Source organism: Bradyrhizobium valentinum (genome assembly GCF_001440405.1).
GTDB classification, from domain to species: domain Bacteria; phylum Pseudomonadota; class Alphaproteobacteria; order Rhizobiales; family Xanthobacteraceae; genus Bradyrhizobium; species Bradyrhizobium valentinum.
Map to the genome: position 1 here is coordinate 31,745 of NZ_LLXX01000050.1, position 57,671 is coordinate 89,415.

Annotated in this window: 47 protein-coding genes and 3 pseudogenes; 20 read left to right on the top strand and 30 right to left on the bottom strand. The window is 60.5% G+C overall.

Annotated elements, in window-relative coordinates:
• Nucleotides 1-192 precede the first annotated feature (192 nt).
• Nucleotides 193-618: pseudogene (locus CP49_RS47095) on the bottom strand (hypothetical protein).
• Nucleotides 619-1,053: 435 nt separating this feature from the next.
• Between CP49_RS47095 and CP49_RS47105 the strand changes: the two are divergent.
• From CP49_RS47105 to CP49_RS08850, 3 genes and pseudogenes are all read left to right on the top strand, one after another.
• A pseudogene (locus CP49_RS47105) lies at nucleotides 1,054-1,183 on the top strand (SOS response-associated peptidase); the annotation flags it as partial.
• Between the two features lie 139 nt (nucleotides 1,184-1,322).
• Nucleotides 1,323-1,640, top strand: a complete 318-nt coding sequence (locus CP49_RS08845; RefSeq protein ID WP_057849890.1) for a hypothetical protein — start codon at nucleotides 1,323-1,325, stop codon at nucleotides 1,638-1,640.
• A gap of 448 nt (nucleotides 1,641-2,088) precedes the next feature.
• Complete coding sequence (locus CP49_RS08850) at nucleotides 2,089-2,292, top strand: hypothetical protein (RefSeq protein WP_057849891.1); 204 nt, start codon at nucleotides 2,089-2,091, stop codon at nucleotides 2,290-2,292.
• Nucleotides 2,293-2,468: 176 nt separating this feature from the next.
• Here CP49_RS08850 and fabI read toward each other — a convergent pair whose 3' ends face one another.
• The 15 genes and pseudogenes from fabI to CP49_RS08920 all read right to left on the bottom strand — a co-directional run bounded on the left by fabI (nucleotide 2,469) and on the right by CP49_RS08920 (nucleotide 25,391).
• Complete coding sequence (gene fabI / locus CP49_RS08855; RefSeq protein ID WP_156438206.1) at nucleotides 2,469-3,275, bottom strand: enoyl-ACP reductase FabI; 807 nt, start codon at nucleotides 3,273-3,275, stop codon at nucleotides 2,469-2,471.
• 490 nt (nucleotides 3,276-3,765) lie between these two features.
• The gene (gene pflA / locus CP49_RS08860; RefSeq protein WP_057849892.1) at nucleotides 3,766-4,593 is read right to left on the bottom strand and encodes a pyruvate formate-lyase-activating protein; all 828 of its coding nucleotides are present in this window, start codon (nucleotides 4,591-4,593) and stop codon (nucleotides 3,766-3,768) included.
• A 13-nt stretch (nucleotides 4,594-4,606) separates the two neighbouring features.
• A complete protein-coding gene (locus CP49_RS48890; RefSeq protein WP_338060339.1) occupies nucleotides 4,607-5,119 on the bottom strand; it encodes a glycine radical domain-containing protein in 513 nt (170 codons plus the stop codon).
• Nucleotides 5,093-6,876 (bottom strand): annotated as a pseudogene (locus tag CP49_RS49175) (pyruvate formate lyase family protein); the annotation flags it as partial. The gene CP49_RS48890 and the pseudogene CP49_RS49175, both read right to left, overlap by 27 nt.
• Before the next feature lie 256 nt (nucleotides 6,877-7,132).
• A complete protein-coding gene (locus CP49_RS08870; protein ID WP_057849893.1) occupies nucleotides 7,133-7,543 on the bottom strand; it encodes a hypothetical protein in 411 nt (136 codons plus the stop codon).
• Between the two features lie 111 nt (nucleotides 7,544-7,654).
• A complete protein-coding gene (locus CP49_RS08875) occupies nucleotides 7,655-10,960 on the bottom strand; it encodes a bifunctional transaldolase/phosoglucose isomerase (protein WP_082645933.1) in 3,306 nt (1,101 codons plus the stop codon).
• Between the two features lie 3 nt (nucleotides 10,961-10,963).
• Entirely contained in the window at nucleotides 10,964-13,015 is a 2,052-nt protein-coding gene (tkt, locus tag CP49_RS08880; RefSeq protein WP_057849894.1) for a transketolase, read from the bottom strand.
• A 43-nt stretch (nucleotides 13,016-13,058) separates the two neighbouring features.
• Nucleotides 13,059-13,274: a hypothetical protein gene (locus CP49_RS08885; RefSeq protein ID WP_057849895.1), complete on the bottom strand. Its 216-nt coding sequence runs from the start codon at nucleotides 13,272-13,274 to the stop codon at nucleotides 13,059-13,061.
• 98 nt (nucleotides 13,275-13,372) lie between these two features.
• Entirely contained in the window at nucleotides 13,373-15,466 is a 2,094-nt protein-coding gene (gene glgX / locus CP49_RS08890; protein ID WP_197423056.1) for a glycogen debranching protein GlgX, read from the bottom strand.
• Between the two features lie 14 nt (nucleotides 15,467-15,480).
• Nucleotides 15,481-18,003, bottom strand: coding sequence for a glycogen/starch/alpha-glucan phosphorylase (locus tag CP49_RS08895; protein WP_057849897.1), 2,523 nt, complete (start codon nucleotides 18,001-18,003; stop codon nucleotides 15,481-15,483).
• 131 nt (nucleotides 18,004-18,134) lie between these two features.
• Nucleotides 18,135-18,872, bottom strand: coding sequence for an ROK family protein (locus CP49_RS08900; RefSeq protein WP_057849950.1), 738 nt, complete (start codon nucleotides 18,870-18,872; stop codon nucleotides 18,135-18,137).
• A 168-nt stretch (nucleotides 18,873-19,040) separates the two neighbouring features.
• Nucleotides 19,041-21,431: a glycoside hydrolase family 65 protein gene (locus CP49_RS08905; protein WP_057849898.1), complete on the bottom strand. Its 2,391-nt coding sequence runs from the start codon at nucleotides 21,429-21,431 to the stop codon at nucleotides 19,041-19,043.
• Nucleotides 21,432-21,463: 32 nt separating this feature from the next.
• Nucleotides 21,464-22,216: an HAD family hydrolase gene (locus CP49_RS08910; RefSeq protein WP_057849899.1), complete on the bottom strand. Its 753-nt coding sequence runs from the start codon at nucleotides 22,214-22,216 to the stop codon at nucleotides 21,464-21,466.
• Nucleotides 22,217-22,382: 166 nt separating this feature from the next.
• Complete coding sequence (locus CP49_RS08915; protein ID WP_057849900.1) at nucleotides 22,383-22,961, bottom strand: histidine phosphatase family protein; 579 nt, start codon at nucleotides 22,959-22,961, stop codon at nucleotides 22,383-22,385.
• A gap of 21 nt (nucleotides 22,962-22,982) precedes the next feature.
• Nucleotides 22,983-25,391 carry a phosphoketolase family protein gene (locus CP49_RS08920; protein WP_057849901.1) on the bottom strand — a complete coding sequence of 803 codons (2,409 nt, stop codon included), beginning with the start codon at nucleotides 25,389-25,391 and terminating at the stop codon, nucleotides 22,983-22,985.
• Nucleotides 25,392-26,153: 762 nt separating this feature from the next.
• Between CP49_RS08920 and CP49_RS49180 the strand changes: the two genes are divergently transcribed.
• On the top strand, nucleotides 26,154-26,453 hold the full coding sequence (locus tag CP49_RS49180; RefSeq protein WP_156438208.1) for a LuxR C-terminal-related transcriptional regulator: 300 nt from the start codon (nucleotides 26,154-26,156) through the stop codon (nucleotides 26,451-26,453).
• Between the two features lie 31 nt (nucleotides 26,454-26,484).
• Here the strand turns inward: CP49_RS49180 and CP49_RS08930 are convergent, their stop codons facing one another.
• Nucleotides 26,485-26,907, bottom strand: coding sequence for a hypothetical protein (locus CP49_RS08930; RefSeq protein ID WP_082645938.1), 423 nt, complete (start codon nucleotides 26,905-26,907; stop codon nucleotides 26,485-26,487).
• Between the two features lie 133 nt (nucleotides 26,908-27,040).
• On the opposite strand from CP49_RS08930, the gene CP49_RS08935 reads away from it, so the two are divergent.
• The gene (locus CP49_RS08935) at nucleotides 27,041-27,304 is read left to right on the top strand and encodes a hypothetical protein (protein ID WP_057849904.1); all 264 of its coding nucleotides are present in this window, start codon (nucleotides 27,041-27,043) and stop codon (nucleotides 27,302-27,304) included.
• A gap of 492 nt (nucleotides 27,305-27,796) precedes the next feature.
• Entirely contained in the window at nucleotides 27,797-28,468 is a 672-nt protein-coding gene (locus tag CP49_RS08940; RefSeq protein WP_057849905.1) for a recombinase family protein, read from the top strand.
• Between the two features lie 16 nt (nucleotides 28,469-28,484).
• Here the strand turns inward: CP49_RS08940 and CP49_RS08945 are convergent, their stop codons facing one another.
• The 6 genes from CP49_RS08945 to CP49_RS08970 form a co-directional block, all read right to left on the bottom strand.
• Nucleotides 28,485-28,802: a hypothetical protein gene (locus CP49_RS08945; protein ID WP_057849906.1), complete on the bottom strand. Its 318-nt coding sequence runs from the start codon at nucleotides 28,800-28,802 to the stop codon at nucleotides 28,485-28,487.
• Nucleotides 28,803-29,193: 391 nt separating this feature from the next.
• Nucleotides 29,194-31,605: a DUF3987 domain-containing protein gene (locus CP49_RS08950; RefSeq protein WP_082645939.1), complete on the bottom strand. Its 2,412-nt coding sequence runs from the start codon at nucleotides 31,603-31,605 to the stop codon at nucleotides 29,194-29,196.
• A gap of 77 nt (nucleotides 31,606-31,682) precedes the next feature.
• Nucleotides 31,683-32,420: a hypothetical protein gene (locus CP49_RS08955; protein ID WP_057849908.1), complete on the bottom strand. Its 738-nt coding sequence runs from the start codon at nucleotides 32,418-32,420 to the stop codon at nucleotides 31,683-31,685.
• An 89-nt stretch (nucleotides 32,421-32,509) separates the two neighbouring features.
• Nucleotides 32,510-32,764 (bottom strand): hypothetical protein, encoded by a 255-nt coding sequence (locus tag CP49_RS08960; RefSeq protein ID WP_057849909.1) that lies wholly within the window; start codon nucleotides 32,762-32,764, stop codon nucleotides 32,510-32,512.
• A gap of 109 nt (nucleotides 32,765-32,873) precedes the next feature.
• Nucleotides 32,874-33,794 (bottom strand): hypothetical protein, encoded by a 921-nt coding sequence (locus CP49_RS08965; RefSeq protein ID WP_057849910.1) that lies wholly within the window; start codon nucleotides 33,792-33,794, stop codon nucleotides 32,874-32,876.
• Between the two features lie 178 nt (nucleotides 33,795-33,972).
• Complete coding sequence (locus tag CP49_RS08970; RefSeq protein WP_057849911.1) at nucleotides 33,973-35,223, bottom strand: site-specific integrase; 1,251 nt, start codon at nucleotides 35,221-35,223, stop codon at nucleotides 33,973-33,975.
• Nucleotides 35,224-35,963: 740 nt separating this feature from the next.
• Here CP49_RS08970 and CP49_RS08975 point away from each other — a divergent pair.
• Nucleotides 35,964-36,566, top strand: coding sequence for a hypothetical protein (locus CP49_RS08975; protein WP_057849912.1), 603 nt, complete (start codon nucleotides 35,964-35,966; stop codon nucleotides 36,564-36,566).
• Between the two features lie 83 nt (nucleotides 36,567-36,649).
• On the opposite strand, the gene CP49_RS08980 is transcribed toward CP49_RS08975, so the two are convergent.
• The gene (locus CP49_RS08980) at nucleotides 36,650-37,117 is read right to left on the bottom strand and encodes a MarR family winged helix-turn-helix transcriptional regulator (protein WP_057849913.1); all 468 of its coding nucleotides are present in this window, start codon (nucleotides 37,115-37,117) and stop codon (nucleotides 36,650-36,652) included.
• Nucleotides 37,118-37,296: 179 nt separating this feature from the next.
• On the opposite strand from CP49_RS08980, the gene CP49_RS08985 reads away from it, so the two are divergent.
• The 6 genes from CP49_RS08985 to CP49_RS09010 all read left to right on the top strand — a co-directional run bounded on the left by CP49_RS08985 (nucleotide 37,297) and on the right by CP49_RS09010 (nucleotide 43,759).
• Complete coding sequence (locus tag CP49_RS08985; RefSeq protein ID WP_057849914.1) at nucleotides 37,297-39,222, top strand: FAD-binding monooxygenase; 1,926 nt, start codon at nucleotides 37,297-37,299, stop codon at nucleotides 39,220-39,222.
• 234 nt (nucleotides 39,223-39,456) lie between these two features.
• Nucleotides 39,457-39,750, top strand: coding sequence for an acyl carrier protein (locus CP49_RS08990; protein ID WP_028346689.1), 294 nt, complete (start codon nucleotides 39,457-39,459; stop codon nucleotides 39,748-39,750).
• 9 nt (nucleotides 39,751-39,759) lie between these two features.
• On the top strand, nucleotides 39,760-40,233 hold the full coding sequence (locus tag CP49_RS08995) for a 3-hydroxyacyl-ACP dehydratase FabZ family protein (RefSeq protein ID WP_057849915.1): 474 nt from the start codon (nucleotides 39,760-39,762) through the stop codon (nucleotides 40,231-40,233).
• Nucleotides 40,226-41,428 (top strand): beta-ketoacyl-ACP synthase, encoded by a 1,203-nt coding sequence (locus tag CP49_RS09000; RefSeq protein ID WP_057849916.1) that lies wholly within the window; start codon nucleotides 40,226-40,228, stop codon nucleotides 41,426-41,428. Before CP49_RS08995 ends, CP49_RS09000 begins: the two co-directional genes overlap by 8 nt.
• 95 nt (nucleotides 41,429-41,523) lie before the next feature.
• Entirely contained in the window at nucleotides 41,524-42,801 is a 1,278-nt protein-coding gene (locus CP49_RS09005) for a beta-ketoacyl-ACP synthase (RefSeq protein WP_057849917.1), read from the top strand.
• 22 nt (nucleotides 42,802-42,823) lie between these two features.
• On the top strand, nucleotides 42,824-43,759 hold the full coding sequence (locus CP49_RS09010) for a lipid A biosynthesis lauroyl acyltransferase (protein ID WP_057849918.1): 936 nt from the start codon (nucleotides 42,824-42,826) through the stop codon (nucleotides 43,757-43,759).
• Between the two features lie 376 nt (nucleotides 43,760-44,135).
• Here the strand turns inward: CP49_RS09010 and CP49_RS09015 are convergent, their stop codons facing one another.
• From CP49_RS09015 to CP49_RS09035, 5 genes are all read right to left on the bottom strand, one after another.
• Nucleotides 44,136-45,200: a polyamine ABC transporter substrate-binding protein gene (locus tag CP49_RS09015; protein ID WP_245310621.1), complete on the bottom strand. Its 1,065-nt coding sequence runs from the start codon at nucleotides 45,198-45,200 to the stop codon at nucleotides 44,136-44,138.
• 45 nt (nucleotides 45,201-45,245) lie between these two features.
• Nucleotides 45,246-46,418 (bottom strand): aminotransferase, encoded by a 1,173-nt coding sequence (locus tag CP49_RS09020; protein ID WP_057849920.1) that lies wholly within the window; start codon nucleotides 46,416-46,418, stop codon nucleotides 45,246-45,248.
• Nucleotides 46,419-46,424: 6 nt separating this feature from the next.
• Nucleotides 46,425-46,754 (bottom strand): rhodanese-like domain-containing protein, encoded by a 330-nt coding sequence (locus CP49_RS09025; protein ID WP_057849921.1) that lies wholly within the window; start codon nucleotides 46,752-46,754, stop codon nucleotides 46,425-46,427.
• A gap of 161 nt (nucleotides 46,755-46,915) precedes the next feature.
• Nucleotides 46,916-47,533 (bottom strand): GNAT family N-acetyltransferase, encoded by a 618-nt coding sequence (locus CP49_RS09030; RefSeq protein ID WP_057849922.1) that lies wholly within the window; start codon nucleotides 47,531-47,533, stop codon nucleotides 46,916-46,918.
• Nucleotides 47,534-47,549: 16 nt separating this feature from the next.
• The gene (locus tag CP49_RS09035) at nucleotides 47,550-48,596 is read right to left on the bottom strand and encodes a cyclase family protein (protein ID WP_197423057.1); all 1,047 of its coding nucleotides are present in this window, start codon (nucleotides 48,594-48,596) and stop codon (nucleotides 47,550-47,552) included.
• A 273-nt stretch (nucleotides 48,597-48,869) separates the two neighbouring features.
• On the opposite strand from CP49_RS09035, the gene CP49_RS09040 reads away from it, so the two are divergent.
• The 7 genes from CP49_RS09040 (at nucleotide 48,870) to CP49_RS09070 (ending at nucleotide 57,086) form a co-directional block, all read left to right on the top strand.
• The gene (locus CP49_RS09040; RefSeq protein ID WP_057849924.1) at nucleotides 48,870-50,108 is read left to right on the top strand and encodes a vanadium-dependent haloperoxidase; all 1,239 of its coding nucleotides are present in this window, start codon (nucleotides 48,870-48,872) and stop codon (nucleotides 50,106-50,108) included.
• A 184-nt stretch (nucleotides 50,109-50,292) separates the two neighbouring features.
• On the top strand, nucleotides 50,293-50,664 hold the full coding sequence (locus CP49_RS09045; protein ID WP_057849925.1) for a nuclear transport factor 2 family protein: 372 nt from the start codon (nucleotides 50,293-50,295) through the stop codon (nucleotides 50,662-50,664).
• A gap of 347 nt (nucleotides 50,665-51,011) precedes the next feature.
• Nucleotides 51,012-52,061, top strand: coding sequence for an MBL fold metallo-hydrolase (locus CP49_RS09050; protein ID WP_057849926.1), 1,050 nt, complete (start codon nucleotides 51,012-51,014; stop codon nucleotides 52,059-52,061).
• Nucleotides 52,062-52,590: 529 nt separating this feature from the next.
• On the top strand, nucleotides 52,591-53,562 hold the full coding sequence (locus tag CP49_RS09055) for a fatty acid desaturase (RefSeq protein WP_420807596.1): 972 nt from the start codon (nucleotides 52,591-52,593) through the stop codon (nucleotides 53,560-53,562).
• A gap of 529 nt (nucleotides 53,563-54,091) precedes the next feature.
• On the top strand, nucleotides 54,092-55,831 hold the full coding sequence (locus CP49_RS09060) for a pyrroloquinoline quinone-dependent dehydrogenase (protein ID WP_057849952.1): 1,740 nt from the start codon (nucleotides 54,092-54,094) through the stop codon (nucleotides 55,829-55,831).
• A 258-nt stretch (nucleotides 55,832-56,089) separates the two neighbouring features.
• Entirely contained in the window at nucleotides 56,090-56,299 is a 210-nt protein-coding gene (locus CP49_RS49185) for a c-type cytochrome (RefSeq protein ID WP_082645941.1), read from the top strand.
• Nucleotides 56,292-57,086, top strand: coding sequence for a substrate-binding periplasmic protein (locus tag CP49_RS09070; protein ID WP_063791656.1), 795 nt, complete (start codon nucleotides 56,292-56,294; stop codon nucleotides 57,084-57,086). Before CP49_RS49185 ends, CP49_RS09070 begins: the two co-directional genes overlap by 8 nt.
• A 95-nt stretch (nucleotides 57,087-57,181) precedes the next feature.
• On the opposite strand, the gene CP49_RS09075 is transcribed toward CP49_RS09070, so the two are convergent.
• The gene (locus CP49_RS09075; protein ID WP_057849927.1) at nucleotides 57,182-57,661 is read right to left on the bottom strand and encodes a Crp/Fnr family transcriptional regulator; all 480 of its coding nucleotides are present in this window, start codon (nucleotides 57,659-57,661) and stop codon (nucleotides 57,182-57,184) included.
• Between the last annotated feature and the right edge of the window lie 10 nt (nucleotides 57,662-57,671).

The following is a 57,671-nucleotide window of genomic DNA, read 5'->3' on the forward strand; positions in this document are numbered from 1 at the left end:
CAACATGTCCTTCTCCTCTATTGATGCGTTCGTATGCCTTGTGCTCGGCGCTAGCGGAATATCACTACGCGAAAAGGCCGTTTCGTGGAGAATGGCGCGCCCGAAGAGATTCGTCCGGTTCGGGTCGGGCACGAGGATAGTGATCGTAGCTCTGGGAACGGCCCTAGTCCTGTGGTGAAACCCTGTGTGGTCTCACCGCTCTTCATCAGGATGCACCCACTTGTACGGCGTGATCTCCCGCTGTTGTCAACTTGATCATGCGGACAGGCGGCTTGTAACGGCGCGTGCCGCATGACCGGCATCGGAACGACGGCTCTAGCTTCCAGATCGGCGTATCACGCGCCCTTCGGATCGCTTTCAACGGCAAGCTCGCTCGTGTCTTGCATCGACAACACTCGATCTCCAACCAGCCATAACCGCCACTCAAGCATTGGCCTATTGTTGGGGACGGCTGGGCCGGACCACCATAGCCTTCCATGCGGACCGACCACGCGCTTCCGCCTCAGCCCGATCCGCCGCACGGGCGGCCTTCCTAGCTTCTTGGCGGGCCGTTTGGGCGCGCATCTTTGCGCCCAGAATCCGGCCACCCCAGATGACTTCGCGTGTCTTGGTGCTCATAGATGGCAATTACAGCGTCACCGAAGCACCTGAGCAATCCACGATACCTAGCTGCTTGCCGGGCCTCTGCCGCTTTACTTTGGTCAAGCGCTTCGTTCCGCTCCTGCCAGCGGTAAAATGGGAAAGCGCACAACAATGGCTCGGTGTTGCCTTTTGGTAACCCATGCTCTGCTCACCAAGCGATAAGGTCGGTGCTTTTGGGAGGCAGGCATATGGATGTGTATTTAAGCACCAGACGTGATCTGCTCGTTGTGAAGAAGGGATGTCCGATCCCTTCCGTTGTGACGCCGGGAAGCTGGCGCAAGAGTAAGAAACGGGTTGTCAAAGTCAGCGAGGAGATTAGGTCAGCGATTCAGGCGCACGGCTACTACACGCGCAAGCTGAGAGACGTACACCACACTAACGGCGGAACGAGTATCGCGGCGGCTTCGACAAATGTGCAATCTCTATAGTATCACCACCAACCAAGAAGCCATCCGCGCTGTTCCGCGTGATGAACCGCTATGTCGGCAACCTCGCTCCGATGCCGGGCGTGTTTCCGGATTACCCGGCTCCGGTGGTGCGCAAACACAGACGCCGATGGTGATGCGCTGGGGCATGCCGCCACCGCCGCGCGGGCGTTGCACGAGTATGTCGAGCTTGTGACTGGCCGGGATGCGATCAAGATGCTGCGCGAACGAGGCAAGCTATAAAAGGGGAACACGATGAAATATCAAATCTGGTATATGAAGCCATCGTTTATTCGCGGCATCGTTGGAAGCTCGCCTGATCCCAGTCACCTCTCGGCTACTCATGTTCACTTGAAGGATATCGAAGCAGATAATCAGGAAGATGCTTTGTCTCGCATGCGAGCGGAGAACTGGTCGCCGAATGGTGAAGCTCTCGATTTGCTTCAGAGCAAGGGACTACAGCACACAACCATGACAATCGGCGACGTACTCGTGGATGAAAGCGATGCTGTCTATCTCGTCACTGGCATTGGGTTCAGTTTGCTACCGAAGCATGAGGAGCCGCATCACTGATTATTGCGGCAAACGCCGCGCGTAGGTGCGGCCGAAGTTTTCGCACACGCGCATCGGGGCTTGTTGGGTGCCGTGGGCACCGGGCGACCGTCCCAGCTAGGCGGCCTTACTCACCTTCGGATTTCGCGATGATCGCAAGGCTCTCAAATTGGGTCGCCAACACTGTCCAGCTCCGTGAAATATTCCTTAGCACGGTAGATCGGCGGGCTGAATTACCTGCGAGGGCTTTGTATTTCGCAGCATAGGCTCTGCATTGTTCGACTGAAGGCATTTCTGGCGACATTTCGAACTGAAGGCATTTCAACTGAAGGCATTTCGATCGGACGGCACCCTTCCGCTGGGAGTCCATTGGCCACCTAAAGCGGAAACGTAGTCCTCCTTTTGCAGTTCCTATTTCTCCCGTCGGCCTTCATTCCCTCCAGAGATCAAAGGAAGACAAAGCGGCCGCATGAAGTACGCCACTGCCCGCCGCTACGCCGATCCGGAGAAAGTCGCGCGCCGGATCCTCGAGATCGCCAACGCCGTCGAGCCGATTCAAGGCCGCATCTACATCGAGAAGATCAGCGAACCGTTTCTGTTCGGGACGGCGGCGGCCCGGCCGAATATGGTGCAGGCCTCAAACTCGCCATCGACCGCGGCTGGCTCACGCTGAAGGGCGTCGCGTGCAAATACCGGGCGCGGAACGGTGTTGCGACGGGTTGTGATTGGCGGATGGAAGTTACCGATGGTTTGCCAACGCGTATGTCTCCTTATAGTAGCAAATAGCAAATACGCGCGTTGATGGTCGAGGGCCCCAAACTTTTTTGGCACTTGAGCCAAATCGGCTTGTCAATCGACCACGTGATATCCGCCATCGATGTAAATGGTGTCGCCGGTGATGAGCCGGGCGACGTCGTGTGCCAAGAACGCCGTTGCTGCACCAACATCTTCTATGCTCACAAGGCTACGCGCCGGGGCCTTGGCCTTTGCTTTTTCGAGCAGCTTGTCGAACTCAGGAATGCCGGACGCGGCTCGGGTGGCGAGAGGCCCAGGAGATATGGCATGCACCCGAATGCCCTTCGGCCCAAGCTCGGCGGAGACATACCTGACGGCACTTTCCAAAGCGGCTTTGGCGACGCCCATGATATTGTAGTTCTTCACAACGGTTCGACTGCCGTAATACGTCATCGTAAAGAGGGTTCCGCCCTTCTTCATCAATGGCTCAGCTAACTGGGCCATTCGAAGGAACGTCCAGCATGAAACGTGCATGGTCGTAAGAAATCCATCCAGCGGTACGTCAACCACGCGTCCGTGGAGTGCCTGCTGCGGCGCGAACGCAATGGAGTGCACGACGAAGTCCAGTTTGCCCCACTCCTTGGTGATCCGCTCGAATACGGCTTCCATTTGTCCCGGTACGCGGGCATCGAGTGGCATCACAATGGGAGATTCAAGAGCGCGCGCCAGCGGATCGACGTGCTTTTTGGCCTTGTCGTTGAGATAGGTGACCGCCAGATCGGCGCCGAAAGCACGGAAGGCGGCGGCGCAACCCCACGCTATCGATTGCTCATTCGCGATGCCAACGACAAGTCCCTTCTTGCCATCCAGCAGCTTCGCCTTGACGGTCGGAATCAGTCGGGCCTTGCCGTTCTTTGACATCTCGAGAGGTTCGCCACGGGCGTATCGTTCGGCAGCCTGCTTTAAGGTAGTGAAGGCCTGGCGCCGATCCTTGGCTTCGGCGGTCCTTGCTACCTCTTGACCATTCACCTTCAACTGCCCCTCGCCCCATGGAGCGACGCTGATTTCAAACCTGTCCTTTCCGAGGACCGTAAAGAATTGCTGAACGGTGGCCCCTTTGCCTACGGGCATTTCCTTATTCGGCTCCCAATTGGCAGTCTGCAATGGCATGGCGATAATCCTTTGTTGTCAGATCGAGGATTCACATTTTGCCGAGATGCGGTGCGCCGAACGTTGCCCGATAGATCGCCCAGTAGACAGCGCCGACAAAACCAGTTCCACCCACGATGTTGCCCAGTGCTACGGGTACAAGATTGTGGATGATGCCGGAGATAGTGCGTTCTGTCCTCGTTCATGCTGGCGATCGTGGGGGGCGGCAGAACTCCCCCGGATCGATCGGATAATCGATTGGTCAGCGTGCCTGGCACCCCGCGGCCTGGAACTGCCCAATCACCCGCTTCACCAGATCGCGGCTGGGCGGCAGAGTATGAGCGAGCTTGTATTCGAGGCCCATCGCCTTCCACTTGAACGAACCCATCTGGTGGAACGGCTGCACCTCCACCCATTCGACGTTCTTCATGGGAGCGACGAATCGAGCGATGCCGTCGACATTGGGGGGATCGGCGGTCTCTCCTGTCACGAGAGTGAATCGAACCCAGACCGGCTTGGACATCGCAGCCAAGCGCTCGGCAAAGCGAAGCGTCGGCGCGATGTCGCGACCGGTCACTCGCCGGTAAGTTTCAGGATCCGAACTTTTTATATCGAGGAGGACGAGATCGATTGCGGACAGATATTCCTCGTCCGCGCGATCGCCCAGAAATCCGGACGTCTGAATAGCCGTGTGAAGACCCATTTCCTTTGCGCCGGCGAATATCCGCCGGGTAAAGGCGAGCTGCACCATCGGCTCGCCACCCGAGATGGTCAGCCCTCCGCCAAGGTCACGGATGGAAGGCGCGAAGTCACCGAGGCGGCGAAGCACCTGATCGACGGAAACATAGGTACCATCCTTGAGGTGCCAGGTATCCGGGTTGTGGCAGTAGGTGCAGCGCAGGAGGCAGCCCGAGACGAAGAGAACCACGCGCAGGCCGGGTCCGTCGTAGCGCGACGACGTCTCATAGGAATGGCAGTACCCGAATGTTCCCTCCCGGTCCTTGATCTGGTCCTCATCGGGCGCGTCGGGCGAAATCCCGACCCGGAGGTCATGACGACTTCCGGGCTCCAGTGCTTGCACCGTTGGCATGGTGCACCCTCGATTAAATTTGGCCGTGGAAAGTACGGCTGATCACGTCGCGCTGCTGCTCCGGCGTCAACCGGACGAAGTTCACGGCGTAGCCTGAAACGCGGATCGTTAGTTGCGGATATTTGTCCGGGTTCTTCATCGCGTCCTCAAGGGTCTCCTTGTCGATCACGTTGAGGTTCATGTGGAACTCGCCTCGATCGAAAAAGACGTCGAAGGCTTTGACGGCCTCATCCACGAGCTGGCTTTCCGACAGATGAGCTTTCTGCGGCGCAATGGAGACGGTGTAGCTAATGCCGTCCTGCGCGTCCCTGTAGGGAAGTTTCGCCACCGACAGGCAGGAGGCGAGCCAACCATGGCTATCGCGTCCGTGCATGGGGTTGGCACCAGGTCCAAACGGCTCACCCTTCCGCCGTCCGTCAGGCGTATTGCCGGTGGCTTTACCGTAGACCACATTGGAAGTGATCGTCAGCACGCTTTGGGTATGCGTCGCATTCCGATAGGTCGGATGCTTGCGGATCTTCTCCATGAAGCTTGTAACAATGCTGGAGGCGATCTGATCGACCCGGTCGTCGTTGTTGCCGAACTGCGGCGTCGCCGTGTTGCCGACGTTTTGATAGTCCACGACCAATTCGTTCTGATCGCGCATGACGCGGATCTTGCCGTATTTGATCGCGCTTAAGCTGTCGGCCACCACCGAAAGGCCCGCGATTCCGAAGGCCATCGTTCTCAGAATGTCGCGATCGTGAAGCGCCATCTCCAGACGCTCGTAGAAGTACTTGTCGTGCATGTAGTGGATGCAGTTCATGGCATGGACGTAGGTCTTTGCGAGCCATTCCATGGTGGTGCCGAACTTGGCCATGACGTCGTCATAACCGAGGAAGCCGCCGGTGACCGGCATGGTCTGCGGGGCAATCTGTTCGCCTGATATCTCGTCGCGGCCGCCATTGATTGCGTAGAGCAGAGCCTTGGCCAAGTTGACGCGGGCACCGAAGAACTGCATCTGCTTGCCTAACCGCATTGCCGAGACGCAGCAGGCGATGCCGTAATCGTCGCCCCAGAACGGCCGCATCAGATCGTCGTTCTCGTACTGCAGCGAGGAGGTGTCGCGGCTAACCTTGACGCAGTAGCGCTTGAACGGAGCGGGCATCTTGTTCGACCAGAGAACCGTGATGTTCGGCTCGGGCGCCGGCCCCAGATTGTAGAGCGTGTGCATCATCCGGTAGCTGCTTTTCGTCACCAGAGCGCGCCCGTCGACATCCATGCCGCCGACGCATTCGGTCGCCCAGTAGGGGTCACCGCTGAACAGCGCATCGTAGTCCGGCGTGCGAAGGAAGCGGACAATGCGAAGCTTCTGCACCAGCTGGTCCCACAGTTCCTGTGCCCGTGCTTCGTCCAGCAACCCTGCCTTCAAATCGCGTTCGATGTAGATATCGAGGAAGCTCGAGATGCGGCCGATCGACATCGCCGCCCCGTTGGCCTCCTTGATGGCGCCGAGATAGGCGAAATAGGTCCACTGGAATGCCTCTTGGGCGTTCGTGGCGGGCTTGGAAATATCGCGTCATAAAGTTTCGCCATTGAGGCCAGGTCCTCGAGTGCGCGCATCTGTTCGGAAAGCTCCTCACGCATGCGGATGATCTCGTCGGTCGGCCACATGTCGTCGATCTGTGCCCATTCCGCGCGCTTTCCTTCGAGGAGGCGATCAACCCCGTATAAAGCCACGCGCCGATAGTCGCCGATGATGCGGCCGCGCCCATAGGCATCCGGGAGTCCGGTAATGATGCCGGACCTGCGGCAAGCCATGATCTCGGGCGTATAGGCGTCGAACACGCCATCATTGTGGGATTTGCGGTACTTCGTGAACGCCTCGTTGACCGCCGGATCCGGCTCGAAACCAGCGGCCTTCAGGCCCGCCTCGACCATCCGTAGCCCGCCGAAGGGGAAGATTGCCCGCTTGAACGGCTGCTCGGTTTGAAGTCCGACCACGACCTCATTGTCGCGATCGATATAGCCTGCCTTGTGGGCGAGCAGCGTTGAGGGAGATTTCGCATCGACTGCAAGGACCCCTTTCTTCCTTTCATCCGCGAAGTACGGCTGCAGTTTCGCCCATACGGCCATTGTGCGTTGCGATGGGCCAGCCAGAAAGTCCTCGTTGCCGGGATAGGACGTCACGTTCCGGACGATGAAATCGCGAACATTGATAGAGGTCTGCCAGTCTCCTGGGCGAAACCCCTTCGAGCAATCGCTTGACCTTACATCCTGCCTAAGAGCCGCGCTTGATTTCATGGTGCGCCTCCGAGCCGTCGTATCGGGATGTCGCGCCGACTTCCACGATTTCTCCAGAACTGCGGCGAGTGAGCATCCGCCACCATTGTGCTGCCAGATTCACGACCTTTGATTCATGTCAACGAAGCCGAAAACGCCGGCCACCACGTATGCCATTAATCTCCAGGGGTCAGTTCAGCGAATGGCTCTCCTATCTCTCTCTCCGGCCTCCGAAGCTGGGGCATCAAAGGTCCGATGCGCCGGCTATCAGGCCAAGTTACCTCGTTCGAACCTTGGTCACTCCGGGCTTGCGTCGCCGGTAACGACGCACATGGTTGGACTCCTGCTCGCGCACATTTTCTCGAGCGGGTCCGTCGTATCCCAAGGTCTTTTCAATGCGTCTCAAGTCTTGACCCAGCCGGGTTAAGACAAGTTTGCGGTCTTTGCCGCCAGGCATTTCGGAGCCAAACAGCCCGAAGATGAGTGGGTAGGCCGCCTCGCGAACTCTCCTGATCGCCGCGTCGGCAGCCTCAGTTTCCAGGCGACCCAAGCCCCCACGATCCACAAACGCCTTTGGGTCCTCGCCTATGGCTGCACAACCAAGCTCGGCAATTCGGTCGCTGGCCAAGCTCAAAACGATTGAAAAAGCCGATGAGAAGGAGGCCCAGCGAGGAGCGTCGTCGCTCATATGTAATCTCCCAGATGCGGAACCATATCTGCGCGTCATACTCCGCATGTGTCCGCGCGGGCTTAAATAGAATAGACGCGCACTATCAATATGCACGTCATCTTAGACGTACTAGGAGCGATCCGGAGCGAGACCTAATGCCGTCAGGAGGGCACTCCGTAGCGTGCTCAGGCCAGCAGCCACGTCGGCTCCGAGATGCACGCGCAGCGCCCGGCGATCGCGCTCCACCAGAACGTCGAAATCTCCTCTGGCTTGGGCCGCTTTGACAACACCGAAGGTGTATCGCCGTCCCGGCACGGGCAAATCAACGGCATCGTCGCACGTGATCTGAAGGAAGACCCCCGTGTTCGGACCACCCTTGTAAGCTTGCCCAGTTGAATGGAGAAAACGCGGTCCGAATTCGAGACATGTCGCGACCCGCTTGACATCGCGGATGGCTTGACGGATCTCCTGCAATATCCGCTCGTGCCCCTCGTTCATCTCAATATACGCCAGAAACGCAAAATAATCCCCCTCGTTGAGCCGGTTGAGATGCGCCTCGAGATACTGCGCTAAAGCGGGCGTGCCGTTCGCCGTTTTCGCCAGTGCGGCAGAATTCTTCTCATCCGTGAACAGCGCGATCCCGTCGGCCGTAAAGATGGGCGTCTCCGAGGGCAGCGCCCCGGTTTTCTCATATTCGTCCGTCAGCTTTCGTGATGCGATCTTGCTAGCCTCCACGTCCGGTTGATCGAATGGATCGATGCCGAGAATCGAGCCAGCGACTGCTGTGGCGAATTCCCAGCGGAAAAATTCTTCCCCGAGATCATATGGGTCGTCTATTGCAATGCGAATCACCGGGTGAAGCGCCTGTTCCAGCTCGTCCACGGCTGCGTCCTGCGCCGGGTCCACTGCGGCGGACCATCTCAGATAGACAAACAGGCGGTCGCGGCCATAGACATCTGGCTTTCCAAGCGGCTCGCGATCGATTGGAATCAATCCCTTGCCTTCCTTGCCTGTGGACTCCGCCACCAGTTGCTCCAACCAAGCGCCGAGATTCAAAATCGGCAGTGACGCCACGATTGTGATCTTGTCGCGGTGAAATTCCCGCGCCGCCACGCCGAGGATCGTGCCGAGCACGACGCCTGGATTTTCTGCAACGGGAACGGACGGCATGCAGGCGCAGACCATCTCCTCGGTCCGGTCCAGGAACATCGCCACATCCACGCCCATGATGGCCGCCGGGACCAGACCGAAATCGGAGAGAACCGAATAACGCCCCCCGATATTGGGCCAGCCGAGAAAGACGCGCCGAAACTGGTCGCGTTCGGCAACCTGCTGCATCTTCGAGCCCGGATCCGTGATGGCGAGAAAGCGACGGCCGGCTTCATTCGGGCCGACGAGTCGCTCGATACGGTCGAAGAAATATTGTTTGAAAACATTGGGCTCAAGCGTCGAGCCAGACTTGCTCGAGACGATGAAGAGCGTGTTCTTCAGATCAACTCTGCTCTCGAAAGCCTTCACCTGAGCCGGATCGGTGGAGTCAAGCACGTAAAGTTCTGGGAACCCGCTGATCGGGCCAAAGGTCGTCTTGATTACTTCCGGACCGAGGCTCGATCCTCCCATTCCCAGCAATAGGATATGGGAAAAGCCCGCATTCTTGGCGACTTCTCTAATAGCCGTCAGGCGCTCGATGTGAGCCAGCTGGTCGTTCGTAATTCCGAGCCATCCGAGCCACTGCGCTTCGTCCCTCCCGCTCCAAAGCGACGCATCTCCAGCCCAAAGCTTTCTTACCTTGCCCTCAGCGCCCCACTCCGCCAGTACCGCTTTCATTGCAACGGCAAGCGGCTCGGGCAGCGTGTACGTCAAGCGATTGAGGCTTGCCGCCGCTGCCTGCCTGGCTTGCCTCTCCACCGCGTTCAGCAGCTTCCCAAAGGCATCGGAGAAGTGTTGCACGCCGTCAACGAGAAGTTTGTCGGTGACATCCTTCATGGAAATTCCGACTTCGGCGAGCGTAGCCATTGTGTCAACGGCGGACTCCACGTCCTCCGCGAGGCTTGCGCGCGGCCGTCCGTGGTCGCGAAACGCGTCGAAGGTCGAGGGAGGCATCGTGTTGACGGTATCGGACCCAATCAGCTCCTCGACGTAGAGCACGTCGCGGTAGTTGGGGTTCTTGGTCCCTGTGCTGGCCCAGAGCAGCCGCTGTGTTTGGGCGCCCCGGCTGGCCAGCGCCTGCCAACGTCGCCCGCTGAAGAGCTCCTGATACCGCTGGTAGGTCAGCTTGGCATTGGCAATTGCGACCTTGCCGATCAAGCCGCGCAGCCCGCTTGCCTGGTTTGCATCTATCCCCGCCTGCAAACGGGCCGCGATGAGCGTATCAATCTCGGTATCAATCCGGCTGATGAAGAAACTGGCGACGCTGGCAACCTGCTTCAGGTCGCCACCCCGGTCTGCGTATGTCTCGAGGCCCGCAATGTAAGCTTCTGCCACCCGCTCGTACGAGTCCTGTGCAAACAGCAGTGTCACATTGACGTTGATCCCCTCGCCGATGAGCTCGCGAATAGCGGGAATGCCTTGAGACGTCGCGGGGATTTTGATCATCAGATTGTCACGGTCTACGGCCCGCCACAATCGCCGGGCTTCGTCAAGCGTGCCCGCCGTTTCGCATGCGAGGAGCGGCGAGACCTCCAGGCTCACGTACCCGTCACGTCTCGACGTATCGTCGTATACGGCGCGGAGGGCATCGGCGGCGTCGCGAATATCCTGAACCGCGAGTCGCTCGTAAATTGACTTTGCATCCAACGCCACCACGTCGGGCTGCTCGAGAACCGCGCGATAGTCGGAGCTTCCGGTGATCGCCTTCTCGAAGATTGCCGGATTCGAAGTCACCCCCTGCAAGCCGTCCTCGTCGATCAAACGGCTCAACTCACCGCCGGTGATCAAGCTGCGGCGGATATAATCCAGCCACACCGACTGGCCGAAGACCTGGAGCGCGCGCAGCGGGTTTTCCAGCGCGACCATCTTGGCAAGACGGCGCCGATGCCGCGCCTCGCCGGTGAAGCGAGCGTTCAGGAATGCGCCAATCAGCTCATGGGCGAGCTCGACACCGACGATACGACCGCCGAGCACCAGCACGTTCATATCATCGTGCTCAACGCCCTGGTGCGCCGAATAGGTGTCATGGCACAATCCGGCGCGGACTCCGGGAATCCTGTTGGCGGCCATCGACGCACCAACCCCGCTCCCGCAGAGCAGGATGCCGCGCTCGGCCTGTTTCTCGCGCAAGGCTCGGCCCATGGCCCCCGCATAGTCGGAATAGTCCACGGCATCTGTGCTGTGAGTGCCCAGGTCGAGGACTTCGCGATGCTCCTCGGCCAAGAAGGCTTTCACCGCCTCCTTAAGTGCAAATCCGGCATGATCCGAACCTATGGCGATGCGCATCGCTCACCTCGCTTTCGCGATTTGCAGTTTCGCCGCTGCGACGATGTTCTCGGGGGTGAAGCCGAACTTCTTCTGCAATTCCCTCAGCGGCGCCGAGGCGCCGAAGGTCTCCATTCCGATACTGTGACCACTCCGGCCGACGTACCTCGCCCAGCCGAGAGTAGATCCTTTTTCCACCGAGACGCGCGCGTTTACCGACTCCGGAAGCACCTGTTCGCGATAGTCGGGATGATCGCGGCAGTAGTACTCGAACATCTCCCATGACGGCATGCTCACGACGCGGGCTTTGATCCCTTCGGCCTTCAGCGTTTCATACGCCTCTACACACAACGCAACTTCACTGCCCGTCGCCAGCAGCAATACGTGAGGCCGGCCGTCGTCGGCATCGGCGAGAACATAGGCGCCGCGCGGCACGCCCTCCGCCGCCGCGTATTTCGTTCGGTCCAGCGTCGGCACTGCCTGCCGCGTCAGGATCAGCGCGACTGGTTCGTGGCGGAAGCCCGCGATGACACGCCACGCCTCGACCGTTTCATTGGCATCGGCCGGTCGCAGGGTGATCAGACCGGGGATGGCGCGCAGGGACGCCAGGTGCTCCACTGGTTGGTGTGTTGGCCCATCTTCCCCAACTCCGATTGAATCGTGGGTAAATATGTGGATCACCGGGATTTCCATCAGGGCGCTCAAGCGGATGGCTGTGCGCGCGTAGTCGCTGAAGATGAGGAATCCCGATCCAAACGGTCGAATCTTCGATAGAGACAGGCCATTAAGGATAGCGCCCATAGCATGCTCGCGAATACCGAAGTGGAGATTCCGTCCGGCCGGATTCTGCGCGCTGAAATCTCCGGCGCCTTCGAAGGTCAGCCGCGTTTTGCATGACGGACCGAGGTCCGCGGAACCGCCGAGCAAACACGGCACGTTCTCAGCAAGTGCGTTCAGCGCCTGGCCCGATGCATCTCGGGTGGCGATAGCTTTGCCTGGCGAAAACGCCGGAAATCCCTTGTCCCAACCATCCGGCAGTTCGCGGCGTAGTAAGCGATATCCCTCCTCGGCGAGCACGGGATATTGGCGCCGATACTCCTCAAACTGAGCCCGCCAAGCTTGGTGCAGCGCCAAGCCGCGCGCCCCGATGCCCTTCTGAAAGTGCTCGAGTACTTCATCAGGGACCAGGAACTTGGCGTCTGGCGGCCAACCATAATGACGCTTCGCCAGCCTGATTTCCTCCTCGCCCAGCGGTTCGCCGTGCGCCGCGCTCGTGTCCTGCCTGTTCGGCGCACCGTAGGCGATATGGCTATCGACGATGATAAGGGTCGGTCGATCGCTCGTGCTCTTGAACGTCCTGAACGCACGCTCGAGCATTTCCAGGTCGTTAGCGTCGCCGACGCGCGTGACGTTCCAGCCGTGCCCGATAAAGCGCGTGGCCACGTCATCGCTGTACGCCAGGGCAGTATTGCCCTCGATCGTGATGTGATTGTTGTCGTAGATCCAACAGAGGTTATCGAGTTTGAGGTGTCCAGCGAGAGAGGCGGCCTCGCCGGAGATTCCTTCCATCATGCAGCCGTCGCCGCAGAGGGCGTAGATGTCATAATCGAATAGGTTGAACCCCGGACGATTGAAGTAGCTTGCCAGCCAGCGCTCCGCGATGGCCATGCCTACGCTTGTGGCCAGTCCCTGTCCCAGTGGGCCAGTCGTCGTTTCAACGCCTGAGGTCCAACGATACTCCGGGTGGCCGGGGCATTTGCTGTCAAGCTGTCGGAAGCGCTTGATGTCCCCCAGTGTCACCGACAGTTGTCCAAGCGTTTCATACTTCGGGTTCACGGCCTTCACGCCGCTCAAGTGCAGCATCGCGTAAAGCAACATCGACGCGTGACCAACCGACAACACGAAACGGTCGCGGTTGGGCCAGATCGGATGGCTGGGATCGAAGCGCAGCACGCGTTGCCACAGGCAATAGGCCACCGGCGCCAGCGCCATCGGTGTTCCGGGGTGACCGGAGTTGGCTGCCTGTACCGCATCCATCGCCAGCGTGCGGATCGTGTTGACGCACAACTGGTCCATCGTATCGTTCGTCGAACTGGTAACGTTCGGTGCAGTGTGTGCACTAGTACCAGTTATCCCCATCGATTTCCTCCAGGATGCAGACCACGATGGCAATGTCGAAACGGAAACAGACGTAGCTCGCGGCGCCAAGGAAGCCGATTTGAACGACCCATCCCTCGTTTGCATCGGCGCCCTCATGGGCATGCGCGAGCCGCGACGGCGGGCCGGGTGGCCGCTGCGCTGTCGTCGCAACGGCACATGCTGGAAGGATTCGCATTACCAACGTTGATCTAGATCAACAGTCTGTGACGGCCGTTCTCCGCGTAGGAGTTCTTGTGCATGAGCTTAGCGGCGAGCGGCTGGACCTCATTGAAATCAGACCGGTTGTGGAACACTTCTTTCGAGCGACAGCGCGAGAAGAACCATGGACCGCGGCTGCACCAGATACGTCGCCTGCCTTATGACAGGTGCGCCCTCCCAGGGGGAGATGTCATCGGGTGAATCGAGCGAGGTGTCGATACAGCGCCGCCACCCCTGCTGATGCTCGGCCGGCACTGACGGTAACTCGAACGGCAGCGGTTCCCAATAAGCGTTCAGCATTCCGTGGAACAGAAAGCGGGCGCGCAAGCTTCGCAGCGTGAAGGCAAGAGAATGTGAGTAGTCGCTCCAATCCGGGCGTTTGAGCGCAGCCCCATGCCACTCGATGCGCGCCCGGCGAAGGAGTTGATTGAGGCTGAGGGCAGCCCCTTCCACCACGACATCACGGCGTTGGCGAAATCTGTTCAGCGCTTTGACGAAACGGTGGATGTCGCCATGCCGCTCCAGCAGACTCCAGTCGAACCAGCTGATATCAGAGTCTTGGCAATAGGCGTTATTGTTGCCTCTCTGGGTTCGGCGCACCTCGTCACCCATGAGCAGCATCGGCGTCCCCGCCGCCAACAGCTCCAGTACGAAGAAATTCTTGACCTGACGATTGCGCACCGCCTCGACCAACGGATCGTTGGCCGGTCCCTCCGCGCCGCAGTTCCAGCTCAAATTGTTGTCAGAACCATCGCGGTTGTTCTCGCCATTGGCCTCGTTGTGCTTGTGGTTGTACGAGACCAGGTCGTTGAGGGTAAAGCCGTCATGGCAGGTCACGAAATTGATGCTTTGCTCGGCTTCGCGCTCCTCGTGGCCGTAAATGTCGGGGCTGCCCAGGATCCGCGTGGCCACGCCCGACACCGAGCCGTTGTCGCCCCTCAGGAAACTTCGCACGTCGTCGCGGAACCGGCCGTTCCATTCCTGCCATCTGTCGCCGATGAAGCTTCCTACCTGATAGAGCCCTGCGGCATCCCACGCCTCTGCAATCAGCTTGGTGCCGGCCAGTAACGGGTCCGATTCGATGTCCCAGAGAACGGGCGGGTTTGGTAGCGGGCGCCCCTCCTCGTCGCGCGACAGGATCGACGCGAGATCGAAACGGAATCCGTCTACATGCATCTGAGACACCCAGTAACGCAGGCTGTCCTGGATCAGGCGGCGCACGATCGGCTGGTTCGCATTGAGCGTGTTGCCACAGCCGGTGTAATCGGCGTAACGGGATTTGTCGCTGTCGAGGATGTAATAGACGTCGTTCGCCAGACCGCGATAGGACAACGTCGGCCCAGTCCGCCCGCCTTCTGCTGTGTGATTGAATACAACATCCAGGATCACCTCGAGTCCCGCGCGGTGGAGCGCCTTGACCATGTCCCGAAATTCGTCGAGCACAGCCAGCGAGCTCTTCTGTGTGCCGTACGCCTGATGTGGCGCGAAGAACGAGACAGGCGCATAGCCCCAGTAGTTCGTCTTGCCTGGCGGGCAGTCCTGCGCGTCGAATTGGAATACGGGCAGCAGCTCCACGGCTGTGACGCCCAGATTTTTGAGGTACGGCACCTTTTCGATCAGTCCAGCGTATGTACCGCGCTTCTCGACCGCGACGCCCGCGCTGGGATGGCGAGTAAAGCCGCGCACATGCAGTTCGTAAATCACAGTCTCGGCAAAGGCCCGCTTGAGCGGCAGATCGTCCTGCCAATCGTATCGATTGGGATCGGCTACGACGCTCTTCATCGCCACAGCGATATTGTCGCCAGGCCGCGCCGCAGCTTGGCGGTCGTATGTCTCGGGGACGACTACGGCAAGCCCATAAGGGTCCAGGAGCACCTTCTCGGCGTCAAACCAAGATCCGTGGTCCGGGTCGAAGGCGCCGTGCGCCCGGTAGGCGTACACCTGGCCCGGCTGAAGGTCCGGCACAAAGACATGCCAGTAGTGATGCGTACGATGTTTATTGGCGTCGAGAGGTACGATCCTCGCCGGCTGGGAGGCATTCTCGTCATCGAACAGAAGCAGCTCAAGCAAGACTGCATGCTTCGAGAACACGCTGAAATTGACGCCGCCCGGGAGGACCGTCGCGCCGAGAGGAGCGCTCGCACCCGATGTGACATCACGGGTGGTCATCGTCCGCGTCATCCTCATCTTTCGTCAGGAACGATCGGCCTAACGTTCCAGATGTCGCGGCAGTATTCCCGGATCGAGCGGTCGGACGAGAAACGGCCGACTCGCGCGCAGTTGAGAATGGACATGCGCGTCCAGGCGTTCTGATCGGAGTACGCTTGACTGACGCGCTGTTGGCATTCCACGTAGGCCTGATAGTCTGCCAGGAGCATGTAGTCGTCGCGGGTGATCAACGATTCGACGAGGGATTGGAAGAGTCCGCGATCACCGTTCGAGAAGAACCCGGAACTGATGAGATCGATCGCCTCGCGCAGCTCCGCATTTGAGTCGTAGATGCTGCGCGGCGTGTAGGCCTCAGCCTTCAATCGTTCGACCTCCGCAGCCGTCAGGCCGAACAAGAAGAAATTCTCGTGACCCACTGCGTCGCGGATCTCGACGTTGGCGCCGTCCAGGGTGCCAATTGTTAATGCGCCGTTCATGGCAAATTTCATGTTGCCTGTGCCTGACGCCTCCTTGCCTGCCGTGGAGATCTGTTCCGACAGATCCGCAGCGGGGTACACGTGGTGACTGGTTTTGACGTTGAAGTCCGGCAAGAATACCACCTTGAGAACCTGAGAGACGACCGGGTCCTGATTGATGGCTGCGGCGACGGAGTTGATCAGCTTGATGATGAGCTTGGCCATGCGGTATCCGGGAGCGGCCTTGCCGCCGAAGATGACCGTTCGGGGTATTTCCGCGGCGCTGGAGACGCGCCTGAGTTTGTTAAAAAGAGTGACAAGGTACAAAACGTTCAGGTGCTGGCGCTTGTACTCATGCAGCCGCTTTACCTGGATGTCGAAGAGCGAGTGCGGCTCGATGATGATGCCGGTTCGCTCCTTGATGAGACCGGCCAGAACACGTTTGTTATCGGCCTTGATGGCCTGCCACTCTTTCTGGAAGTCGCCGTCGATTGCCAACGGCTCGAGATGTTCAAGCTCGTGTTCCAAATCCGCTAACCATCGGTCACCGATTTTCCGGGTTATCAGGGCGCTCAAGTTCGGGTTGCTCAGCGCGATCCAGCGGCGTGGTGTCACTCCATTGGTCACATTGAAAAATTTTTCCGGCGCCACTCGGTGGAAGTCGCTGAGTAACGTCTGCTTCAGAAGCTCGGTATGCAGGGCCGCGACTCCATTGATCGCGTGGCTGCCCACGCTGGCAAGGTGCGCCATGCGCATATGTTTGCCTCCCGCTTCATCAATCAGCGAAAGCCGCTGAAGGAGCTGATCGTCACCCGGATAGCGCAGCCGGATATCGTTCAGGAAGCGACGATTGATCTCGTAAATGATTTCCAAATGGCGCGGCAGCAGTCGAGCAAACAATGGTAGCGGCCAACGTTCAAGCGCCTCGGCAAGAAGCGTGTGATTCGTGTAGCCGCAGGTCTGCTGGGTGATAGCCCAAGCCTGATCCCACTCCATCGCGTGCTCGTCCACGAGGAGCCGCATCAACTCGGCGACGGCAATGGAGGGATGTGTGTCATTCAACTGCGCGGCCCAATATGAATGGAACTCGTCGAGCGGCTTGCCGCGCATTATGAGCAACCGGATCATGTCCTGGAGCGAGCAGGACACGAAGAAGTACTGCTGTGCCAGCCGCAGTTGCTTCCCTGCTTCAGGTTCGTCATTCGGATAGAGAACCTTCGAGATGGTTTCCGATGCGATCTTCTCGTCCACCGCACGGTAATAGTCGCCGACGTTGAACGCTTCGAAATCAAAAGATTCGGCAGCTTCGGCCTTCCACAAGCGCAGCAGATTTGTGGTGGGCACACGGTAGCCCGGGACCGGCGTGTCGTAGGCGACGCCCTTGACCACCTTCTCCGAAAGCCAGCGCATGCGATAGCGGCCGGCCTCGTCGTAATAGGGCTCGGTGCGCCCGCCGAGCTTCACATCGAATGTGATCTCGGAACGGACGATCTCCCAGGGGTTGCCGAAGCGCAGCCACTTGTCGGTCAACTCAACCTGCCAGCCGTCACGGATCGCTTGGTCGAAGATCCCGAACTCATAACGGATGCCATAGCCGATCGCAGGAACGTTGAGTGTCGCAAGCGAGTCCATGTAACACGCGGCCAACCGGCCAAGACCGCCATTGCCTAACCCGGGCTCCTCCTCCTGGTCCAGAAGGCTCGATAGATCATCTTGCCCCACTCGCGACAGCGCTTCCTCGACTGCTTGCCAGATCCCGAGATTGACGAGGCTGTTTCCAAGGTGCGGTCCGGTCAGGAACTCCGCCGAGAGATATGCAACGGCCTTGGCCGCTGTGTTCGTTTCGGTAATAGATGCTAACGTTGCTACATAGCGCTCCATCATGCGATCGCGAACAGTGTAGGCGAGGCACATGTACCAATCGTTCCGCGTTGCGTGCTGTGGCAATTTTCCAAGAAGACAGTACAGATTCTCGATCAGGGCTGTGGCGATTGCATCCGCTCCGAGGCCGGTGCGAACGTTCGTGAGAGCAATCGGGCTGGGTGCGCTGGCTCCGGAATCACTCGCGATTGCAAATCCCATGTTTCCGCCTCCGTGCTTGGCCCAACCGGCATCCCCGGCCCGGGACCGGATCATTTCTAGCCATCCTGGAGCACATCGACTCCGTCGACGAAGCTCCCCGATCCAGCAATCTGAGTCATCCTTTTTAGTTGTCAGCTTTTTCGCCTGGAGCGAGCCCCTCCGCGTTGTGGGTTCGACGGGAGAACATCGGTGCTCGCCCACAAGCGAAATCCGCCGAGAAAAGCGTTGGCATTTTCGCCTGCACGACACCGCTGAGGTAGTGCGTTTAGCTTCTTGACGTTACCTCCACCGATCACCGTGTCATCCGGCTGCAGGGCCGCCCTGAGTCGTTCGACGACGTCGGCCACACGACGACGCCACATCTTCTTGCCGTCGCGCTCCAGACCGGCCCGTCCGACGTAATCCTCGTAGGTGCCCTTCATGTACGGCAAATGACCGAGTTCCATCGGCTTTACCACGCCGTTGATGACCAAGGCGGTGCCGAGTCCTGTTCCGAGGCCTAGAAACAGCATCTTGCCACCATTGTAGCTTCCCAAGGCCTGCAGCGCGGCGTCGTTCAGCACTTTCGCGGGAAGACCGAACGCCTGCGCGAAATCAAACGCGAGCCAACCGCGCCCCAGGTTCGCAGGTTCCGCAGCCGGCCGGCCTCCCAAGACTGGGCCGGGGTAGCCGATCGAGATCACGTCATATGTCCAGTCTGCAGCAAGCTTTTTCACCTTTGACACCATTTGCCTCGAAGTGAGCTTGGGTCCGGATCGAAACGATCGACTTTCTGTTTGCCCGGAAGCAAGGATCTTTACCGAAGTGCCACCCACGTCGATGACCAGCACGCGCTTGACCCTGGGCTGATGTGCAGTCAGGGCCTTCATGGAAGACCTCACTGCATCCTGTTGATCTCGCCGCATTGCCGCACGCTTGCGTTTGCCGGCGAGCGACGACTTGATGCTCATGGCCTCTCCGCCAAATTCATGTTCGCTGTCTGGTCACCGTTCGAGTTCGCTCCAATAAGTGCCTCCTGCGTTTCCCTGATTGGCTATTCAGATCGTCAGCCCCCTACTAACGGGCCGGACGGCGAGCGGATTTTCCCTGGTCAACTCGACTTCTTCCATTTCATGGCGGACTACAAGGCGTTCACCTTCACGCAGCACGTACTCCACCTTGTCCAGGCCGATTTCGATTTCCAGCATCTGGCCGCGGTAGATCAAGGGAAATCGAAGGATGGCATTCTCCTCGGGCGCACGACGTGGCCAGAACGACAACATTCCGTCAGAGTCCCGCATACCTCCGAAACCATAGGTGAGCATCATCCAGGTGCCGCCCATCGAGGCAATATGGCAGCCGTCTTTCACATTGCCGCCCACGTCGGCCAGGTCCATTAGGAGTGCCGCCATTCCGTACCGAATTGCTTTATCCATATCGCCCGTTTGTGCGGCGATGATCGCCTCGACGCACGACGACAAGGATGAGTCGCCTGTCGTCAGTGGATCGTAGAAATCAAAGTTGCGCTTCTTCATTTTTGGCGGGATAGCATCGCCCAGCAGGAACATGGCCAAGACCACGTCCGCCTGTTTGATCACTCGCTTCCGGTAAATATTCAGCGGATGATAAAATAGGAGGAGCGGATAACGGTCGCGCGGCGTGTTCTGGAAATCCCAAGGCTCTCTGTTCAGAAAGCTGTCGTCCTGCGGGATAATCTCCAGCTTCTCGTCATATGGGACATACATGTTTTCCGCCGCGCGAGTCCATGCTGTCGCCTCGGAGGGCTCGAGCGCCGTTTTGTGCACAAGCGAGTTGTATGCGTCCGGTTCTGTTTTCCGCAAGAATTCGACAACCTGAGCTGCGTAGCGCAGGTTTTCGCGGGCCATCAAGTTCGTGTATGCGTTGTTGTTTACGACCGCATTGTATTCGTCGGGCCCAGTGACGCCATTGATGCAGAACTTCCCCCCTTTTGCGTCCGAGTAGAATCCTAGGTCCGCCCACAGGCGTGCGGTTTCGACGAGCATCTCGGCGCCGTAGTCCCGCAGGAACGATTCGTCGCCCGTTGCCTGCACATACTTGCGCAGCGCGTACATGATGTCTGCGTTGATGTGATATTGTGCCGTACCGGCGGCGTAATATGCCGACGCTTCTTCGCCGCTGATGGTGCGCCACGGAAACATGGCTCCTCGATGACCTAATTCCTTGGCGCGTGCTCGCGCCTGAGGCAGCATCTTGTACCGGAACGCCAGGAGGTTCCTTGCGATGCGGGGAGATGTATAGGTCAGAAACGGCAGCAGGTATATTTCTGTGTCCCAGAAGTAGTGCCCTTCATAGGCCTGCCCGGTAAGGCCCTTCGCCGCAACACCGGTGTCTTCGGCGCGTGCCGAGGCTTGCAGGATGTGGAAAAGATTGAAACGAATCGCTTGTTGGACCTCGATGGTGCTGCGCTTTGTTCGGTCTTCCCTGATATCCCTGATCCGAACATCGCTTCGATGCCAGAAATCGTCCATGTAGTGCTCTTGGGAGGCGAGCAGCGTCTGGAATCCCTGACTCATCACGCGATCCATTGTCCACTCAGCACGGCCGCAGAGCTGTTCGGAGGAGGCCGTCTGCGAGGTGTGATAGACCATGTATTTGGTAAGTTGGATGGGGCAGCCCGGCTGCGCTTCGATTGTGAAGGCGACTTGGCCGAAGTCACCAGTGTGGGCAACCTTGTAAGAGTACGGGCACGAGCTCTCTAACGCATTGTCAGTCGCACATGCGAGCGTGAAGCGACTCTTTTCAGTCGCATGGCACAGCACGATTCGACGGTCCTTGGAATAGCTGGCTCGCTGATGTAGCACGCGGCCCGGAAAGGCTCTCGCCAGTCGTGGATCGTCCTCGTTACCGCCGGTGCCGTGTTCATTCGCCGTCATCTCCGAAGAGATCACGACAGAAGCTTGCGCATTGAGGATTGTCACACAATAGGAAATGGCGGCCACGTGCCTATTGACGAAGGAGACCAAACGTCGAGATCTAATCGACACCTGTTTGCCAGATGGAGTCTCCCAGAGGATCTCCCGGTCCAGTGTTCCGGCCTTCATGTTGAGCCGCCGGTCGTAATTCAAAAGGTGCGCATCGGGCAGCCAGAAAGGCTCGTCATCGACGAAAAGTTTGATGATCTTGCTATCGGTCACATTGCAGATCGTCTGACCGGTTTTTGCGAAACCGTAAGCTTCTTCTCCATAGATGATCGGCCGCGTTTCATAGAACCCGTTAATGAAGGTGCCGTTTTCGGCCTTGGGGCCGCCCTCCTCCGGGCAGCCGCGCATGCCGAGGTAACCGTTGCCGAGCGCCAGCATAGTCTCGAGCTGAGCCAGGAATTCGGGGTGAAACGCATTTTCGACGACGTTCCATTCGTCGGCCGGATAATCATGGGACGGCGGTCTGAGACGTTCATGATGCAGCATCGGGCTGTTTCTCCCAAGGCAGCGTGAGGTGGTCAGTCCAGCAGTTCGGCCAAATCGTCGACTACCAAATGAGCGCCATGTTGTTTCAGTTCGTCCGCATTCCCCTTGCGCGCGACACCGATCACGAGTCCGAAGTTTCCACTGACGCCGGCCTGGACTCCTGAGATGGCATCCTCGATGACAACGGCCCGTATCGGTTCAACCCCCAGCAGCTTTGCCGCAATCAAAAACGTATCCGGGGCGGGCTTCCCGGCAAGACCTTGCGAATCGATTGTGTTGCCATCGACCCGCACCTCGAAGAAGCCGTCGAGCTTGGCGGCCTTGAGCACTGCCGTGCAATTTTGACTTGAGGTGACAACGGCAGTTTTAAACTCATTGCGGCGAAGCTGATGGATGAATTGCACGGTTCCCTCGTAGGGCTCTACGCCCACATCCGCTATAATCTGGTTGATCAGGTTGTTCTTGCGGTTGCCGAGTCCGCACACTGTCTCTACCTCCGCAGGGTCGTCAGGGTTTCCTTCGTGGAGTTGGATTCCGCGTGAGCTCAGAAAGTCTCGAACGCCGTCGAAACGAGGCTTGCCGTCCACGTACAACCGATAGTCCGTGGCGAGATCGAAGGGCCGAAACGCTTCCCTTCTTTGCCTCGCACGCTTCTGAAGATATTCGTCGAACATCTGTTTCCAGCACTTCGCGTGGAGGCCGGCGGTGTCCGTTACCACACCGTCGAGATCAAATAGGACGGCGTCGTACTGGTCGCGGCTGACGCGCCTGCTATTCTGCCGCATGGTCGCTCTCCGGTTTACCAAAGAACATCCTTCCTCAGTTGCACCCCGCCTGAACCGCTCGGGTGCCCTCCAGCAACTCACCGAGGTTGCTGCCACAGAATCGGATCGCAGCCATACTGTTCGAGCTCCCGGTCAATAGTGTTCCGGCTTTCTGATCGCCCGATTATCACGCAGCCTCGTCGAGGAGCGGCCTGTTCCAAACCTGCACAGCCGGTATTTCGTGGTAGTAGCCGAGCACGCACAGGGTGCCCGTATTCAGCAGAAAGTGCTGACCGCCACTCGCTGGCAATCCGATCCAGCGCGCCGCAAATGCGCGCAACAGGTGTCCATGCGCGAACAGCGCGGTGTCGCCGGCAACCGCGCGCGAGCGGGCTATCACCCGGTCCACACGCGCAGCAACTTGTTCCGGCGCCTCGCCACCAGGGCACCCATCCCGGAAAATCAGCCAGCCCGGCGCCACCTCATCGATCTGCTTGGGCGTCAGTCCCTCGTACTTGCCGTAGTTCCATTCGACCAGGTCGGGGTCAATAATCGCTCTCTCGCCCAAGCCTGCCAACTCGCAGGTCTCTCGCGCCCGCCGCATCGGGCTGCAGAGAACAAGGCCAAATGGGTTGGCGGCGAGCACCGGTCGCATCCGTGCCGCAAGCCGGCGACCGTTGCCAGTCAACGGAATGTCCGTCGTACCGGTGTGCTGGCCATTGAGGCTCCACGCGGTCTCCCCATGTCTAATCGCGAACACGCTCACGTTTGGGCTCCGTCAGCAGGTTTAGATGTTGTCGGCCTCGGTCGAGCGAACGGCCGCAGAAGCCGCCTCCTGCCCCCATCTCCAGCCGGTGATCTCCGGCATATCGTCCCCATACCGGGCGATGAACGCCTTGTGGTCAATGAGCTTGTCGCGGATGGCCTGCTTGGCATAGGCAGCCCGCGATCCAAGCCTCGGCACGCGATCGATCACGTCGCTTACGAGGTGGAAGCGATCAAGATCATTGAGCACGCACATGTCGAACGGTGTCGTGGTGGTGCCCTCTTCTTTGTAACCACGCACATGCACGTTGTCGTGGCCCGTGCGCCGGTAGGTCAGTCTGTGAATCAGCCACGGGTAGCCATGGAAAGCAAAGATGATCGGCTTGTCGGTCGTGAACAGCGCGTCGAAATCGTGATCGGACAGGCCGTGCGGATGCTCGCTCGGGGGCTGCAGCTTCATCAGGTTAACGACATTGATGACGCGGACCTTTAGATCGGGCGCGTGCCGTCGAAGGAGGTCGACAGCGGCGAGCGTCTCCAGCGTTGGCACGTCCCCACAGCAGGCCATCACGACATCGGGCTCGCTGCCGTGGTCGTTGCTGGCCCACTCCCAAATACCCAATCCGGCTTCGCAGTGCTTGACAGCCTCATCCATCGTCAACCACTGAGGAGCAGGCTGCTTCCCCGCGACGACGACGTTGACGTAGTTTCGGCTGCGCAGGCAATGGTCGGTGACCGAAAGCAAGCAATTGCCGTCAGGCGGCAGATAGACCCGAATGACCTCGGCTTTCTTGTTGATGACGTGGTCGATGAACCCCGGATCTTGATGGCTAAAGCCGTTGTGGTCCTGGCGCCAGACATGGCTCGACAATAGGTAGTTCAACGAGCCAATAGGCCGTCGCCATGGAATGTGATTGCAAATCTTCAGCCACTTGGCGTGCTGATTGAACATCGAGTCGATGATGTGGATGAACGCCTCATAGCAAGAGAAAAAGCCGTGCCGGCCGGTCAGGAGATAGCCCTCGAGCCAGCCCTGGCATTGGTGCTCGCTGAGCATCTCCATGACCCTACCGTCGGGCGCCAGATGATCATCCCAGGGATAGGTATCCGCGGCCCAGGCACGATTGGTGACCTCGAGTGCATCCTGCCAGCGGTTCGAGTTGTTCTCGTCCGGACTGAAGAGCCGAAAATTTCGTGCCTCCATATTTTGCTTCATTACATCGCGCAGGAAGCGGCCCATGACTCGCGTAGATTCCGCGGTTACGGCGCCGGGTGCGGTCACGTCGACAGCGTAATCGCGGAAATTCGGCAGCCGCAGTTCGCGCAGCAGCAACCCGCCATTGGTGTGCGGATTGGCGCTCATGCGCCGGGCGCCTCGAGGGGCTAGGTCGGCCAACTCAGGGCGGAGCCGGCCGATGTCATCGAACAGCTCTGCAGGTCGATAGCTCTTCATCCACTCTTCGAGGAGGCGCACATGGGCCGTGTTCGCGTGCATCTCGCCCATCGGCACCTGGTGCGAGCGCCAGTAGTCCTCGGTGCGCTTGCCGTCGATCTCCTTCGGGCAAGTCCAGCCCTTGGGTGTGCGGAGCACGATCATCGGCCAGCGGGGGCGCTCCTTGAAACCCTCTCGACCCGCAGCCGATTTGATGCGCTGAATTTCCCCGACGACCTTATCCATGGTCGCGGCCATCAGCTCGTGCATTTTTTCCGGATCATCTCCCTCGACGAAATACGGCGCGTAGCCGTAACCGCGGAATAAGTGATCCAGCTCCTCGTGGCTGATACGAGCAAGAACGCAGGGATTGGCAATCTTGTAGCCGTTCAAGTGTAGTATCGGCAAAACCACCCCGTCAGTCGCCGGGTTCAGAAACTTGTTGGAATGCCAGCTCGTTGCCAACGGTCCAGTCTCGGCTTCGCCGTCGCCGACGACACACGCAGCGATCAAGTCCGGGCTATCGAAAACCGCTCCGTAGGCGTGCGAAAGCGCGTAGCCAAGTTCTCCCCCTTCATGAATTGAACCGGGCGTCTCCGGTGCAACGTGGCTGGGGATACCGCCTGGAAAGGAGAATTGGGTGAACAGGCGCTTCATGCCCCCTTCATCGGGAGAAATGTTCGGATAGACCTCGCTGTAGGTCCCCTCGAGGTAGGCGTTCGCGACCAGACCGGGACCGCCGTGACCGGGGCCAGTGATATAAATCATGTCGAGGTCGTGCTTCTTGATCACCCGGTTGAGGTGAACGTAGATGAAGTTCAAGCCCGGCGTCGTTCCCCAGTGGCCGAGAAGCCTCGGCTTGATGTGATCCTTTGTGAGCGATTGCTTGAGCAGCGGGTTGTCGTAGAGATAGATCTGGCCGACCGACAGGTAGTTGGCCGCCCGCCAGTACGCATCGATTAATGTTCGCTCTTTATTGGAAAGCGTGCTTGCCATCATTGCCTCCCTGATCACGCACTCTCGCTCAGCACGTTGTAGTGGGACGAACAGGCCAGACGTCCCTGGAATCAAGCTCGACGATCACTGCGAAAAATCGATAGACGAGGATCTCTTCTGGGCGATTGATTGGGACCATCATCGGGGCCGCCTCTCACCTAGTCCTCTCGCAGCGCATTATCTTCCCGCGCACCAGAGACCGCCGGCTCTGCGCGTGCACGGCTTTGACGCTCGAAACGGTCATCCCGCAACCGAATGACTACTTTGATCTGGATCAAGGGTTGCCAGACGCGCCCGGAGAACGGTCACTAGAGCGGTTGATCTGGATCACCGTCGGCGATGCGAGCCCTTAACCGGCATGTGCAGCTGCGAAGATGGCGCAGCTGGCCGCAGCTGGCCACCCGGCTCGAAGACACTCAGCGTGCCCTAGACGCGATTGTATGCGCAGCTTGAGCAAAGAGAGTACGCATGGACGTGTAGATTAGCGCCAAGAACGCTATCAATCCAACAAAGAGCAAAACACCAACTACCACTTCCAGATTTATGAACTGCATGTTTGGTGGTCCGCGACCGCTACGCCATCTTTCCAAGGGACTGCTTGCGGATGTCGCCGCGCTGATTGTTTGTGACGCAAGCGAGCGAAATCGAAAGTCGTTCGGCGGCATTAACAAGCTGCTTTGAGAACCCACGGCGTCTTCCCGCCAGCGTCCGTCCGATGTATCGTCTCTCGGTCTTTCGATGTGATGCACTGAACTGGCCATGGGCATGGAACATCTGCACTCTCAGACCAACGCCGCTTCGCCATCCCGGCTGGCGGACGAGCGCGACGTGATATTGAGCCCGCGCGAAAAACAGCTATTGAGGCGCTTTGCCCTTGGAAAGTCGGACAGAGTGATCGCGTGCGAAATCGGAGGCACCCATCAGCGAATTGGGGTCCAGCGCAAAAGACTTATCGAGAAACTTCAAATTCAGTCACAAGCCCAACTCGTGATATTCGCGGATCAATTTGCGGCGTGGCCTGCACGACGTACAAGCGGCAGAGAAAGGGACGGCGGTAAGGGCTGACCCAGCCGCCGTCGGATGCGCTCGGTGCGCGTCAATATTGGTACTGATTGGAACAGATCCAATTGCCGTACGCATCGTAGCAGTTGTTGTAAGCGCCGTAGGCGCCATAAGCCGCTGCAGCTCCCACCGCCGCCGCACCGTATCCATATCCGCGATAGTACCGTCCCGGGTAACCGGCCACCGGACGACCAGGACGACCGGCATATCCATATCCGGGACGACCCGGGCGGCCTGCGATGGGATGTGACGGACGCAGCCCACCACGATAGCCGCCACCGTGGAAACGTCCCGCGTGCATGGCGCCACCGCCACGGAACCCGCCGCCCCCGTGAAAGCCGCCGCCGCCACCACGGAAGCCGCCGCCCCCGCCACGGCGAGCATAGGCATCATCGGGGATCAAGCTTGCAGTCAGCAAAACAAGTGCGGCTAGTGGAGCGAGAAGATAGCGAAGCATGACAATTACCTCCCTATGAATTCCCCGACGCGGAAGGCTGCCGCACTCTCCAAGCGGACAGTTGATGTAGATCAACGGAACGCATCGTTTAGGTGGAGACACATTCGGCACCCCCTTTCAGAAGGAGCAACCGATGTGGATACTGATGTACGTCTTCTCCTATTCAGTCAGTCCGGCAGCCACAAACGACAGGGCGGAATGGCGGCTCCTTCCCAATGTGGTGTTCCAAGAATTTTCGACTGAAGAGCGCTGCAACACGGCCAAGTCAAAACTTGAGGGCAGCTTGAAGGAGGCAGGAGCCAAGCTAAGAAGTGGTTTGGAAGACCTGAAGAGCCTAGGTAAAGCCGACCCAGCGCAGGTCATTATTGCCTTCAATGTGGAGTGCGTTCCGAAATAATTGCTCATGGTCGTGCAGCCCCGGGTTGGCTCGTCGTTAGGTTGAACCCCCAACCTTAACTTTGCCCTCCGCCACATTCTTCGTAGCCGAAGCAACTCCGTCGGCGATCTGCTTCATCTGTTCTCCGGCGCTCGTGATCTGGCTCTTTAGGAATTCTGATTATCGAAAATAAGCATGCTTCTCTCGGAAATTTTTCCCCCTCCGGTAGGGTCGAGCCGAGGTACCCGGACGCGTTTCCCTGAGGCAATGCACCTCACGAATCTTTTCTCGCCATTGAAAACAACCACCGAGATTCAATCCGTGAGTCCGAGCCGGTCGAGCAAGCGCGCGACTGTCATCGACTGCCATCGACCTGCTCGCGACGTCTCGATACCAGCGCGACCAACCGCAGCAAAGCGGATTGCACTATCCGCTTTCCAAAGCGCTGCTATTTACATATGAACGTGCGATCATGTGTAAATTCGGTGTGGTTTTTGGAAGGACAAAAATTCTATGGGCCCTGCTGTTGCATACATCCGCGTCTCGAACCCCAAGCAGGCGCGAAGTGGTCTTGGCCTCGAGGCCCAGCAAGCAGCCATCAAGGCGTTCTGCACGCATCACGGCTACAAGGTTGAAGCTGAGTACCGTGAGGTAGAAACCGGCAGGGGCGCAGACGCATTGGAGCGACGACCTGAACTGGCAGCGGCGATGAAGTTTGCCCGGAAGCTCGGCAAGGGCAGCAAGGCACGTGCCGCGCCTGTGATCATCGCCAAGCTGGACCGACTAAGCCGCGATGTTCATTTCATCAGCGGCCTGATGGTGCAGCGCGTGCCCTTCATCGTCACCGAACTCGGTCCGGACGTAGATCCGTTTATGCTGCACATTCATGCTGCGGTTGCCGAGAAGGAGCGTAACCGGATCGCACAGCGGACCAAGGAGGCGCTCGCGGCTGCCAAAGCCCGTGGCCAGCAGCTGGGCAACTCCGACATCGGCAGACTTCGGAAGGCAGAGGCGCAAGAACGCGCTGCGAATCTTCGAGCCGTTATTGAACCGCTTCGTGGGCTTTCCGCCAACCGGATCTCGGCTGTCCTGAACGACCGGAAGGTTGCTGCACCGCGCGGTGGCAAGTGGCAGGCCACGCAGGTGATCCGGCTGTTAGATCGCCTTGACCTCGCTCCGGCGTGATGTGCTGCCGGCGCAATCAGTCCCTGACCTTTGCAGGCGGCGGAATCAGCAAGACGCTAGCTTTCTGCGGCACTGACAACCCGCCCGATGCGATCAGGTGAAGCTGGGCGTCGGTCAGTTCGTCAATAGGTGCGCCGCGGCGGTCGATGACCTGGGCTGGCTTGCCGTCCAGGCGGTCTGCAAGTTCCCGGATGGCTCCGAGATCGCCCTCCTCGGCCAATGTCGCCAATTTGTCCGCGATCCTGCGAAGTCGCAGTGGATCGCCCCGCAGCGCAATCCGAAGCGCGTCATTGAAGGGTTTTTCCTTGTTCACGCTGCCGATCGGTCGTCCCATAATGCCCTCCGTACCCACTTCTCTATCGATATAAGCCTACTCCTAATTCATTCGTGGAACTACGACTGCAATCCCCGACTGACAATTGAAGGGCTGTCCGCACTCATGACCAGAAGATCAGGTGGCAGAATATTAGGTGGCAAAATATCACGGAACGCCATGCGCTGTTCAATGCTTTAGTCGGCGGATGTCGCTAAGGTACGAGATCGCCGATGCTGCTTGTGGCATCGGTAGAAGTCTGCCTCCCGGCTCTCGAAGTTGGATCGCTTGCCCATCATTCTTTCTGACGGCCGGCACTGTTTTGCAAATGCTCTCAACCGTAAAGCGGTAACTGCGGGAACTGCGGAAATGCCGGTCAGATTGAATTTTCGCATTTCCCGCAATTTCCGCTTTAGAGAGGGACTTCGAAAAGACGCGGGTTTACATCCCACCGTCGGGGTGGCCGTCCCGGTCCGAACACCTTCACAAGTACCTCGCGCAGCCAACCGGTGCGCACCAGCATGTCAAGCAGGGCCTGCGTCTCGCCGGCGTCAAGCCGCTGCGCTAGCGCCTCGCGACGCACCTCCTCGCGTGACACCGTTGTCTTGTTACCGGCGTTTAGCCAGCGCAGCACCGTGCGGGCATGGCCATGCTTGTCGGAAAGTCCCACAAGGCGCAGCGCGGCCCGCCCATGCGGCCACAGATAGCTCTTCCAAAACATCACCGCACTCTCGATATGGCGCGCCTCGATCGCCTGCGGCTCGGCACCGCCGGTCCAAGCCCATTCGAGGAAGCACAGCGTGCCCGAAAGCCGCAGCACATGCCCCGTACCCTTACACCAGTACTCGCGGTCCCGCCCCTCGAGCGACTGCCTTTCTTGGTGCGCCAATTGCGCGAATTGCGTAAATACCCGTCTGGCATCCGCCGTTAACGGAACACTGCGCGGCACGAAGGCATCGTCATCACCGGCCTGCAGGTTTGCCAGCCGGGCGAAGGCATTGATGATTTCAGGATCGACCTCATCGGCATCATCGCTCGGCTCGCGGAACGGCGCCTCGGGCGGCCACGCATAGAGGAAACGGCTATAGATGCCGTCAGAGTCGCCAGCAAAACTGCGCGCCAGCAAGTCCGGCTGGAAACCGCCGACGACGCCCACGAGCAGATGAGCCAATATGACTGGCGGGCGACCGAGACGCTCCACGGTGAAGCTGTTGCCGTCCCAAGCCTCGAGCCAGAACGCGCGATCCGAACCGCCGCTGTAGCGCTCGAGGTTCATAAACAACCGGGCGAGCTCGTCGGCGATATAGATCACGCCGCGCGGCCTCGCCTCGAGCAGCGGCGCCAGCCGCTCGATCGTGCAGTCGGAGACGTAGAGCCGCGGCACCACGAACGGGCGGACGTCCTGGGCCTCGGCTGGCTTGACGGGTGGCGGCTGCCCGGCATCGACGGCGGCGGCCACGTCGTCCTTCCATTTCTTGAGCGCCGCCTTGGCGCGCTCGACGCGTGTCTCATGCGCCAATTGGCGCGCGGCGTTTTCCTGCTGCCGGCTGCGTTCCACGACCGACAACGCGCGTTTGACCACGTCGAGCGACGGAGTCTTGCCTGACCCCGAGACGCCGACCAGACAGGTCCAGCATGTCATCGGCTGCTGCCACGAGCGGGTGGCCTGTACCCGGCGCGCCACACCGATCAGACCCGAGGCGATGCCGATCAGCGGCAGCGCGATGTGTCCGACGGTGACGCCGGCGCCGCGTGACGCGTTAAGCATCCAGCGATGCACGCTCTGCGGAAATGCCTCAATTGGCAGGTCCGGCAGTTCGCCCCGGCGGCTGTCCAGAATGGACATATCCGGGTCGTCCCATTCGCCGGTGACGCGCTGTGTGCGCTCCACTTTCTTATGCCGTTGTTCCCGGTGGCCGGCGCCATTACCGCTGCCCGATTGCGCTGCGCCGTCGCCGCGGTCAGCGAGATCGTCGTGCGGCACGTTGAGACCGTCACGCAGGCCGCTCTCGATCGTCTTCATTGTCGCTCGGTTGCCATGTTCGCGCAGGTAATCGTTACCTTCGCAGGCCCGAAGCAACGTCTCGAAAATTTCGCTTTCCATCAGCCAGCCGCGCGCCGCCATGGTCGCGAGCCGGAACGCGGTTTTAAAGAGGCGTTCATTGCGCTCGCCAGTCGGCGCCGCAGCAAGCTCGGCTTCGACCCGATCGAGGGCGGCCATTCCATAGGCGCGGCCACGATCGTGGCTGGTATCGGCATTATTCTTCTCGCGGGCTTCCTCGCGCTGCGCCGGGCGCAGCATGGTGACAAGCCATTGCGGCATTGGCGGCGCGTCATGGATCGACGAGCGACCGATCATCGCAGTCCACCCGCGACCGTCAGGCAGGCGGGCGCCAGGGCCGACGACAAAGCCGCCGGCGCCGCGCACGTCGATTCCGGGCGGCAGTGAACCGCGGCCGTTGCCCAGCGCCTTGCCGTTCGGCTGCCTGAAATAAACGTGCAGGCCGCCGTTGGGGGTCTTCACCAGCGGCACTTGAGGCGACAGCCCACCACGTGCGACGACGAGGGACTTGAAAGCGGCGACGCCGTCTGCGCCGCCATCGTGCCGGTCACAGTCGATTACGACGAGGTTGTTCTGGCCACAGGGGATCGCCGGCAGCGCGGCTGCGCCATCCCACCACCTGTTGATCTGATCTACATTGCAGGTCGCCGCTTCCTGCCATCCCTTCACCAGCGGACGCTTGTCGGCGCCGGCAGGAAAGATCTTGATGCCGGCGGATGCCAGCGCCAGCGCGGCGGTGATGTTTTCCTGATGCATCGCCATGGCGGGTCTCGACGCGCTGGGACAAGAAAAAGGGGACGAGGGGCGAGAGAAAAGAACCTCCCGCCCGTCGCTGTTGCTTAAAACGGGATATCGTCGTCCATGTCGTCCCGCTTGACGGCAGCCGTCGGGGCAGTGGGGGTCTCCGGCGGAGCCGACTCATTGCCGTGCGGGAAGTCGTAGCCGGCGAGCGCCATGGTCTCGTTGAACCGCGATGCGGCCGTCCAACCCGTCACCAGAAACAGCGGCGTCTTCACATAACCGTATTCGCGATGCGAATGCGCATAGCCGCCGCTTCCGAGTGTAACGACCGGCAACTGACCGGGCGCGCTGCGCCGGCGCGCGGCATAGGTACGCGAGAGTTTACCGAGCGCTCCGAATCCACCCTTCGACGAGGCGGCGAACGTAAAAACCTCCCCGTCATTGTCGGCGATCATCGGCACGTAGCTCGTAAACTGCCAGGGATCCCGCTTGTCGCCACGATCGTCGGTCTCCCAGGTCGAGGAGTCGTTGTCGCCGAGATCATCGCGGCGCGGCGGCAGCAAACGGCTGCCGATGCTGACCATGGCGTGTTCGACAGGCTTGAATTCGCGCCAGCGAACCCACCCCGTCGTCATTGCGTGCATGCCGACGACGAACGATGCGTTATGGTCGACAGGTTCGCTGCTTTCACCCGCGAGCCAATCGCCCTTGGAGAATTTCAACAGCTTGCCGAGGATGTGTTGGGGCGCCACCGCGTCGGCAAAAGCCTGAAACGGATCGGAGTCGTCGGCAATCGCGATCGCGGTGCTGGTCTTTTTGACAATTTCCTGAGTCATTTTTGCTCTCCGGTTTTCGCTTGTGCTTGCCGCCGTGTATGCAGAAATCCGCGAACACCCGACGGCATACGGCGGGCGCGGAAGGTCACCTAGTGCGGTTTTTCGTCAGGGTGGCCGCGGCCGTGCCGGCACTCCCGCGCGCGACGCCATTCCGCCGCAGACTCGAGCGTGATCAGCGTGCGCGCGCCAACTTTCATTTCGCGCGGGCCTTCACCCTGCTTTTTCAGCTTGTAGAAGAAACCTTCGCTGATGCCGTGAGCCCGGCAAAACTCCCGAATACTGAGCGCCAAGCGCGGCGTGGGCGGCCGCGAGACGGCAGCGAACTCGGTGCGGGATTTCGGCATGCTCGGCTCATGTTTCAGGGAACGTGAGCAGAAAATGCCTGATCGGCGGACGTAGAGTTGGCTGAAAACCGTCGGAAACCATCGAAAACCGGTTTTCGTCAGCTTTGACTTATTCGGCGAGCCATTGTTTGAGGTGGGATCTTAACGACGAAATCGGCGGCTGCCGATCAAAACGGGCGGCGCATTCCTCCTGTATCAGCTCAATCAATTGGGCTTTGCTCGGCAGTCGCTTGTTGTCCCTTTGTGGTTTGCCGAACTTCTTCATTAGCTGAAGTGCAATCTCTTTGATGGCCGCCCAATCGTACTCCGGAGGTCTTCCTCCCTTGTCGACCACTGTGGCCGACAAAATCGGCGATTCCCTGGTCACCGGCCACAGCCGCAATGCATCGCTCTGGCGAAGTGTTACTTCGGTGAAGGGCTCGGGTCGGCTGACTGCGTCATACCTCAGGACGTCTCGTCCCTTTTCTTCCCGCAATCGAAGGTAAGCCCATTGTCGCGATGGAATCTCGACCACAGCGCCGTGGGCGTCGAAACCCTGGGCTACCAGATGATTCTCCGACAACGCGTGCCAGAGCGCGGCCACCGCTTCCCGGATTCTCATGACGGCTCTTGAAGAAACATTGGTTCGCCCGCGTAACAATTCATCCTGGAGCGCGAGGCGACCGACCGTCGGCGCGCGGCGCGCCTCCAAAGAATATACCATGCGCGTGACGGGATCGCCGTCATTCTGCGGGCGTACTTTCCGCAGGCGACCGACCCAATGAAAACATGCCGAACAGAATTCAGGGTCCTGCTTCCTGACCAGTTCGAAATCACGCCACGCAATCCACGCCACCACCATCATGATTGTCCAGTGAGATTTAAGCTTTGGATCGAAGTCAGGAAGTTCAGGCTTCCTCTCGAACGGCTCGAGACCATGGGCAGCCGCCGCTGCCTCGGCTTGCTTCCCTGTGATCTCACCATGCTCAGCTAGCATAAGTAGGCGTTCCCGCAGCAGGTCGGGTTCAATATCGTCGGGCTCGTCAGCCATTCTCGTGCACCTCCGCATGGTGCTTCCGCAAACGAGCGACGCGGCAGAACGGTGCGGAACCGTCTTTTCGGGAGCTACCCTATCCGCGCTGTTGGCCAGCTTACGTGCTTGTCGTCGTCCCACAAGAATTTTCTGGGCTGTCCGACTTGTAGCGTCGCGGTCGTCAGCTAACGGACTATCATCGCGCCAGTGCGACCACATTCTCAACGGCTGGCGTAAGTTCCGATAACAACCCGGCGCGCGTGATGTCGTCGATGGAATGCTCGGTGATGTATTTCGAATAATGCTTTTCGATCATCGCTACGCTGGTGTTGTGCAGCGACGCCACCAGCCTGATCGGTACATTTCGCAGCAGCATGCGCGCGATGCTGGAATGCCGGAGGGCGTACATCGTAGCGTCAGGATCAGCGTCGATGGCAGTAACGACCTTGGCTACATGACGGTGATACTTCTGCCCCGGATTGTCGCCCCATGGGCTGCCATCGCTTTGCAGGAGCAGCGGCGCATGATCAGCACGGCCCTTGGCCGCCGCTCTCAATCTAGCGGCCAACTGCAGAGTGATGGGCACCGAGTAGCGCTCCAGCTTTTTCTCAGCGCGGTTTCGGGCCCCACCCTTGGCGGACTTCGGCATCATGAGCTTCGGCCGCATCGGATGATCGTGCAGGTCCTCGACGCGCAATCGCACGGCTTGGCTTGGACGTGCGCCCGTGACTGCCAGCGTGTCGGTCAATAGTCCGAACTTGTCATCGATTTCGTAGGCGCCGCCAACGAAAGCGCGCACTGTATCGTCGGCGAGGATGATGTTCCGCACTTCCTGTGCATTCGGCAGACTGGCGAGTCCGACTTCCCAAGCTTCCCGATTCTGGATGCGCTTGTCGTGCTGTGCCGCCTGCTCCAGCGCGGCGCACAGGCAACCGCACAGCCGGTTGATGGTCGACGGTGCCATCGTACTCAGCAGGCTGTCGCGCCATTTCTTCAACTCGGTGGCCACGAGCAGCGCCGCCGGCTTTGAGAGCAGCGCATTGGTGAGATGCACGCGCGGCCATCCGGCGTTGTAGGGATTGGCCCCGCGCGCAGTCAGATCGGTCTTGTAAGAGACCAGCGCGCCATCAACCGTGATCGGCGCACCGTTGCCACTACCTTCGTCACCGCGCGCCAGCTTCTTCGCCTGATCCTGCGCCTCGTGGAACGTCAGCACGTTCTTGCCGTCAGCATCCTCGAAGTCGTCGGCCAGCGCGAAGGCCTTGGTCCAGTATGCGCCGCGCCCGTCGCTCACCTTCAGCACCCACGTGCCATTGGTCTTGTTGCGCCGATACATCAGCAGGATGCCGCGTGCCAGCGACGGACCGCTGAATGGCCTGCGGCGGATTTTTAACCGCAGCCGTGCGCTGCGGCTTTCGAGTGCGCTGAAGCTGACTTTGCGCGCCATGATCGTGTCCCCGTTCTCGCGAAGTGTCGCGATCGTGTCTGTAAAGGCCTATGAAGGCGTATGACACGTTATGGGGATATTGCGCGGGTGATCAATGGCTTGCGGAGTCCACACGGCTCCATAGAACTTCACGGGACTCTTTATTTTCCCTGCGCAATGGCTTTACGGCTTATGCCGTGCTCTCCCTGGAGACGAATTCGTCTTGCCTCCATCGCTGCCGGCTTGATGGCTAATCGATCCGGTTGGATCGAAGTCGCCACCGGCAGCTTGGCACCAGCCACGGGTGTCAGGACCACACGGTTTTGCCGTACGCTTCAGCGCCGTACGTCTTGCGCGCCGTGCTCGCTCACGGATAACCGCCCTGCGAACACCTTCACGCGCCTGACGCTGCCGCGTCCACCGCATCCCGCCCCAACGTTCGTGACGATGGCCAACGCCCCTCTTCTTTGGGACGGGATGGCGGGTTTGTAGGACTGATTTGGGGTGGCGGCGAAGCGGTTTATTTTTGCAACCGAGACTGGACGGGGCAAATCAGCTTGAAGTTGTTGAAGAAAATCGTCCCATCGCGCACAGCCAGAATAGCCTCGGCCACTCGCCCGTGGGGGGCATTCCTTCTTCATTTGCATTATACCATATCGAACCGGGCGAGAATTAGGTGCAACGTCACCGCTGTTTGTGGCGGTGCAGCCGGTTCTCCGATGTCCACTGGCACCGTGGTTGCAAGAAAATGAGGGCGTGTGATGTCACGTACTGGTGCCTTGCGCTTGGGCTCTGTTCTTCTGACTGCGAGCTTGCTGCTGGCGCCCAACGGAGATGCGCGAGCCGATGACGCTGCAGGTTTCGTACAGTTGATTTGCGCGCCCGAAGTCGGCTTATTTTCAGTTCGACGCTTCCAAATCCCTAACATTCCGGATTTGGGACCTTACCTGGCCGACGGATGGAAACCCGATGAAACTGTGGTTAGGACTCTGCAACAGAAGTACGGGATTTACGACAGCCGCGCTCTGAAGCAGAATCCTTTTGAGTGCCGCATCCCTTCACTGCCGGCAGCGTCGGGTCGACGAGCAGAAGTCCCCGGCTTCCATGTGAAAGTGACGGGCCAGTACGACGCAAACAGTTCGACGGGAAGTTATCGAACCATGGCTGATCATGCGGACATTTTTCTGAATGGACAACACTTGGGCCTTGTTCCACTTAACCCGTATGGCTTCACGGTGGAAAACAGCTCTATCGACATATCGCAGCAGGAACGTGGCTTGAATATCAGGAAATGTGCAGTGTCGGTCGAGTCAGTTGATGGTAGCCAACTGAGCTGCACGGACAAATTTTTCGAAGATAAATAGGCGTAGTTGAACGCGACCCACCTGCTAGACAGTTCGCACGCCGCGCGCGATGAATCTCGGGAACGGTGCAATCTCGTCCTTCCTCACCGCAACTCCGCGTCCCGCAGCGGCGCGCGGCTCAGTGCGTTGCCGGCGGCGGTCGCTTTGCGGAGCAGCCGCATCAACTCCGCGCCCTCCTTTTCGGTCAGGCCGCGCAGCATGGTCCGCTGGGCCGCCTCGACGGCCGGCGTGATGGCGCGCAGCGTTCGCTTTCCCGCTTCCGTGATCTGCAATTCGCGGGCGCGGCGGTCGCGGCTGCTGGCGTGGCGTACCAGCAAGGCTTTCTGCACGAGACGATCGACCACGCCGGTGATGGTGGTGCGGTCATAGGCGATCAGGCCGGCGAGCGTCACCTGATCGATCCCTGGGTTGGTCCTGATGGCCGAGAGCGCCGCGTATTGAACCGGCGTGAGGTCAAAGCCGGCTTCCTCGACCTCGGCGAGGAACACGGCCACCGCAATCTGCTGGAAGCGGCGCGCCAGATGTCCGGGCATCTCATTGTTGTCTCTCACCGAAATTCTCCAAGGCTGATCCGGAATTGACAAGCATACTGATAATCAGCATGCTGAGCAATATCGTCGATGCCTCTGGTCGCCACGTACGCCGCTTACCCGTCGACCGACGCCGTCGATGAACGGCAACCTATCGGTCAAAATCGCGTTGGAGGCCAAGAACGGGAGGAGCAGGTTTCATGCAGTTTCACCTGAACGGCTTCGAGCCGGGCGACCCTGATATCGCCGATCCCGTCGAGCGGGTTTCACCTTCCGGCATGTCTGGACCTGTTCCGGCGGAAGTCGACGTCCTGATCGTCGGGTGCGGACCGGCGGGTCTGACGCTGACGGCGCAGCTTGCGGCCTTTCCTGACATCAAGACCTGCATCGTCGAGCAGAAGCCGAGCCGGCTGCTGCGCGGCCAGGCCGACGGCGTCGCCTGCCGCACCATGGAGATGTTTCATGCCTACGGGTTCAGCGAACGCGTGCTGAAGGAGGCGTGCTGGATCACTGAAACGACGTTCTGGAAGCCTGATGACGGCAAGCCCGCAAACATCGTGCGCAGCGGCCGGGTTCAGGACGTCGAGGACGGGCTGTCGGAATTCCCACATGTCATTCTCAATCAGGCGCGCGTGCATGATTGCTATCTCGATGTCATGCGCAGATCGCCCGCGAAGCTCGAACCGTATTATTCACGACGCCTGCTCGACCTTAAGACCGCATCTGCGGCGCGCTTTGAAGACCACGCGGTGACCGTCAGCCTCGAGCGGCTCGATGCTGGGCACGAGGGTGAGGTCGAGACCGTCAAAGCCCGCTATGTCGTGGGGTGTGACGGCGCGCGCAGCACGGTGCGCAAGTCGATCGGGCGCGAGCTGCGCGGCGATTCCGCCAACCATGCCTGGGGCGTCATGGACGTCCTGGCCGTTACCGACTTTCCCGACATCCGCTTCAAGTCGCTGATCCAATCGGCCAGTGACGGCAGCATCATCGTGATCCCGCGCGAAGGCGGCTATCTGGTCCGGCTCTATGTCGAACTCGCGAATCTCGACGCCGGCGAGCGGGTCACTAGTCGCAACATCACGTCGGACGATCTGATCGCGAAGGCGCGGCGGATTCTCAATCCGCATACGCTCGACGTCAAGGAGATCGCCTGGTGGTCGGTCTATGAGATCGGCCAGCGGCTGACGGACAAGTTCGATGACGTGCCGGCAGAAGAGGTCGGGACGCGCCTGCCCCGCGTCTTCATCGCCGGCGATGCCTGCCATACCCACAGCCCGAAAGCCGGCCAGGGCATGAACGTCTCGATGCAGGACGCCTTCAATCTCGGATGGAAACTCGCCTCCGTGCTGCGCCGGCGCAGCGCGCCGCAGCTTCTGCACAGCTATTCGGCCGAACGGCAGGCGGTTGCGAAGGAACTGATCGACTTCGATCGCGAATGGGCCGAGATCCTTGGCTCCGCAAAGCGCGACAACAAGGGCGCGGACGCGGCGAAAACCCAGGATTATTTCGTCCGGCACGGCCGCTACACCGCGGGAACGGCGACCCACTACCATCAGTCCATCATCACCGCCGAGCCAACCCATCAGCATCTCGCCAAGGGATTAGCGATCGGCACGCGCTTTCACTCCGCGCCGGTCGTGCGGCTCTCGGACGCCAAGCCGGTTCACCTCGGCCATGTCGCGAAAGCAGACGGACGCTTTCGGCTCTTCATCTTCGCCGGCGCCGGCGATCCCGCAGCCGCCGACTCCCCTGTTCGCTCCCTGTGCGACTTCCTGCGCGAGAGTCCCAAATCTCCCGTCAGAAGGCACACGCCCGCGGGCGCAGATATCGATTCAGTGATCGATGTCCGTGCGGTGTTCCAGCAAGCGCATTCCGAGCTCGCCATCGAGGCAATGCCCCCGCTCCTTCTCCCGCCAAAGGGCCGCTACGGACTTCGCGACTACGAAAAAATGTTCTGCCCCGATCTGAAGAGCGGCCACGACTTCTTTGCGATGCGCGGCATCGATCGGAACGCCGGCTGCATGGTCGTGGTACGGCCGGACCAATACGTCGCGCATGTGCTCCCGCTCGATGGCCATGCGGCGCTTGCGGCATATTTCGACGGCTTCATGTTGCGGGCGGAGTGAGCGCTGGGGTGATTGCGGCGGACTTTCGCTGACGCCGCGGGCCGGCTCCCCGAAAGCGCCCATTTTTGTCGCAAAATCCAACGCAACGGGAACGGGCCGCCTCCATTGAACTAAGCGGTCTGCTCCGATATACGGGCACTCGACTCCGGCCGAGGGAACAGGGCCTTCCGGGGCCGTTCACGCCGCCTCCTCAGAGCCGTTCCGGATTATCTCCAATATATCAAAGGCTTAATGATGTCTTCCACATTCGATCAGATCGCCAACATTATCGCGGAGACCTGCGACATTCCGCGCGACACGATCAAGCCGGAGAGCCACGCCATCGACGATCTGGGAATCGACAGCCTGGACTTCCTCGACATCGCCTTTGCCATCGACAAGGCGTTCGGGATCAAGATGCCGCTCGAAAAATGGACCCAGGAGGTCAACGACGGCAAGGCCACGACCGAGCAGTATTTCGTGCTGCAGAATCTCGCCGATCGCATCGACGAACTGGTCGCCGCCAAGAATGCAGCCCCGGGCGCCTAGTCGCCCGCCATGGACATTGATTACTTTCGGCTGATCGACCGCATCGTCGACCTCAATCTCGACGAGAAGAGGATCACGGTCGAGGCACAGGTTCCGACTGTACACACCATCTTCGAAGGGCATTTTCCGGGTTTTCCGATCATGCCCGGCGTGCTGCTGACCGAAGCGATGGCGCAGAGTTCCGGCTGGCTGATACTTGGCGTCCTGAAGTTCGAGCGCATGCCGTTCCTGGCCATCGTGAAGGAAGCCAAGATGCGGGGTTTCGTCAGTCCCGGCTCGCTGCTGACGATCGAGGCGAAGCTCGAGCACGAAGGTTCCGGTTTTGCCGTCACCAAGGTCAAGGGGCGTGTCGGCAAGGAGTTGAAGTGCAGCGCTGAACTCACTTTCGGCCTGGCCCCCTTCCCCGACCCGGCCTTGCGCGTGCACATGGACGCGATGGCCAACAAGATCGGCTTCCCACTGCAGGCGATAACGCATGACTGAGCCAAAATCCCCGGGTGCAAAAGAAGTCTGGATCACCGGCATCGGCATCGTCTCCTCGCTCGGTGAAGGGCTGGACGCGCATTGGGATGCGCTGAACGGCAAGAAGATCAACATCGACGACAAGCGGTTTGCGCCCTACATCGTGCACCCGCTCGCGCCCGTCACCTTCGACGCCCAGATTCCGAAGAAGGGCGACCAGCGCCAGATGGAAGCGTGGCAGCGCATCGGCACCTATGCCGCGGGGTTGGCGCTGGATTCGGCCGGCGTGAAGGGCGACAAGGAAATTCTCGGCCGGATGGATATGATCGTTGCGGCCGGCGGCGGCGAGCGCGACCTCGCGGTCGACGTCGCCATCATGACCGCCGACGCCAAGGGTAATTCGAGCCCCGCCTTTCTCAACGAACGGCTGATGAACGATCTGCGACCGACGCTGTTTCTGGCCCAGCTCTCCAACCTGCTCGCCGGCAACATCGCCATCGTGCACGGCGTATGCGGAACGTCGCGCACCTTCATGGGCGAGGAAGCGGCCAGCATCGATGCGGCACGTATCGCCCTCGCCCGCATCGAGTCCGGACAGAGCGAGATTGCGCTGGTCGGCGCCGCCCATAATGGCGAACGCTCCGATCTCCTGGTCCTCTACGAATTCGGCGACTACAACCTGAAGGAAAAGTTCGCCCCCGTGTGGCAGCGCGAAGACCAAAGCGGCTTTGCGCTCGGCTCCGCCGGCTGCTTCCTGGTGCTGGAATCCCGCGAGCATGCCGAAGCGCGCGGCGCCAAGCCCTATGCGAAACTGACCAAGGTGGTCGCCGATCTCGCCCAGCGCAAGCAGCCGGGCGCGGTGACCAAATCGCTGGAAGCGCTGTGGCCAAAGCTCGGCATAGCCGGCGACAGCGGCAATCTGATCACAGGCGCGACCGGCGCCGAGCCGGTGACCTCGGAAGAGAAGGCGTTTTTGCGCCAGCACCCTGGATTTGCGGTGCGCGCCACCGGAACGATGTTCGGCCACACGCTGGAGACCCAGTTTCCGCTGGGGCTGGCGCTTGCGGCGCTCTCGCTCTCCCGCGGCGCGCTGTTTCCGCCCAACGATCCGACCGGGTTCGAGGTTGAAAAGACTGATAGCCCGGACCAGATTGTGGTGCTGGGGGCCGGTCACTGGCAGGGCGAAGGCATGGCCCTGGTCGAGGCCATCAAGTAGAGCGTCGTGGCCGAAAGCGCGCTTTCGCCACGGCTAGATGCAAGAGAGGCGCGCGAAACGCGCATTCAGGTTACGGCGCAACGTCGGGGGAACCAATGTCAGCACCACGCGATAAATTCGGCAGGCCGATCGTTGTCGTCACCGGCATGGGCGTGGTGACGTCGCTTGGCGCGGGCAAGCAAGACAACTGGCGCAAGCTGACCGAGGGTGTATCAGGCATCAAGACCGTGACGCGTTTCCCAATCGACGGCCTGAAGTCGACCATGGCGGGCACGGTCGACTTCGTCACCGTCGATCCCGTGACCTCGACGGGGCTGACCGAGCGGCTGGCCGAAATGGCGACCGAAGAAGCGCTTGGACAGGCCGCGATCGGAGCCAAGGCCGACTTCCCCGGCCCGCTGTTTCTGGCGGTGGCGCCTGTCGAAGTCGAATGGCCGCAACGGCTCGAGCTCGGGCGTGCGATCGGAAAAACCGAATTCGGCTATGACGACATGCTGCGCATCAGCGGCGGTGGCCGGTACACAAAATATCATCATCGCTTCATGTTCGGCTCGGTGGCGAGCCACCTCGCCGAAGCTTTCGGCACCAAGGGATCGCCGATTTCGCTCTCCACCGCCTGCGCCTCCGGCGCAACCGCGATCCAACTCGGCGTCGAGGCGATCCGCCGCGGCGATGCCGACGCTGCACTGTGCGTAGCAACCGACGGCTCCGTCAATCCGGAAGCATTGGTGCGCTTCTCGCTGCTGTCGGCCCTGTCGACGCAGAACGATCCGCCGCAGGCGGCTTCAAAGCCGTTCTCGAAGAACCGCGACGGTTTCGTGATGGCGGAAGGCGCCGGCGCGATGGTGCTGGAAAGCTATGAGTCGGCAACCGCCCGCGGCGCCAAAATTCTCGGCGTGGTGGCCGGTTGCGGCGAGCTGACCGACTCGTTCCACCGCACCCGCTCCAGCCCGGACGGCAAGCCGATTATCGGCTGCATGCGCAAGACGCTGGCCGACGCCGGCCTCGAGCCGGAACAGATCGATCATATCAACGCGCACGGCACCGCAACGCCGGAAAACGACAAGATGGAGTACAACACGACAGCGGTGGTGTTCGGCGAGCATCTGCCGAAGATTCCGGTGTCGTCGAACAAATCGATGGTCGGGCACACAATTTCCGCAGCCGGCGCGGTCGAGGCCGTGTTCTCGCTGCTGACGCTGGAGCATCAGCGGATTCCACCGACCATCAATTACGAAATTCCGGATCCGGCGATCCTGTTCGACGTGGTCGGCAACAAGGCGCGCGACGCCAAGGTTACCGCCGTGATGTCGAACTCGTTCGGCTTCGGCGGGCAAAACGCCTCGCTGATCCTGACGCGCGAACCGGTGTAGCGGTTACGGCCCTGCATTTGCGATGAACCGCCTGCTCCTACGCACCAAGGCGCGCCTGCGCGACGCCGCCAAGCCGGTGGCGGAATTAGCCGTCGGCGCGCTGACGGTCGCGCTGTTGCGCACCACCCGCTATTTCGATCCGGACAAAACCGCCAATTTCTTCGGCCGTGTCACCCGCTTCATCGGGCGACGGCTGCGCGAGGACCGCATCGGGCGCGAAAACCTCAAGGCCGCCTTCCCCGAGAAGTCGCCGGAGGAGATCGAGACCATTCTGACCGGGGTGTGGGACAATCTCGGCCGCATCGGCGCCGAGTTCGCCCATCTCGATCACATCTGGGACTACGACCTCGACCATCCGGACAAGCCGAGCCGCATCGAGTTCACCCCGCGGACCAAGCAGATTTTCGATCACCTGCGGGACGACGGCAAGCCGGCGATCATCTTCGCAAGCCACCTCGGCAATTGGGAAATCCCCGCGCTTGGCGCGGTCGCGCATGGGCTCGATTGCGCGATCCTGTTCCGCCGGCCGAACATCGAAGCCGCCGACCGCGCCATCGAACGGATCCGCGCCGTCAAGATGGGCACGCTGGTGCCGGCCGGCCGCGAGGCGCCGCTCAAGCTCGCCGAGGCCCTGCAGAGAGGCCAGCACGTCGCGATGCTGGTCGATCAGTACATGGGCAACGGCGTCGAGGTGACATTCTTCGGCCGCAAGACCAAGGCCAACCCCACGCTGGCGCGGTTGCTGCGGCAGGTCGAATGCCCCGTGCACGGCGTGCGCATCATCCGCCTGCCCAACCACCGCTTCCGCGCCGAGCTATCCGAAGAGGTCAAGCCGGTGCGCGATGCGTCGGGACAGATCGACATCCAGGGCACGATGCAGGCGGTGACGTCAGTCGTCGAAGGCTGGGTGCGGGAATATCCGGATCAGTGGCTGTGGCTGCACCGGAGGTGGCGGTAGGTCTGCCGCTCCCTCCCCGTCCTATCCGCCGAACAGCAGGCCGAGGCTCCACGCCTTCATCGCCACGGTCGATACCAGGACGAAGATAATCTGCAGCAGCGTGCGCGTTGAAAAGAAGGTGAGGATGTTGGACATGTGATGCTCCCGGAGGGAGCTATAGATTCTGCTTCTGGTTTCGGCAACAGGAGTTTGTCGCCCAGACAAGCCAACACGTCGCGCGAATGCGGGCCCCGATGCCCATTCGGGACTACGTGCAACGAGCTGGTCATTCCGGGATGGTGCGTAAGCACCAGACCCGGAATCTCGAGATTCTCAGGTGCGCAATTGCGCACCATAGTTCGATGCTTCGCATCGCCCCGGAATGACGGCAGAGCCGTCACCTCCCCGTCTTCACCTTCGTCCAGAGCCGGTTGATGATGCGCTGCGTCGCGGGGTCGCGGCCCTGGATGACAAACAGCTTTTTCTGCATCGCCTCATCCGGATAGATATTCCTGTCGTTGAGGATTTTCGGATCGATCAGTTTCTGGCTCGCCAGATTGCCGTTGGCGTAGGACAGGAAGTCGGAATTTTTCGCGGCGACGTCCGGGCGGTAGAGGTAGTTGACCAGTTCATAGGCCTCCGCGACGTTCTTGGCGTCAGCAGGAATCGCGAGATTGTCGAAGAACATCTGCGCGCCCTCTTTCGGAATCGTGTAGCCGATCTCGACGCCGTTCCTGGCTTCCGCCGCGCGGCTGCGCGCCTGCATCACGTCGCCCGACCAACCTACCACGAAGCAGATCTCGCCGGACGCCAGCGCGCCCAGATACTCCGAGGAATGAAACTTGCGGACGTTGGGCCTGATCTTGCTGACGAGATCGGCGGCCTTTTCCAGATCGGCCTGCTTGGTCGAATTCGGATCGATGCCGAGATAGCTGAGCGCCGCGGGCAGAATGTCGTCGGCGGAATCCAGCATGTGGACGCCGCAATCCCTGAACTTGGCAAGATTTTCCGGCTTGAAGACGATATCCCAGCTATCGATCTTCGCGTCGGGCCGCAGAATTTTCTGCACCGTCTTGACGTTGTAACCGACACCCGTGGTGCCCCACATGTAGTTGGCGGCGTAATTATTGCCGGGATCATAGGACGCGAGTTGGCCCGTCACCACCGGCCAGGCGTTGGCGAGATTGGGCAGCTTCGACTTGTCGAGCTTGAGGAAGACTTTTGCCGTGATCTGGCGCTGCAGGAAATAGCCGGTTGGTACCACGACGTCGTAGCCTGACTTGCCCGCCAAGAGGCGCGTCTCCAGCGTCTCGTTGGCGTCAAAGGTGTCGTAGACCACCTTGATGCCGGTTTCCTTGGTAAAGTCTTCCAGCACCCCCGGCGCCATATAGTTCGACCAATTGTAGAAATTGACCGTACGCTCCTGCGCCCACGCGGGCGAGAGCGACAGCGCGACAGTCATCGCGCCGATCAGGCAAAGCGAGCCTCGGACTGGATCGCGCATCTTCTACCTCTTGCGACGGCCGTGCACCGCGTCCGACAGGCGTTCCAGCGCGGTATCCAGCGTTTCGTCCTTCTTTGAAAAACAAAACCGCACCACCGAGGTCACCGCATCCTGCTCGTAGAACGCCGAGACCGGGATCGCGGCGACTTTGTAGTCGGTCACGATGCGCTTGCAGAACTCGACATCCGTCTCGTTGAGCCCGAGCGGCGACAAATCGACGGTGAGAAAATACGTGCCCTGCGATTTCAGCACGGGAAAGCCGATGCTCTCCAGCCCCTTCGTCAAACGGTCCCGGCTCCGCGCCAGTTCCTTGCGCATGTCGTAGAAATAGTCATCTGATTTGCCGAGGCCGTAGGCGACGGCGGCCTGCAGGTTCGGCGCAGTGGTGAAGGTGAGAAACTGGTGCACCTTGGCCGCTACCCTGAGCAGCGGCGGTGCGGCGCAGACGAAGCCGACCTTCCATCCCGTCAACGAAAAAATCTTGCCGGCGCTGCCGACCTTGATGGTGCGGTCGCGCATGCCCGGGATCGTGATCAGCGGGATATGCTCGCGGCCGTCGAAGATCACGTGCTCCCAGACCTCGTCACAGATCGCGATCGTATCGAACTGCTGGCAGAACCGCGCCAGCAATTCGAGGTCCTCGCGGGGATAGACGACCGCGGCCGGATTGAGCGGATTGTTGAACAGCACCGCCTTGGTCTTGTGATTGAAGACGCTTGCCAGCATCTCTTCCGTCAGCCGCCAGCCCGGCGGTTCCAGCCGCAACAGGCGCGGAATGCCGCCGGCCTGGCGGATGATCGGCAGATAGCTGTCATAGACCGGCTGGAATACGACGACCTCGTCGCCGGGTTCGACGACGGCGAGGATGGACGCCGTCAGCGCTTCGGTGCCGCCCGAAGTCACCATCACCTCGGTCATCGGATCGAGCGCGAGCTTGTGCCAGCGGCCGTAATGGGCGGCGATGGCCTGCCGCAGCTCCGGGATGCCCATCATCGACGGGTACTGGTTGTAGCCGTTCACCGTCGCGTCGGCCGCCGCACGGCGGATGTCCTCCGGGCCGGGATCGTCGGGAAAGCCCTGCCCGAGATTGATGGCATTGTTGTCGCGGGCGGCCTGCGACATCGCTTCGAACACGGTGACGGGAAGGTCGGCAAAGACCTTGTTCATGGACGTCATGGCGCGTCAGCCGCCGGTCCTGGTCTGCAATCCCGCAGCCTTCCACGCCAAAATGCCGCCCGCCAGATGCTTGTCATAGGGCAGACCAGCAGCCTGCGCCGCTAAAGACGCCGTCACCGAGCGCTTGCCGGAGCGGCAGGCGAACACCACCTGCCTGCCCTTGGGATCGGGAATGCCGGCCGGGTCGAACGACTGCAGCGGCACCACCACACCATCAGGATAGGCTTCCACCGCGACCTCGTTCGGCTCACGGACGTCGACCAAGAGATAGCGTCCCTCCGCCATTCCCTTCGCCACGTCTTCCGGCGTTAAATCGTGCACCTGATGGTCCGCCACGCAATCCTCCTGACAAGTCGCCGCGAGGGATCCAATGGGTCCCCGCCAAGCGGGCGCCAAAGTCGCCCCTCGCGGGAAGAAAATCAAGCGCCGCGAACGGTTTAAACGGCCGTCAAAACGCGCTGCCGCCCCGCGCTCCTATCCTCTTTCCGCCCTGTTTTTCAGGTCAGAAGTTCTTTCGCTATGGGCCAGGTGCCTGCCGGCGTTTGAGGACCGGCAGCCCGGTAGCCTCGACGAAGGTAAAAGCCGCGCGCGTTTGAGCTTGCCTCAGCGCGCACCGAAGGGAACTGCCGGTCGCGGATCAGCCCTTCGAGCCTATCGAGCAATCCGGCACCTACGCCCTGCCCGGCACATTCCGGCGCCGTGTACAGGCCTTCCAGCCTGTCACCGGAAATGGCCCCCCACCCCGCGACGATGCCGCTCCGTTCGGCAACCCATACTTCCAGCTCACGCAGCTTCCGCTCCATGCCGGATGGCGTGAGCTTAGCCGCCCAAGCCTGCGCCTCGGCGACGGTCATCGTTGGCGGCGCAAGTTCAAGGATCGATCGTCGCCGAATGTCGCAGAGACGGTTCGCGTCGTTGCGCATCGCCGGGCGGTAAACGGCACCCATCTTTATCTGCCCCGCGTCAAACGGACCTGCCGAACCGGTTTTCTTTTGTCGGTCCGTTGCGCGATCCATCGTGTACCCGCCGGCAGCGACATCCTCGACCCCGGAAGGCGACGATATCGCAGCCGCGACGTTTGCAGAGTGGGTACCGTGACCGTCCTCGATCGCCAATCGGCGCTACGTTCGGCTAACGGAGGGCGAGCGGCCGCAGCGTCGTGCCGGCCACGGTGCCGCGGATGGCGTTTGTGGTCAGGATATAGGCGAACTCGTAGACGCGATCTGCAGCGAGCCGCTCGAGGTTGTTGAACTCCAGGATGTGGACACCCTGCTGGACCAGCAGATAGACGTGGACCGGGATGAAGCTGCCGCCAACGGCCTGAGAGTCGGCCGGCTTCGGCGGCCCATATTCGAGCCCGGACGTATCGGAACCGAGCACAAGCGCGCCCTTCTCCTCGACGAGCCACTTCGCGGCTGTCAGGCCGATGCCCGCCGAGTCGTGCTGGCCGATCTTGGCGTGGTCGCGGCCGTTCTCGCCCCAGTAGCGGGCGGTTCCCGTGCGCAGCAGAACGACCGTGCCAGGGGTGACGTCGACGTTCTGCGCCTTCAACGCGCCCTCGATGTCAGCGACAGTGATTTCATAGGAAGACGGAAGGGCCTCCACGTTCTTGAAGCCCGCAACGTCGACCAACACGCCCCGGGCGACGATCGGCGGGATCGTCGTCACGTCGGCCTTGCGAACGCCGAAGTCGCCGCCCCACTCGTCGGACGTGAAACCGTTGTAAAACTCGTTCTTCGGTCCATGCGTAATGTGGCCGAGCCCATCAATCTGGGTCGCCACGTTGTCGTTCATGAAGATCGCGTTGCTATGCCAGGCGGTGATGCCCGTATTGCCGCCCTCCGGCGTAGTGAACGATAGATCCTTCTGGCTCCTCACGCCCGCAGGCGACCGGAAGCTCATGATTTCTCCCGGGCTGTGGCCGGGCCATTTGTATGAATAGCGGTCGTATGGAAGGCCGAGATCGTAGACCTTACCCTGTGTCACGAGTTTCAACGCGGCCAAACGTGATGCATCGGTCATCTCGTTGAGGTTTCCGACCTCGTCCTGAGGCCCCCAGACCCAGCCCCACCCTTTTCCTTTTGACCATTTCTTCATGCCACCGTCCTGCGCAAAGCCGTTGCCGGCGGCGAATGCGAGAACGATTACGGCGAGCAGGAATCGCGAAACTACCTTCATGGAATCCTCCTGGAACGACATGAATAGCTCAGCTTGCCCAGTCTAGGCCTGAGCTGACGGTGGGATCAACGAGATTGTCGGTCGGGGGCCGGCCGACCGATTCCATCGCGCGCAGATGGCTCACGTGCGGCAAAAGCCGATAGCCCGGCTCGGATGTCTCGCACCACAGGTGAGCCAGTTCACATCAGGGCGCGACAACGAGGATTAAAATGCCCATGCCCACCTGGCGTGAAACAACACACCATCGCGTGGGCGGCAAAACGGAGTCTTCCGATGAAATCCGTATCAGGACTGACGGCAGCTACCTTGCTGCCGGGCATCATCGCTGCTGCGCTGCTCAGCGCATCAGCGCGCGCCGATGTCGTCACTGACTGGAACGTGACCACCAGTACCCTGGTGTCCAGCGACATCGGCAACAACCCCCGACTGCGCACCCTGGCCATGGTGCATGTTGCGATGTCGGATGCGATCAATACCGTGCATAACCGCTACACCCGCGTGGTCGCGACGGTTCCGGCTTCACCTGACGCGTCGGCCGAAGCCGCGGCCGCGACGGCCGCGCGGCAGATCCTCATTCAGATCTACCCGGCAAAGAAAGACAAGATCGAAGAGGCCTACGCGGCATCGCTCAAAGCGATCCCTGACGGGTCTGCCAAGGACGAAGGCATCAAGCTGGGTATGGCGGTCGCCGACGCGGTACAGGCCGACCGCGCAAACGACGGCACCAACGCTCCCGACACTTACCGGCCGCACACTGCCCCGGGGATATATGTGCCGACCACGCTGCCGATGTTGGAGCAATATGCGCATGCGAAGCCATGGGTGTTTGGGAGTGCCGACCAGTTCCGGCCCGGCCCGCCGCCGGCACTGTCGAGCGCCGAGTGGGCCCGGGACTACAACGAGGTCAAGAGCCTCGGCGGCACCAAAAGCACGGCGCGTACCGCTGAGCAGACCGAGGCGGTCAGGTTCTGGGATAACATTAATTTCGGCCCGGCATGGCAGGCGGCGGCACGCGAGCTCGCCATGAAGCATGAGATGCCGCTCGCCGAATGTGCCCGACTGTTCGCGCTGCTCAACATGAGTTTGGCGAACGCCTACATCGTCAATTGGGACGCGAAGTACACCTACAATCTCTGGCGCCCGGTCACCGCGATCCGCAACGGTGACCAGGACGGCAACGATGCCACCGTGCGCGATGCCGGCTGGACCTCGTTCAACCCGACGCCGATGCATCCGGAATACCCCTCGCAGGCGACCATCAACGCAACCATCGCGTCGGCGGTTCTGGAATCGGTGTTCGGTCCCGTGAAGGCCATTCCTTTCACGGCAACCGACGTGCGGGATGCGAAGCGGACGCGGCCGTTCGCCAGCTTGGCCGATATGGCCGAGGAGCAGAAGAATGTCCGCGTGTGGGGCGGCGTGCACTATAGATTCGCGATCCGCACTAGCGAGGACGTGGGCCGAAAGGTCGCGGCCTATATGATCGAGAATACGCTCAAGCCGGCGCGTTGAGCGCTTGAGCCGGCCACGCGCGAAGCCCCGGATGTGAATCCGGGGCTTTCACGCAACTTATCCCGCGAATGTTCGCTAACCGAAATAGACTGGAACTGATTGATCGACCCTCAAGCGCGGCGAATGACCCACCTCGGACCGTCGAACGCGCGCGAAAAAAAATCAACTGGGATGGAGACGGCAAATGGACATTAGAGCCGCACTGAAGGAGCTATGTGAAGCCTTCAACGCGCACGATCTTGATCGCATCATGGCATGCTTTTCCGACGATTGCGTCTTGGAGATGCCGAGGGGAAGCAGGCCCTGGGGCTCCCGTTTCGAGGGCAAAGGGAATGTACGAGAAGCGCTGGCGGCACGCTTTGAAGGCTTGCCCGATGTCCACTACGGCAACGATGAGCATTTTGTGGATGCGGCTGCCGATACCGGCATCTCAAAATGGACCCTCACAGGCACCACCCGCGAGGGCACGAAAAAGGAGGTCCGAGGTTGTGACTTCTATACGTTCCGCAATGGCAAGGTGATCCGCAAGGACTCGTACTGGAAAATCGTCGATTGAGATTTTGGTATTGGGCACCCGAAGCGGACATCGTTCCTTCAGAAGGCTCTTTCTTCGCTGTGCATTATATCACCCATAGCTGAGGGGAAGCGCGCTCTGCCTTGCGTCGCGACTTTGTCGTGACACTTCCGAAAATAGGGCGTACTCATGCGTGCGCTGATCAGCGGCCAAAGCGCCTTGCGATAATTCCCGAATGGCGCGTGCAACGGCGACCGGCTGATCAAACAAGCTTCATAGATCAAAATATCGTCCGCGTGGTGCCGAGCTAGTGCAGCAGCCCCATCGCGAAGTCGCTTGACGTTCCGATATGCAAACTCAAGGGGTGTTCTCGAAGAAGGAGAGCTTCCATGAAACTTCGTGCAGCATTGTTCTTTGCGGCCGCACTCGGCGGTGCCGCTGCCATGTTTGCCCCTGCTACAACGGCCGAGGCTGAGCCCAACAGCCAGATCACCATCCTTTACGACGCATTCGGCACCGATGCCGCGATGAAGAAGGATTGGGGCTTCTCCGCGCTCGTGGAGGTCGCCGGTAAACGAATTCTATTCGACACAGGCAACGATCCAGATATCTTCGCAGCTAACGTCAAGGCGAAGGGTATTGACCTCACCAACATCGATTTCGTCGTCCTGTCGCACCGCCACTCCGACCACATGGCCGGCCTGAACTATGTTCTAAGCGTGAATCCGACGGTGAAGATCTACGCACCCAGGGAAGGATTCGGCATTTACGGCTCGTCGCTGCCATCGAGCTTCTACCGCAAGGATGAGACTTTGCCGCCCGAGATGCGCTACTACGACGGCAGGCCGCCGGAAGTCATGAAATTCGGCACCGCCTGGCAGGGCGCCAACATCGAGCTGATAGACAAGACCACGGAAATCGCCCCAGACATTACTTTGATAGCACTGGTATCCGACGCCCCTGGCACGAGGGAGCTCAAGGAGTTGTCCCTGGCTGTCAACACTTCGGACGGTGTAGTGCTCGTGGTCGGCTGCGCGCACCCGGGGGTCGAAAAAATCGTCGAGGCGGCGACGGCCATCAGTCCCAAAATTCGTCTGATCGCCGGCGGCTTCCATCTCGTCGTCGCAGCGGACGACGTCATCTCCAAATCCGTGGCAGCGCTCAAGGATACGTTCAAGGTAGAGAACATCGCTCCGGGCCACTGCACGGGTGAGCCGACCTTCGCGGCGTTGAAGCAGGCGTTCGGTGATCGCTACCTTTATGCGGGCGTTGGCACCTCGCTGCCTTTGGGACCAAGCACGGGCTCTGTTGGCCGACGTGGCGAGGGGCCCGCGTTCCAAGAGGACGACCTAACCACTTATCGAAACCTCGCTCGCCGCGAAGACCCCTTCGGCATTCGCCAGGCGCGGAGCCAACGGTCAAAGCTTTCGCACCTGTGAAGGCGCTCAACGCGCCTGAGCACGATCGACGCACAGCGCAGGACGAGATGGCGCTATTGCCATAAACGGCGGAGGGGTGACCTCTCAGAGATGCGCCTGAAGGTCAGAATTGACTACCTTTCGGAAGTGAAGAACCGCCCCGGCGGTGTCTGTTGACCGGAGGCAAAGCGGACTTCATCCGCCATCCGCGCACGTCGAAAAATGCCCCAAGGGAACACCGGTAACACACGGGGCTGCAGTCCTTGACGTCACCCCCATTCGTGTCCATATGTCGGGCTGTCGACACTTGGCCGAAAGACTGGGCCGCTTTGCCTTGCGCTACTGACAGGCACGCACGTTTCAGACCCTTCTCCAAAAAATCGATCAACCGACGAAGGTGCCGATCCATCGGTGCTTCGATCTTCCGTGCACAGTCAGAAGGAATATCTCCGTGCAAAAGAGCGCTGTGCAGTGGTCCAACCGGCAAGAGAGCTTTGGGCCTCCCAATGGGAGCGATGACGTCCTCGACGCGCGGCGTTGGAGGCGCATTTTGGACGACTACAGCACCCCAAATCGGCTGCGCAGCATTGCCGAACTGGCGATCACGGCTTTGCCGCTCATCATGTTGTGGACCGCGGCCTGGTTCACGTTCTCCCTTGGCTATGCCTGGGCCTCATTACTTATCGCGATTCCGGCTGCGGGCTTTCTCGTACGCCTGTTCATGATCCAGCACGACTGCGGTCATGGCACCTTTTTCGCCAGCCGTCTGGCGAATGACTGGGTCGGCCGCGTCCTTGGCGTGCTTACGCTCACGCCCTACGACTGTTGGCGCCGCTCGCATGCGACGCATCATGCCACCACCGGCAACCTCGATCGCCGCGGTACCGGCGATCTCGATACGCTGACCGTGCGCGAATACCGCGCCCTTCCCTGGTGGGGTCGCCTGAAATACCGCCTTTACCGCCACCCGCTGATCATGTTCGGGGTCGGGCCAGCCTATCTGTTTCTTTTGCAGCAGAGGCTCCCGGTCGGCCTCATGCGCAATGGTTGGCAGCCTTGGGCCAGTACAATGGCAACCAATCTCGCGATTGCCGTCATCGTCGCTACGCTCACATGGTTTATCGGCATCAAGGCGGTCCTGCTCGTGCACCTTCCGATTATCCTCCTCGCCGCCACCGCCGGCGTATGGCTGTTCTACGTGCAGCATCAATTTGAGCACACGACCTGGGAGCGCGACGAGAGCTGGAACCTGCATCAAGCCGCTCTGCACGGCAGCTCACATTACGAACTGCCGGCGCTGCTACGCTGGTTCACGGCCAACATCGGTGTTCACCACGTGCATCACCTTTCCAGTCGCATTCCCTATTACCGGCTGCCGCGCGTGCTGCACGACCACCCTGAATTGCGCGACGTTGGTCGCATAACGCTGCTGCAGAGCTTCCGGTGTGTACGGCTTGTGTTATGGGACGAGGCGCAGCGCCGCTTGGTGTCGTTCCGGGAAATCAGGGCGCGGGACGTTTAGGAAGCAGTGACAATCTCGCCGCCCCGTCACCGTAGCGGCCGCGGCTTTCAGACATCACGTCATATCCGGCTTGAGTCGTAAGGCGCTTGGTCCTGCAGCGCGGCATGCGCGAATGCGCGGCCGGCGCTGCCGCGCGCCGCGGCCGGAATGACCAGGACTTCAGCGCAGGGTTGCCACTGCCGGCTGGCGCGCTCCACAAAAAAACAACAATCCGGTCAACTAATGGGCGCGCATCGAGGAACGTGTCATGGTGCATCGCACCGACATCGCCGGGCGCAGCATGAGGCAGGCAAGTCCTGGCCATGACGGCGTATGCCGCCCTGCCCTGAATGGCGCCTTTCCCGACAACAACTTCTCACTCAGCCGACAAGACGTGCTGCTGTCTCCTCACGACGGTAGCCGCGCCGGCCGATGCATCGATCTCGAACTCCTGACCGTAAACTTCTTACCCTATGAGGCTTTGACGCCAGAGCATCCTGCAAGCGACGAAAATTCGGCCCAACAAACAAACGACAAGGGGAGGATACAGATGACTTTCCATGAGCGATATCTCGCCGGCTGCGCCGCGCTGGCGGTGGCTGCCCTGGTCACTGCCTCGCCGACGCACGCTCAAGCGCCGACGCAGCCTCAAGAAGCGGCCTTAAATGCCGAGGCGGCCCAGAACGACTGGCCGACCTATCACGGCACTTACAAGTCTTACCATTACAGCGGCCTCGACCAGATCAATACCGGCAACGTCAAGAATCTCGAAGTTGCCTGGATGCATTTTCCGGAGCGCGCCACCCGCGGCGTTCAGTCAACGCCGCTGGCCCTTGACGGCGTGCTGTACTATTCGGGCTCCTACAGTCGCATCTATGCGCTGGACGGCGCGACTGGCAAGACAATCTGGGCCTACGCGCCGGAGCTCGATGAGGACCTGGTCTCCAAGCAGACGCACTCGCCCTACAACCGCGGCATCGCCATCGGACACGGCAATCTCTATGTCGGCACGGTCGACGGGCGCCTGATCGCGCTCAATCTAAAGGACGGCAAGCCAGTATGGGACACCAAGCTGCTGGACTCCAAGAAGATGACTGTCGGCTTCACCGGCGCTCCGCTGGTGGTGAAGGACAAGGTGATCATCGGCGCCCAAGGCGGCGAATGGCCCCATCGCGGGCCGATCTTCGGCGTGGACGGCAAGACCGGACAGAAGAAATGGGAGTTCTTCACGGTCGCCGGTACTGAAGAGGCCATGAAGACCTGGGGTGGCGACTCCTGGCGGACCGGCGGCGGCGGCGGCTGGATGCCCGGAACCTATGACCCGGAAACCAATACGGTGTGGTGGGGCACCGCCAACCCCGCCCCGCTCTATGACTGGTCGGGCGCGGACTGGAAGAAGAGCGGACCGCGGCCGGGCGACAATCTCTACACCACATCGGTCATCGCGCTCGATCCTGATAGCGGCAAGCTCAAATTCTATCATCAGGAGCTGCCGCACGATGCCTGGGATTTCGACTCTTCGGTGGGCGAGTTCGTCATGCTCGATCGTGGCGGCAAGAAGCTCGTCGTGCACGCCAACAAGAGCGGATACGTCTTCGTCTATGATCGTTCCAACGCCAAGGTCGAGAACGTCTGGCCGCTGGTAAAGAACATCAACTTCGTCAAGAGCATCGATCCGAAGACCGGTGAACTGATCGGTCGCCGTGACTTCTCGGAAGGCAAGGTGGACCCGCCATTGTGCCCGGCAATCATGGGCGGCATTAGCTGGAACTCTGGCGCCTACAGCCCCAAGAACGGGCTCTTCTACCGGATCGGGCAGGAGTGGTGCATGGAGCTGACCGTCGAGAAGACCACGCCGGTCCTGGAGCCGATGGCCCAGCTCAATCTGGGCGCCACGTTCAAGGCTGTGGCGCCACCGGACGGACCGGCCCGTGGTCATCTCAGCGCCCGTGATCCGGTGACCGGCGCCAAGAAGTGGGAGGTCAACTACAAGTACCCGCCGCTCGCCAGCGTTCTGGCCACTGCGGGCAATCTGGTATTCGTGCCTGATGCCGAAGGCGTCGTGCACGCCTACAATGCGGACACCGGCGAAGAGCTCTGGTCGCGCAACAACGGCGTGGGGCATAATGGCGGCATCATCAGCTACATGGCCGGTGGCAAGCAGTACGTCGCCGTACCGGCGGGCTGGGGCAGCCTGGTGGGCGACGAGTTTGTCGCGCTCTTCGGCGAGCCCTTCAAGAGCATGTCGAAGAATACCGGAGCCCTGGTGGTCTTCGCGCTCAGGCAATGACGATGGCGCGGGCGGCAGGGATTGATCTCTCCCTGCCGCCCTGCCGACCAATACGTTGCCGCTCTTGCGTCGATACATTGCCGCGCTGCGGTGAATACGGATGCTGGAATGCGAATACCGTTTGTAACTGCTGCTTCCCTGGCCATCATCTGGCCATGGCTGTCGACAGCCACGTTCGCCCAACAGTCGGCTCCTGCGGGCTCGCCAAGTCCACCGGCGCAAGCTGAAGCCTCGCCGAACGACCTCGATGGCCGGACAATGTTCACAAGCAACTGCGGCTTTTGTCACCAGGATGGCGGCCGCCATCCTGGCAGGGGTCCGAAGCTGTCGAAGTCCGAGCGCAGCGACGAATACCTCATCGAGCGTATCAAGAAGGGCAAGACGGGCGCCATGCCTGCGTATGGTGAGGTGTTCAATGACGCCCAGATCGGCGCGCTTCTGGCCTACATTCGAGGGCTGGATGACTAGGGCGCCTTGTGCGGCGTATCGCCTCGCCCGGTACGCGGCAAGCCTATCGCTGCTCGTTCTCTGTAACGCATCTGCCGATGCCCGCTCGCTGGAAGCCATCACCGAGCGCGGCGCGTTGACGCTCTGCGCCAGCCCCAACGCGCTGCCGTTTGCAAGCAAGTTGGGACCCGTACCGGGATTTCAGATCGAACTCGGCGAGAAGATTGCCGAGCAACTCGGCGTCAAGCTGACGCGGGAGTGGGTGGTCAGTGCGATCCAGTATCGCCGCGCCGATTGCGACCTCGTGCTCGACGTCATCGCGCGCAAGGATACGGAGCCCCCAGGCGGTGTGCGGGTTTCGCGTCCCTATCATCGCAGCGGCGTCGTGCTCGCGGTGCGCAGCGATTCGCCGGCGTCGTCGCTGGCAAGTCTCGGTTCCGATCAGCGGGTCGGGGTCGCGGTCGGCTCATTGGTCTCCATGACGCTCGCCAAGGGCGGCACTGCCACGTCTCCGTTCGTGTTCGAGGACGATATCGTCGCGGCGTTGGCCAATCGCGAGATCGAGGCAGCCGCCGTCACACCGATGACGGTCGGCTGGTTCAACCTGCAGCATGCCGACAAACCGTTGCGCCTGATTCCGGCGTTCGACAACGATCAGGATTTGAACTGGAATATCGCGGCTGGGCTGCTTCGCCCCGACGACAAGCTGCGGCAGCGTGTCGATGCGGCGATCGAGGCCCTGCTCGCCGATGGCACCATCGCGCGGATCTATGCTCGCTACGGCATCGAGCTGCGACCTCCGCAGTGAGGCTGCGGTAGCGGTTTGGGCGGATTGTTACGAAACGTTCGCCGATGTCTGAGAATGGCCCCAACTGAGACATGGACGACGCGCGCGAATCTGCGTCATTGCCTCGCGTGATGCATCTGCAGCTCGGCAATGCGATTATCGGCGCGTCGAAGCCGCCGGCAGAGCTCGCGGTTGATGTTCTGCATCACCATCACATACGCATGGATGTCGGACTTGTAGCACGTGTAGAGTTTTTGGGCCGTAAGCTCATACAGCACGGTTGGGCTCTCCGCGACCACGGTGGCCGATCGATTCTGCATTTCGATAAGCGTCATTTCGCCGAAAAAATCACCAGGCATGAGATCCGCCATGCGAATGACGCGCCCGGAATCTCCCAGTTTGCTCACCACCAGCTCGCCGGAGTGAACAATGAACATCGAGCGCCCCGGCTCTCCTTCCGCGACCACAGTGGCGCCGGCGTCGAAGCGGCGCTCGACCAGCATTGACGCCAGGAGATCGAGGCTTGCGTCCGAGAGGCCGCCGAAGAAAGGGGTGGCGACCAAGAACGCTTTCAGATCGGGAGAGCTGACAGCCATCACCGTAACA

Excerpts from the sequence above, each read along its gene's own strand:
- CP49_RS08935 (WP_057849904.1), top strand. The coding sequence starts at position 27,041 with ATGTGGATACTGATGTACGTCTTCTCCTATTCAGTCAGTCCGGCAGCC.
- CP49_RS09010 (WP_057849918.1), top strand. The coding sequence starts at position 42,824 with ATGAACCGCCTGCTCCTACGCACCAAGGCGCGCCTGCGCGACGCCGCC.
- CP49_RS08885 (WP_057849895.1), bottom strand. The coding sequence starts at position 13,274 with ATGCGAATCCTTCCAGCATGTGCCGTTGCGACGACAGCGCAGCGGCCA.
- CP49_RS49185 (WP_082645941.1), top strand. The coding sequence starts at position 56,090 with ATGTTCACAAGCAACTGCGGCTTTTGTCACCAGGATGGCGGCCGCCAT.
- CP49_RS09050 (WP_057849926.1), top strand. The coding sequence starts at position 51,012 with ATGAAACTTCGTGCAGCATTGTTCTTTGCGGCCGCACTCGGCGGTGCC.
- CP49_RS08895 (WP_057849897.1), bottom strand. The coding sequence starts at position 18,003 with ATGGGATTTGCAATCGCGAGTGATTCCGGAGCCAGCGCACCCAGCCCG.
- CP49_RS08960 (WP_057849909.1), bottom strand. The coding sequence starts at position 32,764 with ATGCCGAAATCCCGCACCGAGTTCGCTGCCGTCTCGCGGCCGCCCACG.
- CP49_RS09070 (WP_063791656.1), top strand. The coding sequence starts at position 56,292 with ATGACTAGGGCGCCTTGTGCGGCGTATCGCCTCGCCCGGTACGCGGCA.
- CP49_RS08975 (WP_057849912.1), top strand. The coding sequence starts at position 35,964 with ATGTCACGTACTGGTGCCTTGCGCTTGGGCTCTGTTCTTCTGACTGCG.
- CP49_RS09000 (WP_057849916.1), top strand. The coding sequence starts at position 40,226 with ATGACTGAGCCAAAATCCCCGGGTGCAAAAGAAGTCTGGATCACCGGC.
- pflA (WP_057849892.1), bottom strand. The coding sequence starts at position 4,593 with ATGCCAACGGTGCAAGCACTGGAGCCCGGAAGTCGTCATGACCTCCGG.
- tkt (WP_057849894.1), bottom strand. The coding sequence starts at position 13,015 with ATGGACCAGTTGTGCGTCAACACGATCCGCACGCTGGCGATGGATGCG.
- CP49_RS09040 (WP_057849924.1), top strand. The coding sequence starts at position 48,870 with ATGAAATCCGTATCAGGACTGACGGCAGCTACCTTGCTGCCGGGCATC.
- CP49_RS08945 (WP_057849906.1), bottom strand. The coding sequence starts at position 28,802 with ATGGGACGACCGATCGGCAGCGTGAACAAGGAAAAACCCTTCAATGAC.
- glgX (WP_197423056.1), bottom strand. The coding sequence starts at position 15,466 with ATGACCACCCGTGATGTCACATCGGGTGCGAGCGCTCCTCTCGGCGCG.
- CP49_RS09060 (WP_057849952.1), top strand. The coding sequence starts at position 54,092 with ATGACTTTCCATGAGCGATATCTCGCCGGCTGCGCCGCGCTGGCGGTG.
- CP49_RS09015 (WP_245310621.1), bottom strand. The coding sequence starts at position 45,200 with ATGACTGTCGCGCTGTCGCTCTCGCCCGCGTGGGCGCAGGAGCGTACG.
- CP49_RS08970 (WP_057849911.1), bottom strand. The coding sequence starts at position 35,223 with ATGGCGCGCAAAGTCAGCTTCAGCGCACTCGAAAGCCGCAGCGCACGG.
- CP49_RS09020 (WP_057849920.1), bottom strand. The coding sequence starts at position 46,418 with ATGACGTCCATGAACAAGGTCTTTGCCGACCTTCCCGTCACCGTGTTC.
- CP49_RS08950 (WP_082645939.1), bottom strand. The coding sequence starts at position 31,605 with ATGGCGATGCATCAGGAAAACATCACCGCCGCGCTGGCGCTGGCATCC.
- fabI (WP_156438206.1), bottom strand. The coding sequence starts at position 3,275 with ATGTCAAAGAACGGCAAGGCCCGACTGATTCCGACCGTCAAGGCGAAG.
- CP49_RS08995 (WP_057849915.1), top strand. The coding sequence starts at position 39,760 with ATGGACATTGATTACTTTCGGCTGATCGACCGCATCGTCGACCTCAAT.
- CP49_RS08850 (WP_057849891.1), top strand. The coding sequence starts at position 2,089 with ATGAAGTACGCCACTGCCCGCCGCTACGCCGATCCGGAGAAAGTCGCG.
- CP49_RS08955 (WP_057849908.1), bottom strand. The coding sequence starts at position 32,420 with ATGACTCAGGAAATTGTCAAAAAGACCAGCACCGCGATCGCGATTGCC.
- CP49_RS08905 (WP_057849898.1), bottom strand. The coding sequence starts at position 21,431 with ATGCTGCATCATGAACGTCTCAGACCGCCGTCCCATGATTATCCGGCC.
- CP49_RS08990 (WP_028346689.1), top strand. The coding sequence starts at position 39,457 with ATGTCTTCCACATTCGATCAGATCGCCAACATTATCGCGGAGACCTGC.
- CP49_RS08845 (WP_057849890.1), top strand. The coding sequence starts at position 1,323 with ATGAAATATCAAATCTGGTATATGAAGCCATCGTTTATTCGCGGCATC.
- CP49_RS08920 (WP_057849901.1), bottom strand. The coding sequence starts at position 25,391 with ATGATGGCAAGCACGCTTTCCAATAAAGAGCGAACATTAATCGATGCG.
- CP49_RS09045 (WP_057849925.1), top strand. The coding sequence starts at position 50,293 with ATGGACATTAGAGCCGCACTGAAGGAGCTATGTGAAGCCTTCAACGCG.
- CP49_RS08875 (WP_082645933.1), bottom strand. The coding sequence starts at position 10,960 with ATGCGCATCGCCATAGGTTCGGATCATGCCGGATTTGCACTTAAGGAG.
- CP49_RS08985 (WP_057849914.1), top strand. The coding sequence starts at position 37,297 with ATGCAGTTTCACCTGAACGGCTTCGAGCCGGGCGACCCTGATATCGCC.
- CP49_RS09035 (WP_197423057.1), bottom strand. The coding sequence starts at position 48,596 with ATGAAGGTAGTTTCGCGATTCCTGCTCGCCGTAATCGTTCTCGCATTC.
- CP49_RS09005 (WP_057849917.1), top strand. The coding sequence starts at position 41,524 with ATGTCAGCACCACGCGATAAATTCGGCAGGCCGATCGTTGTCGTCACC.
- CP49_RS08870 (WP_057849893.1), bottom strand. The coding sequence starts at position 7,543 with ATGAGCGACGACGCTCCTCGCTGGGCCTCCTTCTCATCGGCTTTTTCA.
- CP49_RS08900 (WP_057849950.1), bottom strand. The coding sequence starts at position 18,872 with ATGAAGGCCCTGACTGCACATCAGCCCAGGGTCAAGCGCGTGCTGGTC.
- CP49_RS08930 (WP_082645938.1), bottom strand. The coding sequence starts at position 26,907 with ATGCTTCGCTATCTTCTCGCTCCACTAGCCGCACTTGTTTTGCTGACT.
- CP49_RS08910 (WP_057849899.1), bottom strand. The coding sequence starts at position 22,216 with ATGCGGCAGAATAGCAGGCGCGTCAGCCGCGACCAGTACGACGCCGTC.
- CP49_RS09075 (WP_057849927.1), bottom strand. The coding sequence starts at position 57,661 with ATGGCTGTCAGCTCTCCCGATCTGAAAGCGTTCTTGGTCGCCACCCCT.
- CP49_RS08940 (WP_057849905.1), top strand. The coding sequence starts at position 27,797 with ATGGGCCCTGCTGTTGCATACATCCGCGTCTCGAACCCCAAGCAGGCG.
- CP49_RS49180 (WP_156438208.1), top strand. The coding sequence starts at position 26,154 with ATGGAACATCTGCACTCTCAGACCAACGCCGCTTCGCCATCCCGGCTG.
- CP49_RS48890 (WP_338060339.1), bottom strand. The coding sequence starts at position 5,119 with ATGGAGAAGATCCGCAAGCATCCGACCTATCGGAATGCGACGCATACC.
- CP49_RS08965 (WP_057849910.1), bottom strand. The coding sequence starts at position 33,794 with ATGGCTGACGAGCCCGACGATATTGAACCCGACCTGCTGCGGGAACGC.